At 57.9% G+C, this 57,671-nt stretch carries 45 protein-coding genes, 3 tRNA genes and 1 CRISPR repeat array (2 of these 49 only partly in view); of the genes, 9 read left to right on the top strand and 39 right to left on the bottom strand.

The window, feature by feature from the left end; translation table 11 throughout:
* A CRISPR array of direct repeats spans positions 1-3,648; the repeat unit is 37 nt; unit sequence GTTTCAATCCATCTCCCGTCATTCGACGGTCTGGAAG; it reaches 864 nt to the left of the window's first position.
* Positions 3,649-3,838: 190 nt separating this feature from the next.
* The 10 genes from cas4 to H9S92_RS10605 all read right to left on the bottom strand — a co-directional run bounded on the left by cas4 (position 3,839) and on the right by H9S92_RS10605 (position 14,470).
* Positions 3,839-4,414, bottom strand: a complete 576-nt coding sequence (gene cas4 / locus H9S92_RS10650; protein WP_187466693.1) for a CRISPR-associated protein Cas4 — start codon at positions 4,412-4,414, stop codon at positions 3,839-3,841.
* A 37-nt stretch (positions 4,415-4,451) separates the two neighbouring features.
* On the bottom strand, positions 4,452-4,742 hold the full coding sequence (gene cas2 / locus H9S92_RS10645; RefSeq protein ID WP_187466692.1) for a CRISPR-associated endonuclease Cas2: 291 nt from the start codon (positions 4,740-4,742) through the stop codon (positions 4,452-4,454).
* Positions 4,739-5,767: a CRISPR-associated endonuclease Cas1 gene (gene cas1 / locus H9S92_RS10640; RefSeq protein ID WP_187466691.1), complete on the bottom strand. Its 1,029-nt coding sequence runs from the start codon at positions 5,765-5,767 to the stop codon at positions 4,739-4,741. Before cas1 ends, cas2 begins: the two co-directional genes overlap by 4 nt.
* A 106-nt stretch (positions 5,768-5,873) precedes the next feature.
* Positions 5,874-6,542, bottom strand: coding sequence for a CRISPR-associated endonuclease Cas6 (locus H9S92_RS10635; protein ID WP_187466690.1), 669 nt, complete (start codon positions 6,540-6,542; stop codon positions 5,874-5,876).
* Positions 6,539-9,124 (bottom strand): CRISPR-associated helicase Cas3', encoded by a 2,586-nt coding sequence (gene cas3, locus H9S92_RS10630; protein ID WP_187466689.1) that lies wholly within the window; start codon positions 9,122-9,124, stop codon positions 6,539-6,541. Before cas3 ends, H9S92_RS10635 begins: the two co-directional genes overlap by 4 nt.
* A complete protein-coding gene (cas5b, locus tag H9S92_RS10625) occupies positions 9,108-9,836 on the bottom strand; it encodes a type I-B CRISPR-associated protein Cas5b (protein ID WP_187466688.1) in 729 nt (242 codons plus the stop codon). The genes cas3 and cas5b overlap by 17 nt, the downstream gene beginning before the upstream one ends.
* The gene (cas7b, locus tag H9S92_RS10620; protein WP_187466687.1) at positions 9,836-10,732 is read right to left on the bottom strand and encodes a type I-B CRISPR-associated protein Cas7/Csh2; all 897 of its coding nucleotides are present in this window, start codon (positions 10,730-10,732) and stop codon (positions 9,836-9,838) included. The genes cas5b and cas7b overlap by 1 nt, the downstream gene beginning before the upstream one ends.
* A 55-nt stretch (positions 10,733-10,787) precedes the next feature.
* Complete coding sequence (locus tag H9S92_RS10615) at positions 10,788-12,659, bottom strand: TM1802 family CRISPR-associated protein (protein WP_187466686.1); 1,872 nt, start codon at positions 12,657-12,659, stop codon at positions 10,788-10,790.
* 61 nt (positions 12,660-12,720) lie between these two features.
* A complete protein-coding gene (locus H9S92_RS10610) occupies positions 12,721-13,326 on the bottom strand; it encodes an NYN domain-containing protein (RefSeq protein WP_187466685.1) in 606 nt (201 codons plus the stop codon).
* A 238-nt stretch (positions 13,327-13,564) separates the two neighbouring features.
* Positions 13,565-14,470, bottom strand: coding sequence for a helix-turn-helix transcriptional regulator (locus tag H9S92_RS10605; protein WP_187466684.1), 906 nt, complete (start codon positions 14,468-14,470; stop codon positions 13,565-13,567).
* A 439-nt stretch (positions 14,471-14,909) separates the two neighbouring features.
* Here H9S92_RS10605 and alaS point away from each other — a divergent pair, with 439 nt between their 5' ends.
* Positions 14,910-17,828 (top strand): alanine--tRNA ligase, encoded by a 2,919-nt coding sequence (gene alaS / locus H9S92_RS22255; protein ID WP_406612146.1) that lies wholly within the window; start codon positions 14,910-14,912, stop codon positions 17,826-17,828.
* Between the two features lie 62 nt (positions 17,829-17,890).
* Here the strand turns inward: alaS and H9S92_RS10595 are convergent, their stop codons facing one another.
* The 4 genes from H9S92_RS10595 to H9S92_RS10580 all read right to left on the bottom strand — a co-directional run bounded on the left by H9S92_RS10595 (position 17,891) and on the right by H9S92_RS10580 (position 23,980).
* Positions 17,891-18,778 carry a dienelactone hydrolase family protein gene (locus H9S92_RS10595; RefSeq protein ID WP_187466683.1) on the bottom strand — a complete coding sequence of 296 codons (888 nt, stop codon included), beginning with the start codon at positions 18,776-18,778 and terminating at the stop codon, positions 17,891-17,893.
* Positions 18,779-19,012: 234 nt separating this feature from the next.
* Complete coding sequence (locus H9S92_RS10590) at positions 19,013-19,258, bottom strand: GlsB/YeaQ/YmgE family stress response membrane protein (protein WP_187466682.1); 246 nt, start codon at positions 19,256-19,258, stop codon at positions 19,013-19,015.
* Positions 19,259-19,406: 148 nt separating this feature from the next.
* Positions 19,407-20,999, bottom strand: a complete 1,593-nt coding sequence (locus H9S92_RS10585; RefSeq protein WP_187466681.1) for a T9SS type A sorting domain-containing protein — start codon at positions 20,997-20,999, stop codon at positions 19,407-19,409.
* Between the two features lie 56 nt (positions 21,000-21,055).
* Positions 21,056-23,980, bottom strand: a complete 2,925-nt coding sequence (locus H9S92_RS10580) for a TonB-dependent receptor (RefSeq protein WP_187466680.1) — start codon at positions 23,978-23,980, stop codon at positions 21,056-21,058.
* Positions 23,981-24,357: 377 nt separating this feature from the next.
* On the opposite strand from H9S92_RS10580, the gene H9S92_RS10575 reads away from it, so the two are divergent.
* Complete coding sequence (locus tag H9S92_RS10575) at positions 24,358-26,535, top strand: outer membrane protein assembly factor BamB family protein (protein WP_187466679.1); 2,178 nt, start codon at positions 24,358-24,360, stop codon at positions 26,533-26,535.
* Positions 26,536-26,625: 90 nt separating this feature from the next.
* Here H9S92_RS10575 and H9S92_RS10570 read toward each other — a convergent pair whose 3' ends face one another.
* The 10 genes from H9S92_RS10570 to H9S92_RS10525 form a co-directional block, all read right to left on the bottom strand.
* Positions 26,626-27,282: a response regulator transcription factor gene (locus H9S92_RS10570; RefSeq protein ID WP_187466678.1), complete on the bottom strand. Its 657-nt coding sequence runs from the start codon at positions 27,280-27,282 to the stop codon at positions 26,626-26,628.
* Between the two features lie 14 nt (positions 27,283-27,296).
* Complete coding sequence (locus tag H9S92_RS10565) at positions 27,297-28,094, bottom strand: sensor histidine kinase (protein WP_187466677.1); 798 nt, start codon at positions 28,092-28,094, stop codon at positions 27,297-27,299.
* Positions 28,073-28,723 (bottom strand): hypothetical protein, encoded by a 651-nt coding sequence (locus H9S92_RS10560; protein WP_187466676.1) that lies wholly within the window; start codon positions 28,721-28,723, stop codon positions 28,073-28,075. Before H9S92_RS10560 ends, H9S92_RS10565 begins: the two co-directional genes overlap by 22 nt.
* 301 nt (positions 28,724-29,024) lie before the next feature.
* Entirely contained in the window at positions 29,025-29,723 is a 699-nt protein-coding gene (locus tag H9S92_RS10555) for a hypothetical protein (protein ID WP_187466675.1), read from the bottom strand.
* Between the two features lie 245 nt (positions 29,724-29,968).
* Positions 29,969-30,757, bottom strand: coding sequence for a hypothetical protein (locus H9S92_RS10550; protein ID WP_187466674.1), 789 nt, complete (start codon positions 30,755-30,757; stop codon positions 29,969-29,971).
* A gap of 97 nt (positions 30,758-30,854) precedes the next feature.
* Entirely contained in the window at positions 30,855-31,400 is a 546-nt protein-coding gene (locus H9S92_RS10545) for a phage tail protein (RefSeq protein WP_187466673.1), read from the bottom strand.
* A 125-nt stretch (positions 31,401-31,525) separates the two neighbouring features.
* Positions 31,526-32,071, bottom strand: a complete 546-nt coding sequence (locus H9S92_RS10540; RefSeq protein WP_187466672.1) for a phage tail protein — start codon at positions 32,069-32,071, stop codon at positions 31,526-31,528.
* Between the two features lie 340 nt (positions 32,072-32,411).
* A complete protein-coding gene (locus H9S92_RS10535; protein WP_187466671.1) occupies positions 32,412-33,344 on the bottom strand; it encodes a geranylgeranylglycerol-phosphate geranylgeranyltransferase in 933 nt (310 codons plus the stop codon).
* Positions 33,345-33,373: 29 nt separating this feature from the next.
* Positions 33,374-34,534, bottom strand: coding sequence for an acyl-CoA dehydrogenase family protein (locus tag H9S92_RS10530; RefSeq protein ID WP_187466670.1), 1,161 nt, complete (start codon positions 34,532-34,534; stop codon positions 33,374-33,376).
* Between the two features lie 202 nt (positions 34,535-34,736).
* On the bottom strand, positions 34,737-35,567 hold the full coding sequence (locus H9S92_RS10525; RefSeq protein ID WP_246463792.1) for a type 1 glutamine amidotransferase: 831 nt from the start codon (positions 35,565-35,567) through the stop codon (positions 34,737-34,739).
* A gap of 474 nt (positions 35,568-36,041) precedes the next feature.
* Between H9S92_RS10525 and H9S92_RS10520 the strand changes: the two genes are divergently transcribed.
* A complete protein-coding gene (locus H9S92_RS10520; RefSeq protein ID WP_187466669.1) occupies positions 36,042-36,593 on the top strand; it encodes a Dps family protein in 552 nt (183 codons plus the stop codon).
* Between the two features lie 10 nt (positions 36,594-36,603).
* Here H9S92_RS10520 and H9S92_RS10515 read toward each other — a convergent pair whose 3' ends face one another.
* The 12 genes from H9S92_RS10515 to H9S92_RS10460 form a co-directional block, all read right to left on the bottom strand.
* The gene (locus tag H9S92_RS10515) at positions 36,604-37,734 is read right to left on the bottom strand and encodes an NAD(P)/FAD-dependent oxidoreductase (RefSeq protein ID WP_187466668.1); all 1,131 of its coding nucleotides are present in this window, start codon (positions 37,732-37,734) and stop codon (positions 36,604-36,606) included.
* 36 nt (positions 37,735-37,770) lie between these two features.
* Positions 37,771-38,937, bottom strand: a complete 1,167-nt coding sequence (locus H9S92_RS10510) for a PLP-dependent transferase (protein ID WP_187466667.1) — start codon at positions 38,935-38,937, stop codon at positions 37,771-37,773.
* Positions 38,938-39,078: 141 nt separating this feature from the next.
* The gene (locus tag H9S92_RS10505; RefSeq protein WP_187466666.1) at positions 39,079-39,456 is read right to left on the bottom strand and encodes a hypothetical protein; all 378 of its coding nucleotides are present in this window, start codon (positions 39,454-39,456) and stop codon (positions 39,079-39,081) included.
* A gap of 317 nt (positions 39,457-39,773) precedes the next feature.
* Positions 39,774-41,081 carry a glutamate-1-semialdehyde 2,1-aminomutase gene (gene hemL, locus H9S92_RS10500; RefSeq protein ID WP_187466665.1) on the bottom strand — a complete coding sequence of 436 codons (1,308 nt, stop codon included), beginning with the start codon at positions 41,079-41,081 and terminating at the stop codon, positions 39,774-39,776.
* A gap of 332 nt (positions 41,082-41,413) precedes the next feature.
* A tRNA-Pro gene (locus tag H9S92_RS10495) sits at positions 41,414-41,488 on the bottom strand.
* 31 nt (positions 41,489-41,519) lie between these two features.
* Positions 41,520-41,609: transfer RNA gene (locus H9S92_RS10490), tRNA-Ser, on the bottom strand.
* Positions 41,610-42,015: 406 nt separating this feature from the next.
* A complete protein-coding gene (prfB, locus tag H9S92_RS10485) occupies positions 42,016-43,104 on the bottom strand; it encodes a peptide chain release factor 2 (RefSeq protein WP_187466664.1) in 1,089 nt (362 codons plus the stop codon).
* 211 nt (positions 43,105-43,315) lie between these two features.
* On the bottom strand, positions 43,316-43,489 hold the full coding sequence (locus H9S92_RS10480; RefSeq protein WP_187466663.1) for a DUF4295 family protein: 174 nt from the start codon (positions 43,487-43,489) through the stop codon (positions 43,316-43,318).
* A 57-nt stretch (positions 43,490-43,546) separates the two neighbouring features.
* Complete coding sequence (rpmG, locus tag H9S92_RS10475; protein WP_187466662.1) at positions 43,547-43,735, bottom strand: 50S ribosomal protein L33; 189 nt, start codon at positions 43,733-43,735, stop codon at positions 43,547-43,549.
* 14 nt (positions 43,736-43,749) lie between these two features.
* Positions 43,750-43,998, bottom strand: coding sequence for a 50S ribosomal protein L28 (gene rpmB / locus H9S92_RS10470; protein WP_187466661.1), 249 nt, complete (start codon positions 43,996-43,998; stop codon positions 43,750-43,752).
* A 100-nt stretch (positions 43,999-44,098) separates the two neighbouring features.
* A tRNA-Arg gene (locus H9S92_RS10465) sits at positions 44,099-44,175 on the bottom strand.
* A gap of 148 nt (positions 44,176-44,323) precedes the next feature.
* Complete coding sequence (locus H9S92_RS10460; RefSeq protein ID WP_187466660.1) at positions 44,324-45,163, bottom strand: CPBP family intramembrane glutamic endopeptidase; 840 nt, start codon at positions 45,161-45,163, stop codon at positions 44,324-44,326.
* A 172-nt stretch (positions 45,164-45,335) separates the two neighbouring features.
* On the opposite strand from H9S92_RS10460, the gene H9S92_RS10455 reads away from it, so the two are divergent.
* On the top strand, positions 45,336-48,278 hold the full coding sequence (locus H9S92_RS10455) for a DEAD/DEAH box helicase (protein ID WP_187466659.1): 2,943 nt from the start codon (positions 45,336-45,338) through the stop codon (positions 48,276-48,278).
* An 81-nt stretch (positions 48,279-48,359) separates the two neighbouring features.
* Here the strand turns inward: H9S92_RS10455 and H9S92_RS10450 are convergent, their stop codons facing one another.
* Positions 48,360-49,676, bottom strand: coding sequence for a Pycsar system effector family protein (locus H9S92_RS10450; protein WP_187466658.1), 1,317 nt, complete (start codon positions 49,674-49,676; stop codon positions 48,360-48,362).
* Positions 49,677-49,712: 36 nt separating this feature from the next.
* The gene (locus H9S92_RS10445) at positions 49,713-50,096 is read right to left on the bottom strand and encodes a YkvA family protein (RefSeq protein WP_187466657.1); all 384 of its coding nucleotides are present in this window, start codon (positions 50,094-50,096) and stop codon (positions 49,713-49,715) included.
* A gap of 213 nt (positions 50,097-50,309) precedes the next feature.
* On the opposite strand from H9S92_RS10445, the gene H9S92_RS10440 reads away from it, so the two are divergent.
* The 5 genes from H9S92_RS10440 (at position 50,310) to H9S92_RS10420 (ending at position 56,750) form a co-directional block, all read left to right on the top strand.
* Positions 50,310-52,340: a peptidylprolyl isomerase gene (locus H9S92_RS10440; RefSeq protein WP_187466656.1), complete on the top strand. Its 2,031-nt coding sequence runs from the start codon at positions 50,310-50,312 to the stop codon at positions 52,338-52,340.
* 36 nt (positions 52,341-52,376) lie between these two features.
* Positions 52,377-53,582: a M20 metallopeptidase family protein gene (locus tag H9S92_RS10435; RefSeq protein ID WP_187466655.1), complete on the top strand. Its 1,206-nt coding sequence runs from the start codon at positions 52,377-52,379 to the stop codon at positions 53,580-53,582.
* 99 nt (positions 53,583-53,681) lie between these two features.
* Positions 53,682-54,455 carry a 16S rRNA (adenine(1518)-N(6)/adenine(1519)-N(6))-dimethyltransferase RsmA gene (gene rsmA, locus H9S92_RS10430; protein ID WP_187466654.1) on the top strand — a complete coding sequence of 258 codons (774 nt, stop codon included), beginning with the start codon at positions 53,682-53,684 and terminating at the stop codon, positions 54,453-54,455.
* 109 nt (positions 54,456-54,564) lie between these two features.
* The gene (locus H9S92_RS10425) at positions 54,565-55,914 is read left to right on the top strand and encodes an aminotransferase class I/II-fold pyridoxal phosphate-dependent enzyme (RefSeq protein WP_187466653.1); all 1,350 of its coding nucleotides are present in this window, start codon (positions 54,565-54,567) and stop codon (positions 55,912-55,914) included.
* A 242-nt stretch (positions 55,915-56,156) separates the two neighbouring features.
* The gene (locus H9S92_RS10420; RefSeq protein ID WP_187466652.1) at positions 56,157-56,750 is read left to right on the top strand and encodes a CopD family protein; all 594 of its coding nucleotides are present in this window, start codon (positions 56,157-56,159) and stop codon (positions 56,748-56,750) included.
* 476 nt (positions 56,751-57,226) lie between these two features.
* Here the strand turns inward: H9S92_RS10420 and creD are convergent, their stop codons facing one another.
* A protein-coding gene (creD, locus tag H9S92_RS10415) for a cell envelope integrity protein CreD (protein WP_187466651.1) crosses the window boundary here: on the bottom strand, positions 57,227-57,671 show its final stretch. It continues 941 nt past the right edge of the window; only the last 445 of its 1,386 coding nucleotides appear in the window; its start codon lies off the right edge, out of view; its stop codon occupies positions 57,227-57,229.

Raw genomic sequence — 57,671 nt, 5'->3', positions numbered from 1 at the left:
TCACGCGAATCTGGCGTTTCAATCCATCTCCCGTCATTCGACGGTCTGGAAGGGCGTGGCACTTGATGTAGCCGTGAACAGGATTTGGTTTCAATCCATCTCCCGTCATTCGACGGTCTGGAAGACGAGTTCGGCGTTCGTTGGTTGGTGTGGGGTCGTTTGGTTTCAATCCATCTCCCGTCATTCGACGGTCTGGAAGAAACATTGGTGCCCGATACCTTACCTCTGCGATGGTGTTTCAATCCATCTCCCGTCATTCGACGGTCTGGAAGTGTAGCCAAAGACGGCATCATACTGGCTGTTATCGTGTTTCAATCCATCTCCCGTCATTCGACGGTCTGGAAGATTCTGCTACCATTCCCGCCAACACCGTCCTGGAAATAGTTTCAATCCATCTCCCGTCATTCGACGGTCTGGAAGCTACGCCGCCATGCTCTACGGCAGTGCCGCCCGCTTGTTTCAATCCATCTCCCGTCATTCGACGGTCTGGAAGAGCTAGCTTCGTGGTGATCGCCTTCACGTTTACACGTTTCAATCCATCTCCCGTCATTCGACGGTCTGGAAGAGGTGCAATGAAAAGTTGTGGCGCGGAGGATGGACTGTTTCAATCCATCTCCCGTCATTCGACGGTCTGGAAGTGGTCTATGTCCAGGCCACGAAGACGCGCAGGGAGTAGTTTCAATCCATCTCCCGTCATTCGACGGTCTGGAAGCCGCGCCCCAACCAAAAAACCGTGCCAACCTGTCACGTTTCAATCCATCTCCCGTCATTCGACGGTCTGGAAGGAGTTCATCAATCAGGATGCAATTGAAAGCATCACCTCCGTTTCAATCCATCTCCCGTCATTCGACGGTCTGGAAGAGTTAATTCGGTTGACAACGCATTCTCAATAGGCGCGGTTTCAATCCATCTCCCGTCATTCGACGGTCTGGAAGTGGATTGCTGTCACGCATACAGAAACTCGACAAAGAACGTTTCAATCCATCTCCCGTCATTCGACGGTCTGGAAGCTGGCGCGACCGGCCCCGAGTTGGACGCGTTCACGGGTTTCAATCCATCTCCCGTCATTCGACGGTCTGGAAGTTAGCGTGTTTAGAAGGTCGTGGGCGTTGGCCTCGTGTTTCAATCCATCTCCCGTCATTCGACGGTCTGGAAGGTGCAATCTGCCTACGCGATCCATCAGGTCGCCTAGGTTTCAATCCATCTCCCGTCATTCGACGGTCTGGAAGAGCTCGGGATAAGTTTGGCAGCGTCCAGGGAAGGCTAGTTTCAATCCATCTCCCGTCATTCGACGGTCTGGAAGGCAGGAGCTGGTGATGCGGAAGCTGATCCAGGCACGTTTCAATCCATCTCCCGTCATTCGACGGTCTGGAAGACCCCGCCCGCAATTGCGTGGGCGGGGTTTTTCTATGTTTCAATCCATCTCCCGTCATTCGACGGTCTGGAAGCCGGTTCAGTCGGTTGTAGGCGGCGGAGACGTTACGGGTTTCAATCCATCTCCCGTCATTCGACGGTCTGGAAGATATTTCGGTATCCGCGGACCGCCGGAAAAAGCCCGAGTTTCAATCCATCTCCCGTCATTCGACGGTCTGGAAGCCATTTCCTCGGCATACCATTTGTCGCTGTCCTTGGTTTCAATCCATCTCCCGTCATTCGACGGTCTGGAAGAGCATCTTCCAGCGCCACCTGGTAGCCGCTACGGGATGTTTCAATCCATCTCCCGTCATTCGACGGTCTGGAAGGAGCCCTATGCTCCGCCCCGTTCGGTCAACTTGGTGGTTTCAATCCATCTCCCGTCATTCGACGGTCTGGAAGAATGGGCGCAGAAATACGCCATCCTCTTGGAAATCATGTTTCAATCCATCTCCCGTCATTCGACGGTCTGGAAGGACGAACTGGCGGATTTCTTCACCCGCCGACAGTACGTTTCAATCCATCTCCCGTCATTCGACGGTCTGGAAGCAAAGCCACTATTGCCGGAATCGAAACAGGACGAAGGTTTCAATCCATCTCCCGTCATTCGACGGTCTGGAAGTTCGTGCCGGAAATACTACCAGTTGCCCCAAGCCTGGTTTCAATCCATCTCCCGTCATTCGACGGTCTGGAAGCTATGCGGCCTGCGGGGATTGTGCCGTCGGTGGCAGTTTCAATCCATCTCCCGTCATTCGACGGTCTGGAAGTACAGCCCGTTGCCATACATCATCTTGGCGAGGCGGGTTTCAATCCATCTCCCGTCATTCGACGGTCTGGAAGCGCCCTGGAGAGAGTGCCAGGGCGGCTGGGAATCATTCGTTTCAATCCATCTCCCGTCATTCGACGGTCTGGAAGAAGGACCAACTTCCATTCTAATCATCCAAAAATCGAGTTTCAATCCATCTCCCGTCATTCGACGGTCTGGAAGCTGAAAACCCCGTGTAATAATTCCCAGAGATATTCTTTGGTTTCAATCCATCTCCCGTCATTCGACGGTCTGGAAGAAAGTAGTACGAGGACGTTTCAGAAACAGCAATTGGGTTTCAATCCATCTCCCGTCATTCGACGGTCTGGAAGGAAGAGCGCCGCCAGGAACTGGAAACCGAGATCAACGTTTCAATCCATCTCCCGTCATTCGACGGTCTGGAAGCGTCGAACATATTTATTTGAGTGCTGGTGTTCGCGTGTTTCAATCCATCTCCCGTCATTCGACGGTCTGGAAGCGCGCCCTACCCCACCCCAAACCATACGCAAAAAAGGTTTCAATCCATCTCCCGTCATTCGACGGTCTGGAAGAAGAGTTCAACTACCTGGTATCCCCGGAACTGTTCGAGTTTCAATCCATCTCCCGTCATTCGACGGTCTGGAAGAGCCCACCCTGCTGTCACAGGAGTGGGCCACATCAAGTTTCAATCCATCTCCCGTCATTCGACGGTCTGGAAGGATGATTTTCGCTTTTTTCATTGTTGTCGATTTGGAAGGTTTCAATCCATCTCCCGTCATTCGACGGTCTGGAAGAAGAAGAAAGCCGCTCAAACGCTGTTTGAGATGCAGGTTTCAATCCATCTCCCGTCATTCGACGGTCTGGAAGGCCAAACCTTCGACGTATTTTTACCGAAAGTTCCAAGTTTCAATCCATCTCCCGTCATTCGACGGTCTGGAAGATGCCCGTGAACTTCTGGATGGTCTCAATCTGCTGGGGTTTCAATCCATCTCCCGTCATTCGACGGTCTGGAAGAGGGCGAAGACTTCAAGGACGAGTCGGTCTTCGAGTTTCAATCCATCTCCCGTCATTCGACGGTCTGGAAGCTGAGCAGGGTGAATGAGGAAGCCGAAGTAGTACTGCAGTTTCAATCCATCTCCCGTCATTCGACGGTCTGGAAGCCAGAGCGCAAGCGCGAAGCAGCCCACCGCAAGAACCGTTTCAATCCATCTCCCGTCATTCGACGGTCTGGAAGTTATCAGCAGCATCCTCCAGGTCACCAACAGCAAGTTTCAATCCATCTCCCGTCATTCGACGGTCTGGAAGCCTTTCTGGCCTTCTCTGCGGCTTCCTCGCGCTCCGGTTTCAATCCATCTCCCGTCATTCGACGGTCTGGAAGCATCATCGAGTCCCCAGCCCTCAACGCTGTCCAGGCGTTTCAATCCATCTCCCGTCATTCGACGGTCTGGAAGCCGTAAACCTACACAATGCACTGAAAATAAACAAACTAAACCGCTTCGAGCGACTGTCTTTTTGCCAATGAAGCACGTCAAAGAACGGCCAAAACAAGCTTATTTTGCTACATCTCCGCATTGGCAATCGGCTGTAAATCAACTTTGTAGCGAGGCTTTTTTTGACCATGGAAATAAGTTTGCCTCCGGATCAGCGGACACAGACATTACGATAGGTACAATTTACGCATCTTTCCTTTACCGGCGTAGCTTTGGGAAAGAAATTTTCACCAACCACCCGTCCAATATCGGCAACGGTGGCCTGTACACTCGTAAGCGCATCCCGCGTGACGGGAACCTCGATAACTTTATTATTGCTCCGGGTATAAACAATGAACCCCCGCTGCACGGATTTCCCAAAGTTGGCCTCAACCAGCAACGCATAACAGTACAATTGCGTTCGGTAGGTACTGTAGACCACGTCTTTATACTCGGCAAATTTATAATCCAAAGGGGCCATCGTACCATCGGCCAACGTGAGTACCTCATCGATGCGGCCCCGCAGATAATCGTTGGTCAGGTACTGGTCATCCACTCGGCTGACAACGCCCAGCCGTTTTCGTAAATAATCTTTGTTGCGGGCCAGGCGCTCGTCGTGAAGATGACGGCCACGGAGAACCTTCCCGAATTTTTCCTCATACTGCGGAATCCGCAACACCCATTCAAAGTAGGTAAAGCGAGGGCAATACAAATGCTGTATGACGTGGGATGGGGTAAGGCTTAACATTGCTTTCAAAAGTTTTTATTGCACCTGCGGCCGCGCCCTACAAAAACAGTTCCCGCACCTGTGCAGTCACCAGTTTTCGGTCAAAGGCCTGCCCCAGCAAAATGGCTTGTTTCAGTTCCTTGCGCGTGAGGGTAAAAAGGTATACTTTATCGTGGTCGGGGTCGATAAGATCTTCGATCTCTAAGCGCAGCGCATCTCGCTCGTCCGCCGTCACCTCGCCCAAAAACACACTGTATTGCACACGGTATAAGCCAGCCTGTTTGCAATGCCGGGCAACGCGCCCGCGTGCCCGATCTTCCGCAACGTCGTAAAGCACCCAAAGGATCATAGTTCCACGATTTCCAGGTCTTGCAAGTCCTTACCCAAAAGCTCCTGCGCAAAGCGATGGGCATCGGCCAACATTCCATTGGCCCGGCTTCTTACGCGCTGGTGGTGCCGCACCTTATCCCCGTCGAGGTATTCACCCAGCGCGCTGATGAGTAGCTCCTTGCCTGGCTTTTCCAGCGTTACCCCTCCAGCCAAGTCACCGTAGTGGGTAGTATTTACTTGCTTGCCCGAAAACAAGCGAAATACCACCCGGTCCACCCAGGGCCGGTAAGGCTCGATGAAATCGAAAACCATGCTCTTCTGGTTGTAATCATCGCGGTGCATAAACCCAACGTAGGGGTCCAGGCCAGCCGTCATCAAAGCCTTCTCTACCCGTGCGTACAGTATTCCGTATCCGTAATTGATAAATGCGTTGAACGGGTCAGCGGCCGGGCGGAAACTTCGGCCCGCAAACTGGTAAGGCTCCGGAGTCAGCGCACTCAGGGTTTGCCAGTAAAGTCGGCCAGCGGTACCTTCCAGCCCACGCAAGGTATCGGCAATCTCGTCGGTACGCGTAGCGGTACGCACGCAGGTCTCTATTGAAGCCGCAAGTTCCAGCAGCCTGCTCCGGCGCTCATCCAGCAATTCGTGGGCGTGTTTGCGATGCTTTTTGAGGTCCTTAAGAAAATCGGCCTGCGCAGCGATCTTGGCAGTCAACCAGCTGCCCGTGTAGCCCAGGCCGAGCGGCCCGATGCTGGCGGCCAACTGCTGCTTGCGGATTTTGGTCGTACTGCCCAGCTTAGCATGCCAGAAACGCCCCAGTGGCTGACCGCTGTGATCAGCTAAAATCAGGTCAACGTTGTGCGCAAGGGCCAGGCGGACCGCATCACTACTCAGCGCCCCCGCCACCGTTAAAATAATGGCCGTAACCTTTTTTGCGGCCAGGTGATGGCTGGTCGTTCCGCCCCGCTCATTTGGCACCCGAATTTCAAACATGGCGTCCTTAACGTGCAGGTAAGTCCCGAAACTGTTGAGGTAAATTTGCATGGCCGCAAGGTCCGGCCCCGGATTGTAAAATAGCTTCAGAGCCGTTTTTTGCTGCGCAATATTTTGTGCTGGGCGCGGCCGCAGGTGCCGGGGAAAGGACAAGGAGCTATGCCGGGACCACCGTCCCAAAGCCTTTGCTGATGGATTTACCAATACCGATCGCCGGAGGCAATGCCACGTTGGCCGTAAAAGTGCCTACGTACATTTGCATGGGTTGGTTTTTTACGTTTACCAAGCGTTTCTCCAGCCGGGGTAAGACCATGATGGGGCGCTCCGGCGTCACCGTGCACCCAATACCCCGCAGGGCGGTAACGAGGTGGCTGCGGAGCAATTTGGTCAGGAATGCCGCTCCTTCCGCATCTGGCAATGTCCTAAAAAGCGCGTAATTATCCTGATTAAACATGAACAGCGGCGTCGCCAACCGGTACTCCCGCAGTTCGTCGATCACCCCCGCCTCAATCCGGTCCGCCCGCAGTTCCTTGTCATCAACGCGCACGCGCTGACCATCCAGGTTCAACTCTTCCACATCGGCAAAGGCCAACAGCACCAGCCTGGCCCCTTCAGCCACGCCAACAACCGTTGGTACTCCACCCAATACTTTGTACTGAATATTGGAATATGCGTAACGAAAGCCGTCCTCCTCGGTGTGGTTGTGAAAAAGGATGGACCGATCGCCAAAGGCGGCGGCGAAGTACCCGCGCAGTTTGCCAGCGTCGGCGGCGCGTAGGTGTAGCCCCGAGAAGGTAAGGGTGGTTAGGTCAACTAAAGTCGTCAAAAGCTTTGGTGGTTGGGGGCTGCGTCTGGTAAGAAGTAGCCGGTGATTAAATTGTAGCAACGAGCGTAGTTACGTTCGCCAGCTTCCGTGCCCATGCGAATGAATGGCCGTGCTCTAGCATCTTCGTGCAAATCCTCCGGGAGGTAGCGCGTAGGTATTTGTACCACGTACTGCAAAAGTGCCGGACGCAAAAGCCGCAGTTGCCGTTTTCGCTCCCAGCGGTCTTCTGCGGTAGCTTGCAAAATATTCTGCATGGCTTGGTACACGTCACTACTGTTCACAGTCTTTTCCATGCCATCCAGCTTCACGCTTACCTTCGGCAAATTTTGTGGATCATCGATGAATACACCGAAGGTTTCGTAAGTCTTGGGGATGAGCTGGAATGCTGCGTTGGCTTTCTCGAAGTTCAGCCGGTATAAGTCCTCCAGGATTTGGCGGGAAGCATCACTGCCATCGGCCACGGCCCGCCGCATCTCGTGCATATAAGTTTGGTTCATTTCGTAGAAACGCGCCTCGGGGAGAATACCTGGCTGCCCGTCGGGGAGTTTGGCTTCGGTGCTGAGTTGCTTCTTTAAGGTGCGCTCGGTCTTTTCCAGCAAAACCACGTCATAAATGTCTTTGGCTCCTTTGCTTTTGAACAACCGAACACTCCCTCGCCAACCCGCCCGCATATTCCGGTTGCAACGGCCTGCCGATTGGTTGATACTGTCCAGCGGGGCAAAGGCGCGGTACACCACGTCGAGGTCGATATCAACACCAGCTTCTACCACTTGGGTACTGACCAAGACGATGCGCTTACCAGCTGGGGGATGCTTGACCCGCTCGATAATCTCCCGGCGCAGTACGGGCAAAATGGCGGACGACAGATAAAGGTACTCTACATTGGGCTGACGGTACGCTTCGCCGGCTAGGCTGTGGTAAACCGCCTGGCTTTCTCTTACTAAGTTGAGAATGATGAGAAAACTGGAATCGGCTTCTTCCTGGATTGCCCTGGCGAATATGTCCGTCTGCTCCGCTATTTCCTCGGGCCCGTCTTTCCAGAGGCGTACGTCCAGATCAATTCGATTCATGCGCTCGAAGGCCAGTCGGGTGTACACTTTCGTCGGGTCCGTTAATTCCACCGGTTCGTAGCCGTCAGCGGGATTCATGAGAAAAGGTTGGGTAGCGGTGACAAACACAAAGCGGGTACCGAGCTGCTCGTGTAGCGCGACGAAGAGTTTACTGACTAGGTTGAAGTACTTCGGCGGAATACTTTGCACTTCGTCTAGTACCACTACTGCATTCGCGAGGTTATGGAATTTACGCAGTTGCCGGTTGCGGTTGCTCACCACCGTATGCAGCAGTTGCACAAAAGTGGTGACGGTCAGGGTGTATTCCCACCCTTCTACCAGGTATTCTTTTTCGCTGTAGTTCAGGGCTTGCTCATGCGTGTCTTTAGCCTCAGGCCAATCCGCTAAATAATGGTGTTTGGCGAGTGCTCCCACCATATCAGGGTCAAGCGCCAGGATTTTCTCCAGGATAGCGGCGTTTTGATCGATCACCGAGGTAAAGGGCAGGCAATAAATGATGCGGGGAATGCAGTGCGGATTATCGGTTTGCCAGCGGTCTGCCAAGCGGTTCTGTAGTTGAATGGCGGCGTTGTACGCCGTCAGCGTTTTGCCCATCCCCGTCGGCAGGGTAATGGAATAAAAGCCCGCATTGGCGTGTTCCAGCAGGTTGGCGGCAACGCGCTGGTAGGCTTCTTCCCGCCATTGGTTGATCCCATCCTGGCTGGGGGTGCCAAAGCTGGACAGCTTGAATTGCTCAATCAACTGTTCATTGCACCTGCGGCCGCGCCCCACTAAAGTTCTTTCCGGCAACATCAAGTCTCCTTTATCGCCGGAAAGCAGCAGGGAAAATAAAAAGACCGTCTGTAGATAAGGCAAGAGTGTTTCGTTACGGCTGAGTTCAAGAAAAACCCGCGTGAAAAATGTTCTACGGGAACGTTGTCGTACCACAGCCAGGTCCTCGGCGTACCCCAACCCGGTATCCGCTAAAATGGCCCGGTAGTCTCCGTGGTTCATCCGCTTCCACTGTTCAGAGAGCAGTTCGTCGTGGGCTTCTGCTTCCCGTTCGGCTGCCTGGTCAAAGTTGCGCAGGTTGCCGTGGTGGCGGGCAATGACCTCAAAAACGATGGCGCGAAGCAGTGGATCAGCATCCGCTGGTAGCGCCGTTTGCACTACAAATGCCCCTAACTGCGCGTGCCCCCGCAGCGGACCGCCCTCCCGGCCAATCTGCGCTACGAAAGGCTCGGCGTGGGCCGCAAAGGATTGTGCATAATCCGCATCCAGCCCAGCAAAGGAGGCATTTTCCTTCTGCGCAACCTGCGTGATCATCCACTGAAAAAAATCAGTCCCTTTGCCAAAATCATGGAAGAAGACGAGCAGTCGCCGCAGAACTTCCGCATCAAGGCCCGGGAAGAGCTGCGGACCAAGCACCTTGGCCCGCAAGGCCCGTTCGCTGACCTCGTCTACGGAGGAGAGATGGCGGTATAACGACTGATGGGGGTGGCTCACCAGACGGTGCTTAGAAAAGGACGACATTAGCGGAGTTTTGGGCGTGGGTTACCTTGGCCAAGTCACGGACCCGAGCCGGTATGGGCGTGCCATTGCGATCGAGAATAATGCCGTCGCGGACGGTCACGTCGCGGTTTGGCTGCATCTCCACGGCGTACTGTCCTGCCTCAAGGAGGCGGTTGCTGTAGCCAACAATTGGCGGCAGAAGGGTCTCCAGGCGGCTCTTCGGAATGACTGAATCCACCCGTTCTTCCGTACTAGGGCGGATTGCTCCCTCCCCAACGTATTTTACCGACGCAATCAAGTTGGCCAAGCCTAAAGTTGGCGTGTAAGTGGACTGACCATTGCGGATGCGTTCTTTAAGCTGGTCGTACAAGGATGCGTCCTGGTGCGTAAAGTAGATGCGGAAGCGTGGCCGATCCAGGAATTCCATCAGCGTAGGTTTTCGGTTTTCCGTCGAACGCAAACTGCCAAAACTGGGCCGCAGGTTGATGTACATCCGTTGGGTGACCACCGGGTTGAGCAATTGAATGGCCACCCTACAATTGCCTTCGCTGAAGTGGTTCAAGTAAGCATTATCCGTTTTATCCAGACCTAGAATAGCTGCAAAAAGGCCGTAAAGGCTCGTCTTCGGGGGCAACGGATAAGTCAGGGCGGAGGTAGTCGCGAAGATTTTCTTGTAGTGGGCAAAGGGCCCACTTAAATCGAAGATCAGGGCGCGAACGTTAGGGCCTAACATCACTTAATAAAAATTTCTTCGCTCAATTGCAAGCGGTCGTCCTTCATCACCGTGATGCGCGCAATTTTACCGGCGTGGCTGCGCAGCCGGGCGTTCAGCCCGGAAACGTCTAATACATAATCCGCTACGTCCGTAACCTCCTTAAAATCAATGTTCTCCCGATCTACGAAAGACAACTCCTCCAGCAGGTCGCCGATGAAGAACAGCGGTTCGTTATAATCCACTTTGACCAGAAGCCGAGGCATATGCCCTTTTTTGGAGCGGCTCAACAGCCCCTTGGTACCGTTCCACATGGCGTCCGTCAGTGCCGTTACATCGTCTTCCGTAAGCCCCGTTTGGCGGGCGGCAGCCTCATTGATCACCCCGTGAAAACCGATGAGACCGTACGTGATGTTGTACTCCTCGCGGAAGGTTTTCTGTTGCGCGCCTTCGCTGGTAGCAAAAGCACCGGTGCCTTTAAGAAAATTCATTTCTACGGGATGCAAACTCATTCCCATGCCGAACTGGACAGGACCGGTGAGGTTAAACACCTTGCTTTCTTCCTCCTTTTTCTTACTTGAACCACCGGGAGCAGATACCCCTCCGAAGAGCCGGACGTCGATAAATTTTTTGGTGTATTCCTCCCGGTTCGCATAAGATTTGGCACGCTGGGCGCCGGTTACTGGCTTATCATCCTCATCGCGGATAAAAATATCGCGGTCGGGGTTGGTGCCATCGTGGCCCTTTTCCATGAGGTAATCGCGCACGGTACGTTTCAGGCGTACATCCGTTACCAGGCAAGTGCGGGTGGCTTCGTGGAGGCGGGGTTGGTTTCCGTTGTTGGGGTCACCGTTGGGATTGCAGTTTTTGCAATCGTAAAGGAACAGCAATTCGCTGCGCTGGGAAATGGTAGACATATAAAACTATTTTAAGGTTAATTAAGGGCGCGGCCGCAGGTGCCGTGCTGGAGGATTAGGAAGCAGTGGATGATTCAGCGTCCTCTCCTTCGGCCTTGCGTTTTCGTGCGGCGTCAATGGCGAACTTGTCCTGCATGACCATGCCGGTCGTGAAGGCAAAGGAAAGGTCGTCGCGGCTCGGTTTCCCGCCCTGCATGAGCAACGAACTCGCTTCGGCGGCCAGGTCAGTGACGGTGAAGTGGGAAGGGGAATAACCGCTTTTGCGGCTCTGGTACTGGTGGATCTTGGTCAACAACTGGGGGACAAGCGCCCGCAATTCTTCCAAGCCCAGGTTGAGGTTGTTGAGTTTATTGAGAAAGGGCTTACTCTTCAGGCTATCGTACTGGGCGTAGGTGAGCATGCTGGTGAGTACGCCAATGAGGAAGGCCCCGCGTAGCGCAGGCTGGTCTTTAAAAAAGGCCTGGTGTTGGTCGATGAAGACCTCGGGCGCCAGCCCAATGGGTTCGGAATGCTGCTCCATAAGAAGGTAAGTTGGATGGTGAAATAAGCCCAATGCCCCGAGTAAACTTCGGGTAGCAATGGCTTGGTGAACGGTAGTATGAAAGGGGAGATGGTAATCGTCTCCATCGTTTTTAAAAGCGATCCGGATCTTATCCATCAGGGCAACCAAAACAGTTGCCTCATTTACCTTGCGCTCGTGAAATATCGCCTCTAGCAGGTGAAAGAAGAAAGGATCAAAGTTGATTTTCACTCCCTTACCCGTCGAAAAGAAATTCTTAACCACGTTGAGGTTGACGCGAAAGGGCTTGAACTCCTTGTCTTTTTTGTCCGTGTAGCCAAAGACCCGTCCGTAACGGAGGCTAGTGCCATTGATGGCGGCTTTTATCCCTCCCAAACGGGTGGGGGGAATGTCTTGCAAGTGCAGCAGCAGGGCCAGTTGTGCCTGGTTCCGTTGGAAGAACAGCAAGTCAAAAAGGACGCCCGCCCGATTGAGGCCCTGCTCGTCCGCCACTAGGTCGATCACGCCTTCGGCTTTGGCGATGGGTACAGTTTTGTCTTCAAACCGTTCGCCCGTCCGTGCCGTATCAATTATCCTGACCAGGTCAAGCAGCAGTTCTGGCCGTTCTTCTAAAGTACGCGGAATGAGTAAGTACTCCAGGGTGTAGAAGCGGTCGGTGAGCTTGGCAAAGGCATAACGGCGGGCGGCTTCCAGGGCCAAGGCGGCGGGTTTGCTAACGGGAAACATCCGGTAGGACGTTTTTCCATCGAATCCGCCCCGATTGAAGGAAATGTCGTTGACGGTAAATCCCAGGGTATCTACCCTACCCCACACCTCAACATCCTTGGCGTGGGTAAGCGCGCAGGTGCCCCGGCCCTTACTCTTTTCGTAGTACTTGAGGTAAGCTTCATCATCAAGCTTTTCGACCAGTTCGGGAAATTCGCCAAGGTACTTCTTATCAATCCGGACGGTGTAAAGAAAACGCTTATCCTTGGCCCCGTCTTGCTCCTTCAACAGACGCTCAATCACCGCCAAGCCCCGTTCCTTCGCTTCGGTGGAAGCGAAATAGACGCTCGGCCCGTCTGGTATGGAGCGGGCAATGCGGCTCATAATTTTTTCCACGTTCTCGGCCTGTTTTTCGCGCTGAGCCTGGGTCTCCAGCTTATGCATCGGATAAAAGGGGCCTGTCGCTACCAGGGGTGCCCCCCTCGGTCCGTTGGGGTCACGGTACAGATAGCGCCATGCGTTTTGGCTCGCATACTGTTCCAGAGAAAGCTCTTCCAGCACTTCGCCATCTTCAATATCAATCACTACTACGACGGCCTCACCATCGTAGCCAGCAAAAGGATCGGCGTAGCTCGCAAAAAAGGAACTGTATTTGTTGTCAGCGTGCAACGCCCGCCCCAAGTCATGCAAGGATTGTATCATGGCTTATTGTTGATGAGTGCAAGATGCGATAATAGGATTGTAAAATAGCGTAAAAGTGAAATTACCATTCGTCTGGTCGGCACAACACGTAACCGTCTTGCTTAGTGATAACTGGAGGTAACTGGCTTTGCCGAATACTAGCTTCGCTGAGCGGGATGTGCTTGTGCATTCGCCTTTTAATCTCCGAACTGTGACGATTGGGCGGAAAAACGGGAATTACGTCCCTACCGTATCGATCTCTAGCCAGTTCCATTGGTGAAATCAGGTCGCTATCACCCGAAATAACCAAATAATGATCAGCGATTCCTTCTACCGCGTCCACTAGCAAGCAAGATGCAAGGTTTACATCAGACTCTTTCTCTTCGTGCCTAATGGAGGTGACCCTGCAAGACTGGCACTTTATTTTTTTAGTCTGGAACTTCCCATAGATGATGTTTACACCAGTAGATGCCAACGCCTCCAGATAAATAGATTGTCGCTTGGTTTTTGCCGCATCTGCCCCGGTTATCCTAGATGTAAAATATTTTACCTCTCCTACCTCCTGCCCCGGACGGCAAAGTACCTCGCACAACGCCATCAAGTCTAACCACTTGTACTTACTATTCAACGTACGGAGCCCAAAGTATAGATTGAATCCGTCCACGTAAAAATTAAGCTTACTTTTCATGAAAAAATTTGGTTTATGCCTCAGAAGTTCGTAACTTCGTAGTCTAGTGACAAGATTACCCCCCCAGGGAGAGTATCCCTGGCCCGACCCGGCTCCTCGCAAGAGGGCCGGGTTTATTTTTTATCCGCGTTGGAGTGGAAAAGCTGCCAAAGGGCAATGTTTCAAACCTTCTTACTTGGATTTGATTGCTCTTTGCCAGACGAATTTAAGGGAAAGAAGTGATACCATCCAAATAAAATTAGAACCCTTCCCCCCATTTCTCATTCAAGTAGACCCGAAACGCCGCCCCGTCGCCCCCTTCTAACACCCGCACCTCAGCGCACAGCCCCAGGCACCACCGGCCAACCCCTGGGAAACCTTTCACCCTCAAATCCGCTAACCACTGTCCGCCAGTAAGTGGCACTATGGAAGGCCGTGCTTGGGGGTACTCTTCGAGCAGAAGCTGTTTGGCCCGCTCGCTCAGTTCCAAGCGGACGTTAAACCATGTGCCCCCCGTCCAACCGAATAGGTCCGGGATGGCCTGCACGTGATCGCGCGAAATATCAGTCTCCAATACTTCCACGTAACCAATCCTTCCCAAGTGAAATTGCCGGTAATCTTCCTTTTCTAGGTCATAGGCATAGAGGTAGGTATAGTCCTGTTGAAAGGCAACTGGGTCGAGATGACGCTGAGGGGAAAGTCCTCCGTCCGCACCCCGGTAGTTGATCAGTCGAACTTGCTTGCGTAGCTCCAAAGCCTGGGTCAGGCGGCTGCGATGCTCTGCCGGAGTGTAGCGGGTTAGGTTCTCCACCACCGGGCCAATGGCATACTGCCGGTTTAACCAAAGCAAAAGCTGGTTCCGACGCTGGTCGGTATCGGGCATCTGCCAGAGCATTTCCTGCAGGTACTTAGCGTCGTCTACCTCCAGGCCATCCGCTGGTTTACGTCCCCGATCCATCGGTAGGAAATACTGGTGGTGCTTGTTCTTATCCGGTTCATAGCCCACGGACTCCAGCAACTGTAGGTAGCTGTACACTGTCTTGTCCGATACTTCTAGGCGTTTGGCCAGCTCGCTGACCTTATAATAAGGCGGCGCACTCAGCAGCTTTATCAGGTTAAAAATGCGGTACAGGGTCTGTAAATCCTTCGGGGCGTTATCTTTCATGAGGGTTAAGTTAAACTCTTCCATTGTAATTTACCTTCAAAAAACACTAAACTACTGCCGATAAGATACCTCTAGGAGTAGGGTGTGTAATCTGACGGGAAATCTGTTCGTCGTTTTTTGGCTCCCTTGTAAAAACGTAACTACTGGTTTTAAACGTAGTTATGAGTTTTTCCAACGGCACAGTTACCGTGAGGGCATTCTGTATCAGATTACACACCCTACCTCTAGGAGGCATTGTCTCCTGAGTCACTCTCGCCGCCTATGCGTGGTGGGCGCGTAAGCAGGTGCGACGGATGTAAGAAGTAAGAAGTCAGAAGTAAGATGTTGTGACATCCTACATCTGACATCACACATCTGACATCGCACATCATCCCTGCGTCCGCGCCAAAACAGTATCTTTGCGCCCTTGAAAAAAGACACCCGTCTTAAAACAAACATGATGACTTCCGCCCAGATCCGCCAGGCCTACCTCGATTTCTTCCGTTCCAAAGACCACAAGATCGTCCCCTCCGCCCCCATCGTGAACAAGGACGACCCCAGCCTGATGTTTACCAACGCGGGCATGAACCAGTTTAAGGACTTCTTCCTGGGCGACAAAACCCCCGACAAGCGCCGCATTGCCGACACCCAAAAGTGCATGCGCGTGAGTGGAAAACACAACGACCTGGAAGACGTGGGCCGCGACGGCACCCACCACACCATGTTCGAAATGCTGGGCAACTGGAGCATCGGCGACTATTTCAAGGACGAGGCCATCGCCTGGAGCTGGGAGTTCCTCACCACGACCATGGGCCTGGACCCCACCTGCCTCTACGCCACCGTCTTCGAAGGTGCCCCCGACGAAGGCATCCCCCGCGACGACGAGGCTAAAGCTTTCTGGCTCCGCGTGCTGCCCGAAGAGCGCATCCTCTACGGCAACAAAAAAGACAACTTCTGGGAAATGGGCGACACCGGTCCCTGTGGCCCCTGTACCGAGATCCACTTCGATACCCGATCCGCCAGCGAACGCGCCAAGGTATCCGGCCGCGACCTGGTGAACGTAGACGGCAGCGGCGTGGTGGAAATCTGGAACAACGTTTTTATCCAGTTCAACCGCAAAGCCGATGGCGCGCTGGAACCCCTTCCCGAAATGCACGTCGATACCGGCATGGGCTTCGAGCGCCTCTGCATGGTGATGCAGGGCAAAGCGGCCACTTACGATACCGACGTGTTTACACCCCTGCTCCGCGAAATAGAACGCCTGACGGGCAAGACCTACGGCGGCTCCTACGCCCCCGAGGCCAAGGCCGATATGGCCATGCGCGTTATTGCCGACCACCTTCGGGCCGTTTCCTTTACCATTGCCGACGGGCAGCTGCCCGGCAGTGGTGGCGCGGGCTACGTGGTGCGGCGCATCCTCCGCCGGGCCGTCCGCTACGCCTACTCTTTCCTCGACCAGAAAGCACCGTTCATCCACCGCCTGATGCCCGTCCTAGTCCGGGAAATGGGCGCCGCTTTCCCCGAGCTGCAACAACAGGAGCAGCAGATCACCCGCATCATCGAGAGCGAAGAGAAGTCGTTCCTTATGACTCTAGGGAGTGGGATTAATAAGTTTCCTCAACTTGTCCACGATAGTATCTTATCCCACTTAGCTCGTGTTTTAGTTGAACAGGGCTTCAGTCCCGTTCGCGAGGCAAAGATTTCACCTGACTCTGAAGTCAGACTAGACTTATTTGAAACCAAGACTAGGACTGCCTTCGAATTTAAGTTGAAGAAAACACCTTCCATGGATAATCAGTTAGAAGTTATCAGGAAGTTGGAGGGTGTCAACTCAGCAATTGGTGCAACTCTTGATGATTTCAAGAAAGACCATTTCCGAAGCATCTTCAAAGTCTTTGGTTTTGGCGATTTGGACCTGACTAAAGACGATTTTTTCATCTCCGGCAAAGACGCCTTCGAGCTCTACGACACCTACGGATTCCCCATCGACCTGACGCGGCTGCTGGCCGAAGAACAGGGCCTGACCGTAGACGAGGCCGGCTTCAACGCCGCCCTGGCCGAGCAGAAGACCCGCAGCCGCGCCGATGCCGCCAAGGTGGTGGGCGACTGGACGGTGCTCTCCGACGAAGACTCCGTCTTCATCGGCTACGACCACCTTTCCGCCCACGGTGCCAAAATCACGAAGTACCGCACGGTTACTGTCAAAGACAAGCCCCAGTACCACGTCGTCCTCGACCGCACGCCTTTCTACGGCGAAAGCGGTGGGCAGGCAGGCGATAGCGGCACCCTGCGCGTCGGCGGCCAACCCATCCCCGTGCTGGATACCGTGAAGGAAAACGACCTGACCGTCCACATCGTCGAGCAGCTGCCCCAGCAGCCCGAGGCAGAAGTGTACGCTGAAGTAGACGCCGATAAGCGCCAGGCCACCAGCCAGAACCACACGGCCGCCCACCTCCTGCACGCCGCCCTCCGGGAGGTTTTGGGCGACCACGCCGTACAGAAGGGGCAGGACCTCGGCCCCGAAAAACTCCGCTTCGACTTTGCCCACTTCGACCGGCCTACGGAGGAGGAACTGAAAAGCATCGAACTTTTGGTCAACGCCAAAATCCGCCAGAACATCCCGTTGGTGGAGCGCCGGGACGTCCCCATCGCCGAAGCCCGCAACTCGGGGGCGATGATGCTCTTCGGGGAAAAGTACGGTGATGCGGTGCGCATCATCACCTTCGAGCCTGGCTTCAGCACGGAGCTTTGCGGTGGCACCCACGTGCCCTACACCGGCGAGCTGGGCCTGTTCAAGATCACTTCCGAGAGTTCGCTGGCTGCGGGTATCCGCCGCATTGAGGCCGTTACCGCCGCCGGGGCGCAGGCGTACGTTGATGAGCGCCTCGCCACGCTGGCGGAGATCCGCGACCTACTCAAGGGCTCCAGCGATCCCCTCCGGGCCGTGGCCAGCCTGCAAGACGAAAACCGGGCGCTGAAGAAAGAAATCGAAAAGCTCCAGGCCGCCCAGGCGGGCAACGTCAAAGGCGACCTGGAGCAGGCCTTCGCGGTAGTCAACGGCGTCAACTTCCTGGCGGCCAAAGTGCCGTTGACGGACGCGGCGGCCATCAAAAACCTCGCCTTCCAGCTGACTGGAGAAACTGAAAACAGCCTGGTCCTCCTCGGCTCCGAAGCCGACGGCAAGGCCCTGCTTACCCTCGCGATTGCCAAAGACCTGGCCGATCAGGGCAAGTACAACGCCAGTACGATGATCCGCGAGCTGGCCAAGCACATCCAGGGCGGCGGCGGCGGCCAGCCCTTCTTCGCTACGGCGGGTGGCAAAAACCCGGCGGGATTGGATGCGGCTTTGGCTGCGGCGCGGACGCTGGTGGAAGGCTAGGAACGAAAACGAGGGGATCAAATCCCCTCGCTACACTGGGCGCCCCTCCGGGTCTGTTCCGCCTAGCGCAGGTGCTCGTTGAAAAAAGCGATGGTGCGTTCCCAGGCCAGTTTGGCTTCGGCCTCGGCGTAGCGGGGGGTGGAATCGTTGTGAAAACCGTGGTTGACTTCCGGATAGAAGTGGGCGGTGTACGTTTTCCCCGCTTCCTTCAGCGCGGCTTCGTAGGCGGGCCAACCGGCGTTGACGCGCTCGTCCAGTCCCGCAAAGTGCAACAGTAAGGGCGCTTGAATACTCGCCACGTCTTTGGCCTCGGGCTGGGAGCCGTAGAAAGGCACGGCCGCACCCAGGTCGGGCAAGCGCACGGCCAGCATGTTCGATATCCACCCACCAAAACAGAAGCCCACGACGCCGACCTGGCCCGTACATTCGGGGTGGTGGCGGAGGAACTCGTAGGCGGCGGCGAAGTCGTTGAGCATGTCTTCGCGGTCGCGCTGCCGTTGTAGCTCGCGGCCTTCGTCGTCGGTACCGGGGTAGCCACCGAGCGGCGTCAGGGCATCGGGGGCCAGGGCGATGAAATTGGCCAGTCCGGCGCGGCGGGCCACGTCTTCGATGTAGGGGTTGAGGCCACGGTTTTCGTGGACGACGATGATGCCGGGCAGTTTTTCGGTGGCATTGACCGGCCGGGTGAGGAGCCCGCGGATGGTGATGCCCGAGGTCGGCGAAGTGTATTCTACCGTGTCCGCGTCGAGGCGAGGATCGTCCGGGGCTACCTGCAGGGTGGCCGCGTAATTGGGCATCAGGTGCTCCAGCAAGCCGGCTACGGTCAGTCCGCCAACGGCGTATACCGAAAGTTGGCGCACGAAAGCACGGCGATCAATCTGGTTGTGGGCGTACTGGTCGTAGAGGTCAAAAACCTCCTGCCGGATGGCTTGGTGCGGGATGGGCGGCATGGCTTTTTTTTGCCAAGATAGCAAAAAATGTCGTCCGCCGGGGTCGGGCCTCGCTCGTCCACTTTTCCCGGGCACCTGCGACCGCGCAAAATAAAAAGGGCGCGGACGCAGGATGCAAAGGACGTCGTTAAAAAGCGAGGAGCGGCAGCGGGACTTAACCCACTTACCGCCCCTGACTTCATCATTCAACGGTGCCGGAAACGCCAGCACCTTCATTCATTCCATAACAATTGCTCAGGCGAAGCGCCGGTAGGCCCAGAGGCAGATGACGGCACCGAGCACGGCTACGAGGATGGACCACAAGTTAAAACCCGTTGCGGCCCCCAGCCCCACGGCCCGGGTAATGAAGCCCCCCACGACGGCACCGACGATGCCGATGAGGATGGTGACCAACCAGCCACCGGGGTCTTTGCCGGAGTGGATCCATTTGGCAATAGCGCCGGCCACCAGGCCAAGCAAAATCCAAGCGAGAATACTCATAGTTACACGTTTTTAGTCTGGTTATGCCAAATCAGCGCATAAGAATAGCGAATGTTCGGCGCATCCCCAAATGAAGGTAGGCCAAAAAACGAAGGCCACCCTGCGCCGGGGGGCGGGTGGCCTTCGTGCGGGGGATAAGCGGTCAGTTTTACTGCTTGAAAATCTTCACGTACATGCGGCCCTGCGGCGTACGGATGTAGGCGAAGTACATGCCGGCGGAAAGGGTATTGAGCCCATTCCAGGTGATGCGTTGCAGGCCCGCACCCTGGTGGGCAGAAACGACGTTGGCAACCAGCGCGCCGTTGGTGTTGTAGACGGAAAGGTCAACCTTGCCAGCCACGCTCAGGTCGTAGGCAAAGGTCACCTCCTCCCGCGCGGGGTTCGGTGCGGCGGTCAGTTTCAGCGTAGTGTTGTAGGCTTCCGGGACGCTGTTGACGAGCTCGGAGCAGAAACTGGTGGCTCCTACCGATCCACCGTCGGTAGCCGCCGTAGCGGAGACGGAAGCGGGGTCGTAGCAAGGGTTGAAGCGCTCAAAATCGAAAAGGTAGCCCCGGTCGTAGTCCGTCCCCACCGCAAAAAGGCTGTCTTCCACCATAATATTGGTAATGCCGATGGAGTCTTTGTAGAGGATGGCTTCGCGGGAGTAGTCAATGAGGGGCTGCCGATCGGGTACGGCCCCCAGTTCCAGTACCTCTTCAAAGTCGGCGTCGGCCACGTCATTGGTCAGGGCCTGGAGGAAGACCGGGCTGTAGTAGTCGGGTTTAGTCACCGAATCGAAAGTGGCGTAGTGGTTCAGTACGTCGTCGGTGTAGTGGATGTTGTTGTTGAGCATCGTCACCGAGCCCCCCTCAACGAGGGTATCCAGGGTGAAGAGGAAGTTTTTCTGGTTGCGGAAGTTGATCTGCTCGTTGGCCAGGAAGGGGCTGGAGCCGATGATGGAAGGATTCTGGATGAAGTTGTCCTTGATCACCGTTTCCTTGGTGTTGCGCATCTGGATAAATCCGTGGCGGCCAACGTGGTTGAATACGGTGTTGCGGGAAAACTCAAAGTAGTTGAGCCCCCGCTGCCGGAAGCCGATGTAGATCCGGTCGAGGATGTTGTGGATGACGTTATTTTTGATCACGACGGTGTCCCCGAAGTTGGTCCGCAGGTCAACGATGCGGCCATTGCCCTGCTGCCGTTCGTAATCGCCGAAGTTGCGGATGAGGGAGTTGGTTACAAATACCTTGACGCTATCGCCCTCGCTGCGGATGGTGCCCTGCCGGCATTTTTCAATGATGCAGTTGTTCCAGCTGTAGGTTTTCTTGAAGCCTTCCGGCCGGAAAGGGGCCGTTTCGTAAGAAGCGGCGTTGGGGCCTTCGTCACCCATAATCAGGTAAATCCCGTCCCAGTAAAAACTGCCGGAGCCCCGGTAGAAATCCACCCGGTTGCTGCCGCCGGTGGGGTCGCGGCGGTCAACGAGCGGGCGGCCGAGCGCTTCGATGTCGCCAGTAGCCCGCAGCGTTACGTCGTAGGTCCAACGGTTCACCTTGGTAAAGAAGTAAATGCCCCCCGCTTCGAGCAGGTAGGTATCGTGGGCGCGCTCGCCCGTCGCCGTGGTATCAGCGTCGATGTAGCTGTCAAGATCGGTGAAGGAAAATCCGCCGGCGGTCGTCAGGTTGGCCGGGACGACAACGGACTGGGCCGTGAGGGCCACAGAGCAGCAGAGCAGGGTCAGTAAAAAAGCGTAAAATCTGGTCATTGTATACGAGTTTGTGTAAAGAAATATGAAGGTTGCGAAGGGTGTGCAGAACTGGTCTAGCGCTCTTCCCGGGGCAGGAACTTAACTTCCACCCCGGCCGTGGCGGTAGTGCCAAAGGAGGCGCGGGAAGTTTCAAATCGTTCCTGGCGGAAGAAGGTGATGTCTTGCTGGTTGGTAAGGTTATTAAGGTTGAGGAAGACGTTGAAGCGGCGGCTGAAGCGGTATTTCAAAGCCGCATCCATACGCCAGAACGACTGGTCAAAGCGGTCTTTATCCGCTATCGAGCTGTAGCCGGTCAGCTTTGTCCCCTGGTAAGCAGCCGATACCCGGGCGGAAAAACCACCCGCATCGTAGCCCAGGGAGGCGTTGAAGATGTCGCTGGCCTGCCCGATGAGGGCCACCTCCCGCTGGTACCCGAAGGCACTGGTCGTACAGCGCGGCCGGCCCCTTACAATCACGCACTCCGTTTCCTCCCGGAAGGAGTTGATCGTGGTGTTGGAGTACAGCCGTGCGTAGTTGAGGTTGACCACCAGGCCATTGAAGGGCTTAGGCAGGAAACTCAGGCTCGACTGGACGTCAAACTCCACGCCGTACACCCGCGAGGCCGGGGAACTCTCAAACGTGGTCAGCTCCGCCCCGATAAAACCCGTTGCAGGCAGGCCATTGGCCACCGCAATGCTGTCGTTGTTCACCCCCAGGATGAGGGGGTAAAAGGCATCCTGAATGTCTTTGTAAAAGCCGCCGATGGAAAAGAGGCCGTACTTACCGGAGAAAGCCGTAAGGTAGAGGTCGTAGTTGGTGGAGACCGATGGATTGAGGGCAGGGTTGCCACGGTCGACCGTCAGGTTGCCGTTGCGGTTGACGAGCGTCGCCGGTACCAGGTAGTTAAAGTCGGGCCGGGCCAGCGTCGTGCTGTACGATGCCCGCACGTCAAACCATTCCACGGGCTTGTACTTCAGGTGGAGGTGGGGCAAGAACACCCCGTATTTGTTGGTGGCCGTGCGGGGGTCGCGCACCCCGCTTTCCCCCCAGTCTCCGCTCAGGTCGGCGTAGATGCCGTTGTACACATTGTCATTGGCTTCGTAACGAAAGCCGGGGATAATGGTCAGTTGGCTGCCCACGTTGACCTTGAGCATGGCGTAGCCAGCGGCCACTTTTTCTGTCAGGCCGTAGTTGTTGGTGACACTCAGGAAATCCTGGGGGTAAGTCGCGGAAAACAATTCATTGAAGCGCCGCAGCAGGCCCTCGTCGAAGGCGTAGGTCAGGTTAACGTCCCGCTGGTAATTGTCCGTAATGTCCAATTGCCCCTGGGTGGTGAAATTGCTTACGCCCAGGTAGGTTTGGCCCGAGGGGTCGATGCCGGGTGCGCCGACGGCGTTGCCGTTCAGTTCATTCCAGGTGCTGTTTTGCCGCAGGTAGAAGAGCTTATCGTAGTACTCCGCAAAGGAGCGTTCTTTGTTGTTCACGCGGTACTTGCCGCCAAACTTGAAAGTGGCCCGGGCCTTATCCCCCAGGTTGAAGGGCAGGCTCAGGTCCACAAACGCAGTAGTAATGTCTTCACTGTTGCTCGTAACGGCCGAGTTGGCCCCCGTCAGGTAGGTACGGTCCGGCGAAATGTCGAGGAAGTTGTAGATCAGCGAGGGGTCCGTCCGGTCGTCCAGGGCACCGGGAAGAAAGTTGATGCCCGCCCCGACGAAGTCAAATCCGATGTTGAGGGGCGTCTCCCCCAGGACTTCGCTGTAACTCACGCCCCATTCGATGTTGAGAACGTTGAGTTTATGGCGGGTGGATACGGAAGCAGAATAAAGGTCAATCGCACTTTCCGTGATCGCAGGATTGAACTGTACACCCGTGTTGTTGATGTCGTAGCGTTCGGAATGATTGAATTGGTCGCGGGAGGTGCGTGAGTAAATGCCCAGCACCGTCACGTCAGTGCTTTTCCCAAAGGCGTAATCAAAGCCCAGGCTACCGTTGTACCGGCGGCGGATTTCCCGGCGGCTGGAAAAGGTCAGGGCATTGGCCTCCTGATCGAAGATGTTAAGCATGGTATCGAGAATCACTTCGCGCTTGTCTCCCCAGGCTTGGCCAACAGTCTGCCCGCTCCGGTTGAAGCGCTCCACGTTGGCCGTGGCGATGACGCCGAGTTTGTTGTTGAAGATGCGCCGGCTCAGCGACCCGGTAACTTTGTAGTCCTTGTATTCGCCCACCAGATCGTTGTAGCCCCCGAGGGCTTTGAGGGAGCCCCGCGGCCGGTCGTCGGCTTTGAGGATGTTAAGGTTGACCGTCCCACCCAGCGCATCGCCGTCCATGTCCGGAGTGGGGCTTTTGAACAGTTCGATGCCCGAAAGCAGCTCGGGGGAGATAAGGGATAAGTCCACCGAGCGGTCGGTGCCGGAGGTGGAAGGCAGGCGAACGCCGTTGATGTTGATGGCCGTAAACTTGGGGTCCAGGCCCCGCACCACAATCTTCGAGCCTTCCCCTCCATCGCGGTTTATGGCCACGCCCGGCAGGCGCGAGATGGCCTCGGCGGCGTTCACGTCGGGCAGTTCCTTGATCTTATCGGCCGAGACGAAGTTGGCAATCGCGTCCGAATTAAGCTGCTGGTTGATGGCCTTGGCCTGCCCGATGGCCTGGGCCGTCACCAGAATTTCCTGGCCCATAATGACCTGCCCCCCCAAAATGAGGTTCAGCTCCACGGCCTGGTTGGCCACCACCGTCAATTCCCGCTCCTCCGGCGCAAAACCAACGAAGGAGATCACCACCGTCTGATTGCCCACCGGCACACCACTCAGCACGAAGGTGCCGTCGAGCTCCGTCACCGTTCCCACCGAGGGCGCGTCCTTCAGGAAGATACTGGCGCCCGGTAGGCCAACCCCCTGGTCGGCATCGGTCACTACACCAGTAATGGAGCCAGTTTGCCCCAGCAAAGTCATCGCAAAAACGAAAAGGAAGCCAGTGAGGCCAAGTGTGCGTGTATTCATCGGGTACATGATCGAATTAGGTTACTATTTTACAGCCCCGGGGGGCGAGAAAAGTCTAATTGTGCAGACAAAATCGTACAAACAATTGATTCACAATCATTTAAACCCTTCCCTCCCGCCAATTAAAAGCGGCAATCCAGGGCGCTTGCTGATGAACCGATGGGAAAGGGGCGCGGCCGCAGGTGCCGCAGAGAGGATAAGGAGCAGGGAAAGTAAGGCGGCCAGCGCAGTTCCGGGGCGGTGGTGAAATTGTTCCTTCCCGCCGTCCATTAATTCCTTCCCTGCCCTTCAAGGAAGTATAGGTTTTTCTTCCGCACGCAGTGTACCTTTAGTCCGCCCCCTTTTGCCTCATCCGCAACCTGGCTAAGTCGAACCACATGCGCCACCTCCTCTTTCTGGCCCTCCCTCTGCTAGTGGCCTGCAACCACTCCCCTTCCGATCCCGCTGTTGCGGATGTCCACCTGACCTGGTCCCACTACGGCGGCGATCCCGGACTCAACCACTACAGTTCTTCTACCCACATTGACACGGGTAACGTCGCCCAACTGCTGCCCGCCTGGACCTACCGCACGGGTGATGCCGACAGCGCCAACTTCAGCCAGATCCAGTGCAACCCTATCGTAATCGATAGTACCCTCTACGGGGTCAGCCCCCAGATGCGGCTCTTTGCCCTCGACGCCGCCACGGGCCGCGAAAAGTGGGTTTTCTCCCCCCAGGACAGTGCCCTCGACGCCAGGGGAGGCGTCTATAAGCACGTCATGATCAACAGCCGTGGCCTGGCCCACTGGACCGACGGCACCGAGCACCGCCTGTTTTTCGCCGCTGGCTCCCTGACCTACGCCATCGATGCCAGCACCGGCAGAGTCATCCCCAGCTTCGGCGATCAGGGGAAAATCGACCTGCACCTCGGCCTGGGCCGTAACGTTGACAACAACTTCATCGTCTCCACCTCCCCCGGCATCGTTTATCAGGACCTGCTCATCATGGGAACCCGCGTCGACGAAACCTTGCCCGCCGCCCCCGGCCACATCCGCGCCTACGACGTCCGCACCGGCCAGCAAAAGTGGATCTTCCGTACCATCCCCGGCCCCCAGGACGAAGGCTACAATACCTGGGGCAACCCTTCGGCCTGGGAGTACACCGGCGGTGCCAATGCCTGGAGCGGTTTCAGTCTGGACCACGCCCGGGGCACCGTCTTCTGCGGCACCGGCTCGGCCTCCTACGATTTTTACGGCGGCAACCGCCCGGGAGAGAACCTCTACGCCAACTGCGTCCTGGCCCTCGACGCTGCGACCGGGGAGCGCAAGTGGCACTTTCAAACGGTGCACCATGACTTGTGGGACAAAGACCTCCCCACCCCGCCCGTCCTCGTTACCGTTCGGCACGGAGGCAAAAGCATCGACGCCGTTGCCCAGCCCACCAAAAATGGCTACCTCTTCGTGTTGGACCGCGATACTGGCGAGCCCCTATTCCCCGTCGACGAAGTACCCGTCAACATCACCGATGCGCTGCCGGGTGAGCACCCCCACCCTACCCAGCCCATTCCACGGCTTCCCGCGCCCTTCGCCCGGCAGACCCTTACGGCCGACGACATCAACCCCTACCTCCCCGCCGGGGAACAGGAAAACATCCGCAAAATCTTCGCCGCCGCCCGCTTTGGCCACCCCTACCTGCCCCCCAGTGCAACGCCCTTGCTGCTCCTGCCCGGCTACGATGGTGGAGCGGAATGGGGTGGGCCCGCCTACGACCCCGCCACCAACTTACTTTACCTCAACGCCAACCAGATGGCCTGGCAGTTGGAAATGGAGCCCGTTAGCTGGTCTGCCCCCGGCCCCGAAAGCTGGCTGCAGGCCGGCGAGCGCCTTTACGGCAAGCACTGCCAAAGCTGTCATGGTACCGACCGCGCCGGCCAGGGCAATAACCCCACCCTGGTCAACATCGGCAGTCGTTACGACCGTGCCAGCCTGGGCACCCTCCTGGCCAGCGGCCGCCGCATGATGCCCGCTTTTGCCCACCTGGCCGAAGAGGAGGTCTCGGCCATCGCCAGTTTCATCTTCGAGCAAAAGGAAGAAGGTCAGCGCGATTTCAGCATCCAGCCCCTTTCCCCGGAGGAAGACCCCCACTTCGTCCCGTACAAACTCAAGGGCTACCGCAAATTCCTGGCCACTGATGGTAAACCCGCCTTCAGCCCACCCTGGGGAACGCTTACGGCCATCGACCTCAATTCGGGCGCCCACCGGTGGTCCATTCCACTCGGTGAGTACCCCGACTACCAGGCAAGCGGCATTCCGCCCACGGGGACGGAGAACTACGGCGGACCGGTAGTTACGGCCGGCGGCGTGGTGTTCATTGCTGCTACGGCCGACCGCAAGTTCCGCGCCTTCAATAAACGCAATGGGCAGTTGCTGTGGGAAACGGAACTTCCCGCCGCTGGTTTTGCCACCCCGGCCGTCTACGAACTCCGGGGGCGGCAGTACGTCGTCATCGCTTGCGGCGGAGGGAAACTGCGCTCCCCGGCGGGAGACAGCTACGTGGCCTTTGCTTTGCCCGAATAAATGGGCCAGGGGTCCACTGGGAGAATTCCGTCGGGCCATGCCTCGCTAGGTCCTTTCCCCTGCACCTGCGGCCGCGCCCGTGTGCTATTGTCAGACCATCCCGTTGCGTACGGCGTACAAGACCAGTCCCGCCAGGTTTTTTGCGCCGGTTTTTTCCTGCAGGCTCCGCCGGTGGCCCTCGACGGTACGGATGCTGATGTAGAGCGTATCGGCAATTTCCTTACTCGTCTTTTCCTTGCAGATGAGATCCAGCACCTGCAATTCCCGCTCGCTGAGTTTAGCGTTCAGCAGGCGGTCGGCCGCCAGGTTGCTGGCGGTAGAACGGCTGCTCCGCAGGAGGGCCTTGGAGACGTAATCGCGGAAGAAGACGCCTTCGTTGGCCACTTTCTCTACGGCCTGGCACACCACCTGGGGTTCCTCGTCTTTCAATAAAAACCCGGAGGCCCCCAGCTGCATGAGGTGGTTGATCAGGCGATCGGAATCGTGCATGGTCAACATCAGCGTCCGGATATCGGGATGGTCGTTACTGAGTTTTGTTAAGGTTTCCAGGCCATCCATTACGGGCATTTCAACGTCAAGAATGACCACATCTACCGGCTCAAAGGCCAAGCGCTCAAAAAATTGCTTTCCATTGCCGGCCTCAAAGACGACGCGGAAATTGGGCTGCTGGTCGAGAATCATCCTTAGTCCTCCCCGGAAGAGGCGTTGGTCATCGACAATGGCAATTCGGATATGGGATTGGTTCATGTAATTGTGTTTTTCTAAGTTAAAACTGGCAGCGGTAAACTGATGCGGACCTCCAGTCCGTCCCCAGGAGCGGTAGTAAATTGCAGTTCTCCGTCGATCAAGGTGATCCGACTCTCAATATTTTTCAACCCCAGACCTGCGTAGCTTCCGGTAGGAATGCTGAAGCCTTTGCCATTGTCGCGGTAGTGGAAAAGGAAGTGATCCGTCCGCCATTCGGTCGTCACTTCAATCTCGGTGGCCTCGGCGTGTTTCAGGCTGTTGTTAATCAGTTCCTGGAGGACGCGGTAAAGGGGGATTTCCTGGCGCTTTTCCAGCCTTCTTTCCAGGTTGCCGCGGAAGTTTACCGCAATCGCTCCGCTGTTGTGGACCCGCTGGCAAAGGTCTTCGGCCGCAGCAAAGAAGCCGAATTTCTCTAGCTCCGCCGGCAGGAGGTCGTGCGTAATCCGACGCGTGTTGCGGATCATTTCGTCCATAATCCCCAAAGCCTCCTCTTTGACCGCCTCATTCCGGCTGGGATCGTTTTCAGGACTCAATTGGCGCAGGTAAAGGCGGGCGGCGGAGAGGAGGCTGCCGATGTCATCGTGCAGGTCCCGGGCAATACGCCGGCGTTCGGTTTCCTGAATTTCCACTGCCGCACTCAGCAATTGCAGTTGGTGGCGCTGTTCTTCCGCCCGGGCTTCCAACTGCTGGGCCAGCAGCCGCCGCTGGTAAATTACAAAAAAAAGCACCAAGGCAACTGCCAGCAGCAACATTCCCACTATTCCGCTGAGCAACAACGAAAGAGAAAAATCTATGGCCTTGGTCTCACCCATAAAGCTACCGCGTAGAAACAATGAAGAATTCCCGTGAGAATAGAGTCCAGCGGAACGTAGCCTTGTAAAGCAATACCCCCCATCTGCGGTGCTCCGCCCAAGGTAAGCAAAAGTACGGTTCCTACCCCAAAAAGCAGGATTCCACACCCCATCCAGAATAAGGGCTCGCGCTCCAGATAGGGGAATTTAAGTTCCTGCAGCAAAGCATAGAAATAAGCCGTAATAAAGCCCATCAGGACGAAAGCAGAACCCAACCTTCCCCCCACCAATGCCCATTGCCAGCCCCCCACCAAGGAGATGCCCACTGCCAAAATCCCAATGGTTAGTCCGGCCAGCGCAGCAAGGAGATACCCTCCGTTGGGTCGGCGCGGCGGCGGGGTAAAACACATGGCCAACACCCACGTATGGGCCACCAGCAAAGTCACCTCCAACAGCATCCAGCCCCACTGCAAGTCAAGGCTAAGCGCCAGCAACTGCACCACGTAGACTACGCCCGTCAGGTACAAGAGCCGCCACAACAAATGCTGCTCCCGCACCACGCCCCTCCGCCGTACCAAACCCACCAACAACGGCAACAGCAGGGTAAGGCAGCCGGGAAGTTCGACCAGTTGTTGAGGGAAAGCGAGCATAGTGGGCCGTCATTAACTAAAGCTGTCAGGGCCCAGCGGTACCAGCCAGCTTGAAAGGTGTGTAAGGTGATTTCTGGACCGATGAGCGTGTGGGCAGCAAAAACTTACCCAGTTGCAACGCCAAATAAACCTTCTCCACGGCTCTCTTGGGCTTCCCCTTTTGTGCTTTCAGGTATTTCTACCTGCCAAATACCGGATAGCTACCCGCCCCAACCGGAGGGGGATTCTCGGAGAATCGGCTTCCTGCCAGGTGCGGTAGCTCACTTGCCTTCCCTCGTTTCTTCCATCACCTACCACCAACTCAGTGCGCCAGCTTTCCCCCATTTTCCAGGCTCCTGAACCAGTACCTCCGAAATGCCGCACAAAACGCCAGCGTATAAAGCAAATTCGCCAGAATGTTCAGGATCGAGTGAATGGAGTACAAGCCAATCAGTAAGCCCGGCGCATTCAACAGCGGCTCACTGGCCATAAAAATCAGGAAGTTCCCCGAAAAGTACAGAATAAGCGCCGCGCTTACCCAAAACAAGGATTCTTCCGTCAGGCGTCGCAAGGCCCTGTCCCGCAGCAAGCGAAATAAATAAGAAATAGCGACCAGCAATAAGATAATACTTTGCAACGCCCGGGCGTGGGGATTGAAATTATACAATCCATCAATATATGCGGCATTGACCGCCGCGAAAACACCGAACAGCACCATCAATACTACCGGTGCCCACGGATTAATCATCGCGCTCAAATGCCCCCGGAAAACCAGCAGCAGCAGGATGGTCTGGAGGGCCGTGTACACGTGTAAGGCCGGCAAATTGGTACTCGTCCCGAAAAGCTCCCGGTGTACCTGAGGATTCGCCAAATACTCCGTTAGTACGGACACCAATACCAATGCCGATAGCGGCCACAACTCACGCCAGTGGGCCCGCACTGTCAGCAATGCGTAGATGAACGTAAAGCCAGAGCTGAACGCCGAAGCACTCGTAAATGCATGCAATACCTGTTCCTCCATCACTCCACCTTGTCAGCACGCCCCTCAATCGCAAATTAAATCCCCAACGCTCAGTCCCCATTCGGCCGCCCTCCGCTTGCTGGGGTACTTAGAGCGTGTCTAAAATTTTTAAGAACTGATAATCAATGACTTATGGTTCTGGCTAGACAAAAAATTGCGCGCATAGTGGACTACGTAAGCCATTTTTTGTGACGCCAGGTTCCATAAGTGCTTGGTTATCAGGAAGTAAAAATTTAGACACGCTCTTAGGCGCTGTGCGGCGGATCCGGCATGCTGAAGTCGTAAAAATCACTTCCGTCATCGCCGCCATCCGCAAAAATGCTGACGCCTTTTTTCGTTACCCCCGAACTGCTTACCTCCAGTACGGGCCGGAAGCTGACCGGGTGGGTAGCCACCGTGATGCCCCGCCCCAGGTGTAAGGAAAGCCGCGGCTTGGTGCCTTGCAGGTGGACTTTAATCCGCTTTCCAATTGCCTTGCTTTCTGCCACACTGAAAATGTAGGCCCGCACCCGCCGCCCCAGCTGGTAAGCCGTTGCCTCGAAGATGGAACTCAAATCGAAATGCGGCGTCTCCAGATAGTAGTGGACAAACAGAAAGGCACCGGCACCGGGAATCGCGTCCGTCCCACTTTCCGTAGATTCAATGGGGTTGGTAGGGAAACGCGGGTTGGGGTCCCAGGTAAAAAGATGGCTGTTCACGTAGCGGTCTTTGCCCCCTACCGGAAAGACCGAAAGGAAAGGCTGGAAAAACGGCGTAGTGGGCGCAAACTGCCCTTCGTACCCCGGCCGCAGCCCCAGGTGAACCAGGAGCTTGAAGTCCTGACCATTCGCCGTCATCTCCTCAATGGTGGCATCAATCATTTGCATCTGCTCCTTCTCTAAATTGAAGGTGACAATCCGCTCTGTGGTATTCGCCTGTTCATCACTGTCAAAGGCGTACAATAAGTCCGGAATTTCCTCCGTGCGGCACAGTTGCCAGGTGGCGGCCAGCTCGGCCAAAGTGGATGTTTTGGCCTTAAGTTTTGATTTGGCCATAGTGTAATGATTAGGGATTACGGACGAAATGGAGAAAAAGGAACAGCAGACTTCCGGCGCAACCCTGGGGCTGCGCCGGAAGTCATACCACTATCAATTAGTTCCGAGAGGGAAAGATCCCTTGGATGGCAATACAAAAGTTGGTGACCAGGTAGGGCTGCATTAGGCTGTGGGGCTGATTTCCACCCGTCGGGTCGGTTGACCCAGACAGCGGAATCGGCCCACCGCCGTACACCGCGTCCGGGTTGGCGTGGTAAAAGTTTCCGTTGGCCAGGTAGTGGCCGCTGGCCTCATCCTGGTTGGCATCCTCGGCGCTGGCGGGGATGGAGACCCGGCCGGAGGTAAGGCCATGGGTGTGTCCTGGCAGTTGCGTAAGGAGGAGCGTTTGTGTCTCCGCACCAGCCCGTGCCCCTTGCTGGTAGTTGCTCAGCCCCGGCCCTTGCCCAAAGGTAAACGCTACCCGACCCCGCAGGTCTGGCAAAGCAAAGGTGGTGCGTCCGTCGCCACCGTAGATGGTGCCAAGCAGGGCAAAAAGCGCGTTGTTCTGGGCAATGGACATCAATTGTCCATTACAAAATGCCCAGCCCCGGGGGGCAAAGTTGAAACCGAACTGGCGGATTTCGCCGAGAATTGGAGTAGCCATAAAAATTTATTTTTCAGCAGACAGTCAGAACGATAGGTGCAATAACTCCCTGCTTTGATGTGAAAAAGGTTGGCTTGCGGTGGGTGAATTTTCTCCCCCACCGCAAGCGCCCTTCAGACAAACCCTTAATTGCGTGATGGAAAGATTCCTTGCAAGGCAATACAGAAATTCGTCACCAGGTAAGGTTGCATGAGGCTGTGGGGTTGAGTGCCGCCCGCCAGATCAGTGGTGCCCGTCAGCGGAATTGGCCCGCCACCGTACACCGCATCCGGGTTGGCGTGGTAGAAGTTTCCGTTGGCCAGGTAGTGGCCGCTGGCCTCATCCTGGTTGGCGTCCTCGGCGCTGGCGGGGACGGAAACACGCCCAGCATTCAGGCCATGAACGTGGCCGGGCATCTGGGTGATGAGGAGCGTCTGCGATTCGGTACCACCAACCTGCCCTTGGGCGTAATTGCTCAGACCGGGCCCCTGGCCATAGGTAAAGGTAACCCGTCCGCGCAGATCTGGAAGGGCAAAAGTGGTTTGCCCGTTCCCGCCGTAAGTAGTGCCCAACAGCGAAAAAAGCGCGGTGTTTTGTGCGATGGACAAGAGTTGCCCATTACAAAATGCCCAGCCACGCGGTGCAAAATTGAAACCGAACTGGCGGATCTCGCCAAGAATTGGAGTAGCCATACAAATAGGTTTGATGGATGAAAGAAGGGCAATGGTCCATTGCCACCTGGGTGAAGTTCTCGCCCGGGAACCACTAGTCCCCGTTGCAGCGCCTAAACACGCTCTTTTTCGTTGATCTACCAAGAAAGTAGGGATAAAATAGGTATTTCTACCTAATAAAGTGGGGGATCGCAGGGGACGGAAGCAATCAGGGCGCGGCCGCAGGTGCCAGGAAAAGCACAACGAGCAAGGTAAGTCTACTCCTTATACCTTTACGCCCTTATTCACTTAGTCCCTTAGTCCCTTACCCCCTTAATCCCTTAGTCCCTCCCCTGCACCTGCGGCCGCGCCCAAACCAGCCTTAGAAAAAGACCAGCAAGCCCAGCCCCGCCAACAGGAAGAATTTCAGCTCCGTACTCAGCCGGCGGTACTCGCGGGGGGTGCGGGCGCGCTGCAAACGGAAAAGGATGTACACCAAGCCCAGTAGCAAGACGCTGATGCACCCCACCATGGGCGGTGCCATAAAAGCGGGCCAGCCCAGAAAAAGCGGACTCAGGATGGCAAAAATCACCATGCCCCCGAGCACAATCGCCAGCTTCACGCTCGTGGGCACGCCCCACATGACGGGTATGGTCCGCCGGCCCACTGCCTCGTCTCCCCGCAAGTCTTCCAGGTCCTTGACCAACTCCCGCAACAAGGTTGCAACGAAGGCAAAAACCATAAACAACAGGCAAATCCGCAGCGTATCCATCCCGCGTTCCGGATTGACCAGAAGCAGCGCTCGCAAATTACTGCGTTCGGCGAGGACCAGAATCCCCGGAACACCAGCACAGTAAAAAGCCACCAGCAAATTCCCCAGCACGGGTATTCTTTTGATCCCCGTACTGTACACCGAAAGGATGCCCACGGCCAGCGGAAAAATCACCAACAGGGCTTTTTCATTGAGCCGGAAGGCCAGCAGCAAACTGACCAGAAAGCCGCCCAGCAAAGTAGTGGCGTACAACCACAGTACCGTATCTCGCCCCAGCACTTCGATGGGGTTGGTGCCGGGCCGGTTGATCTCGTCGGTTTTTACGTCCTGCAGGTCGTTGACCAGGTACCCTGAAGCCGTAATGAGCAGGGTGACCGTGCAGAGTTCAAAAAATTTCCAGGGACTAAGCAGGCCTTCGATGCCTTCACTGGCCAGCGCCGGCCAGATGATGCGGTAGTACACCAGGTACTGGGTGAGCGCCACGACCACCAGATTGGGGACGCGGAAAAGGCGCAAAACCGGCACGGTTGGAAAGCTCGACATAGGGCGGCAAGATACGCCGACCGAAGCAATCAGTCCTTGAGAAGGCTTCGGCTAATGACCAATTTTTGGATCTCCGATGTGCCTTCGCCGATGGTCAGCAGTTTGACGTCGCGGTAATATTTCTCGGCGGGGAAATCCTTGGTAAAGCCGTATCCACCGAAAATCTGAACGGCCTCGTTGGCTACCCGCACGGCCGTTTCACTCGCGTAGAGCTTGGCCATGGCGGAAATCTTGGTAACGGGCAGGTGGGCGTCTTTGAGCCTTCCAGCTTCGCGGGTGAGGAGTTCGGAGGCCTCGATCTCGGTGGCCATGTCAGCCAGCTTGAAGGAAATGGCCTGAAAGCGGCTGATGGCCTGTCCGAATTGCTCCCGTTCCTTGCTGTAGGCCAGGGCGGCGTTAAAGGCCCCCCGCGCGATGCCCAGGCTGAGGGCGGCGATGCTGATGCGGCCGCCGTCGAGGATTTTCATGCTCTGGATGAAGCCCTCTCCTACCTGGCCGAGGATCCGGTCAGCGGGCAGGTGGCAGTCCTGGAAAATCATTTCCGCCGTCTCACTGGCCCGCATGCCGAGCTTGCGCTCTTTCTTGCCCGCCTGGAAACCTGCGTCGCCGCGCTCCACAATGAAGGCCGTCATGCCGTGGCTATCGAGTAACTCTCCGGTGCGGGCAATTACGACGGCTACTTCGCCGCTGATGCCGTGGGTGATGAAGTTTTTGGCCCCGTTGAGGATGTAGCTCCCGTCGGGTTGCCGTACCGCTACGGTCCGCATCCGGCCGGCGTCAGAACCCGTGTTGGGCTCGGTCAGTCCCCAGGCCCCCAGGTGTTCGCCCGTGGCAAGCTTGGGCAGGTATTTCCGTTTCTGGCTTTCGGAGCCAAAACTCAGGATGTGGTTGGTACACAAAGAATTGTGCGCCGCTACACTCAAACCGATCGAGCCGCAAACGCGGGCAATCTCGTCAATAATGGTAATGTACTCGGCGTAGCCCAGGCCGGTGCCACCGTAGGATTCGGGAACCAGTACCCCCATAAATCCGTACTCCCCCATCTCGCGGAACAGTTCGCGGGGAAAGGTTTCACTTTCGTCCCACTCCATTACGTTGGGAAGGATGCGGCTTTCGGCAAAGTCGCGCGCACTCTGGCGGATCATCGCCAGGTGCTCGTCGGTAGCGGAGAAGGTTGCGGTATCGACCATTTCAGTTTTGGTTAAGGCTGGTAAATAAGTAGGCTATCGGTAGTAAAATCCAGAAAGCAAGCGCTTTGTTTTCACTAGCCGGCCTAAAGATAGCCTTTTGTCGTAGAGTTCACCCGTTTCGGGCTTTTTTACGACGCCTAAGCACCAAAAAAGTGTCGATTACCCCGCTCCAAAATGGATCGTTGCGGCATTTATGCCCTGCTTACCCGGCGGCGTTCACGGGCGTGCCGGGGGCCAGGGCCGCGATGGCCCGCTCCAGAAAACCGGGCAGAATAGCGTCGTGGGTCTTGCTGATACGCTCCGGGTGACTCAGGTCTTCGATGATCTGCAGCCACTTCTCGCGCCCGTGGTCGGCAATCACTTCCTGCTTAATGTCGGGGCGGCTGAAGTGGGCCAGCATACCTTCGGGGTCGGCCTCGGGATGGAACTGCACGCCCACAATTTCGGGGCTCCAGCGCACGGCCATAATGGCCCGCTCCAACGCTACGTGGTGGCGGATTTTTTCCAGGGCCAGGATTTTGGCCCCGGTCGCTTCAAAGCGCTCCATCACCGGCTGAATGGCTTGGTAGCGGCGGAAGTCGGCCGCCCAGAAGGGATCTTCCAGCGGACCGAACAGGACGTCCTCTTTCCCATCCAGCTCCGGGTGAATCGGGAAGGTGCCAAAGCTGATGCCCTTGCGGGCCGTCACCGTAGCCAAACCGAAGTGGTGGACAGCCATTTGAAAGCTGTGACAGATCAGGAATACGAATTTCCGGTTGGGGCTGCTGGCATTGTGGGCGTAAATGCCGTCGAGCCAGCCGTTCCAGACTTCTTCCCAGCCTTCCTGCCCTTCGCCCGCCAGGGGGTCGCCGGGGCCACCGGAACTGATGTAAATGTCGAAGCTGAGGTCGGGGACTTTTCCGTCCACCCGAACGTCAAACACTTCGTAGTCAATGCGGTCGGCAAACTGCTCGACAATGGCACGGATGCAGCGCATTCCCTGGTTGGGAATACCGTTGTAAAGGTCCAGAATGGCAAGGCGTAAACGGCTCATGGTCAGGGGGGGCAAGTTCGTGAGATTCAATATGGTTATAAGGCGGGTAGGGGGGAAACCGGGGCCCGCAGGGACTTGAATTACCAGCTACTCAGTCATCAAAAGGTGCTGAATAGTGGGGATGCTATTGAGTCACTCTTGAGAAAAAGCGAAAGCCAAAGTAAGGGAGTCGTCGCTTCGTTGGTACCGCAGCATCGACTGCAAAGAGGAAGGTCAATCCGCTTGCTAAGACGGGTAAGCGGCCACAAGGTAACCCGCCGCCCGAAAATTAAACGGTGCTGATGGATGGAACGAATCCGACGCCCAAAGCGCTGCAGCGGAGTATCCTTTGTCTCGCCTTAACGTCGGCCATCCGCCTTTTTCCTGCGGGCGGGAGCAGCAAGATTTTGCTTTTATCCTGCCCCTGATCCCGAGGCCTGACCGAACAAGCACCGGTCCAACTTCCGTTAACATATCCTAACCAATCACCAAACAATGGAAAAATTACGCAGCAAGAAAGCTTACGAAGGTAACCCAGTTGGCCTTACGGATAAGGCCTGCAAAGCCGTAGCCAAGGAACTCGACCGCCACCTGGCCGCCCTCTGGATCATGTATGCCCAGTATCACAAACACCACTGGCTCGTGGAAGGGCCCCAGTTCCGCGACCTCCACCTGTTCCTGCAATCCCACTACGAGGAGGTCAACCTCCAGCTCGATGCCGTTGCCGAACGCATCACCCTACTTGGCTACACCCCCACCACCCGCCTGGAAAACTACGTGAAGCTTTCCTACATCGAGCAAGAGTCCGAAGACGTCTTCCACATCCGGGAATCTTTGGAAAACGACATGAAAAACGAGCGCAAAATCGCCGTGGAAATCCGCAAATCCATCAAGGTAGCGATGGAACACGAAGATTTTGGCACCAAATCAATGCTCGAAGGCTTTCTCTTTAAAATAGAAGACCGCGCCCATCACCTGGAGCATTTCCTCGGGGAAGACAGCCTGTCCGTCGGTTATCTCCATACGGAGAATAGCGCGGCGCACTAGGGTTCCGACCTCAACGCAACAGTAAGTCCGCCGCCCGGCGGGCCAGGTCTGCGCTCAGCGCAACGCCCATGCCCGCCAGCCGACCGGCGACCAAAACGCCCTCTTCCGCAAAGCGGAGGATGGGCGTTTTGCTTTCCCCCTGGGCCAGGATGCCACTCCAACGCACGGGAAAGTCGGCCTCTTCCCAACGGCGCTCTGGATACCACTGCCGCAACTTTTCCAGCAAAAAGGCGACCGGCACGGGATTGTAGCCAAACTCCTCCGTCTCCGAGGCCGGACCCGCCACGTGCCTGGCCCCACCGATGAGGAGGCGATCCGGGCCAACGTTGCGGAAATAGACGTAGCCTTCGTGGTAGTGGTAGCAGCCTTGGAGGTGGAAATTTTTCAGTGGCCGACTCAGCAAGACCTGGTTGCGGACGGGCCGGATGTGCTCGGGGAAATCTTCCGGCAGGAGCTTGCGGGCGAAGGCGTTGACGGCGATCAGGGCTTGGCTGGCGCGGAGGGTTCCTAGCCCCGCTAGTTCAATGTCCACTGCACCTGCGGCCGCGCCCAACTGCGTCACTTCCGCCCCGAAGAGCAGGCGCACCCCTTCCCGCTGCGCATCTTCGAGCAGGCGCGTGACGAGCAGCCCGGGGTGCAGCTGGGCCTCGCAGGGGTTAAACAAGGTCAGGCGATGGGTAGACCGGCCCGGAACCTCCCGCCAGGTCGCTGGCTCACCCGTTACCCCGGCCAGCAGGGCATTGAGCGCGGGCAATCGCTCGCGCAACATCGCCTCCGTCTCCGGTGCATCCACCACTTCATAGCCGCCTGTTTTTTCCCAGCCGATGGACCGGTGGGCAAAGTTTTTTTCCAGTGCCAGGACCCCCGCGTAGCGCTGCCGGACGGTATCCAGCATCGACTCCGCCCCGTAGGCGTCCAGATCGGCCAACAACTCCGTCGGTGCCCCGAAGCAGGCAAAACCCGCGTTGCGCGTGCTGGCGCCGTGGGGGATGGGGCTGCGTTCCACCACGAGCACATCGCGCTGCGGCTCCCGGCGTTTGATTTCCAGCGCCGCCTGCAAGCCCGTAAGGCCCGCACCGATGACGACGACGTCCGCCGGGCGCAAAAAAGTAGTGGTTTCCCAGTAGGAAGGCGTGGACATGGGGTGGGTATTGACGTATTAGGGCACGGCGGTGGGCTACAAGCCCCGCAGCAAATCGGCCTGAATATCCGCCAGCGCTTCAAGGCCCACGCTCATGCGGACCAATCCATCACTGATGCCCACCGCCGCACGTTCCTCGGGGCTGAGTTTGGCGTGGGTGGTGGTGGCCGGGTGGGTCAGGATGGTGCGGGTATCGCCCAGGTTGCTGCTGCGGGTGCAGAGCAGAGCGCTATCGATGAGGCGTTGAGCGGCGGTCAGGCCGCCCGCCAGTTCGAAGCTGACGAGGCCTCCACCGGCTTTCATCTGCCGTTGGGCGAGGGCGTACTGGGGGTGACTGGGCAGGAAGGGATAGTGTACCGCCGCCACACCCGCCTGCCCCTGCAACCATGCAGCCAACGCCAGCGCCGAACGGCAGTGGGCCTCCATCCGGACGTGCAGTGTCTCCAGGCTTTTGGAGATGATCCAGGCGTTGAAGGGAGCCATTGCCGGCCCCGTGTGGCGGCAGAAAAAGGTGACCCGCTCCAGCACCTCGGCGCTGCCCAGCAGGAGACCGCCGAGCACCCTGCCCTGTCCATCCATCCACTTGGTAGCGGAGTGGGTGATGAGGTCGGCACCGTAGTCGGCCGGACGTTGCAGGCAGGGCGTGGCGAAGCAGTTGTCAACGACGAACAGCAGGCCATTCGTCTGGCAAAATTCGCCAGCCGCCGCCAGGTCTACCAGTTTCAGGCCGGGGTTGGAGGGCGTTTCCGTCAAAAACATGCGGCTGTTGGGTTGCAGGGCCGCCGCCCAGCTGTCGGGATCATCGGGCTCCACGTAGCTGAAGGTGATGCCCCACTTGGGGAAAACCGAGGTCAGCAGCTGGTGGGTACTGCCGAACAGGGCGCGGGTGGCGATGATGTGGTCGCCCTGCTGCAAAAGCGCCGCCACGCTGGCAAATACCGCCGCCATGCCAGAGGCCGTTGCAAATCCCGCCGCTGTCCCCTCCAACGCACAAGCCTTTTCGATCAGCTCATCAACGTTGGGGTTGTTGTAGCGGGAATAGATGATCTGCCCGGTCTCCCCCCGGAAGGTAGCCGCCATTTCCTCGGCACCCCCGAAGGTGAAACTGCTCGTCAGGAACAGCGGCGCCGAATGCTCGCCGTAGGCCGTTTTGTCCATTTGCCCGCGGATGGCCCGGGTCTCGGGCTGCCAGTCGTTTTCCATGCCGCAAAAGTACGCCCGGCGAGGACAATAAACCCCGCCGGCCACGCCTGGGAAAGGACACCTGCCGCTGCCTTGTCGTCCATCCGGAGTGAGGAATCATGGTCCGGGTGCTGCAGCCCCTGCTTTGGCCAGCACGTCAGCCTACTGCGCCGCTTTCGGAACCGCCCGCACCGCCGTGGTGCGGTACTCGCCCAGGGTGGTCCCCAGCAGGCTTTCCGCCGCCGGGCCGCCATCCAGTTCCATGTTAACGTCAATGCCCTGGTCAGGGAAGTAAAAGGCCAGGCTCAGGCCCTTCTCCGTTTTCACGGCTTTTTTCAGGGGGTAGGTAGCGCCCGGCGTCACGAACTGCCCGCTCAGGTTGTCGTCGGTGCCCGTTAAGATCAGTTGCCCTTCCACCGTTCCCAGCGGGGTGTTGAGTACCGTCACGTTCCAGCTGCCCGCGTAAGCAGGCGGAGCCATTTTTGGGGCGCTAACGCAGGATGCAATGGAAAGGACCAAGAGGCAAAGGAGGATACGCATGTTCGAGCTTTTTACGGTTTGCCCCGCCATGATACGCGCAATTTCTGGTATCGCCAATCCCGGCCAAGCCAAAGTTTTTCAGGGACAAAATCCCCACCCAACCTCAACCTCCGACATCACACATCCGACATCACACATCCGACATCACACATCCGACATCACACATCCGACATCACACATCCGACATCACACATCCGACATCACACATCTGACATCCGACATCACACATCCGACATCACACATCTGACATCACACATCCGACATCACACATCCGACATCACACATCCGACATCACACATCCGACATCACACATCCAACTACCAAAACGCCACATCCATCGCCGCGCAGATTTTCCCAACGGCCTCTTGCAGGTCAGCCACCGTATGGGCGGCCGAGACAAAACCGACTTCGTAGCCACTCGGCCCCAGGTAAATCCCGGTTTGGAGCAATTCGTGGTGGATGGTCTTGAAGTACTGCATGTTGGCCGCGTCGATCTGGTCGGAGCGCGTAATTCTTTCCGTCCCGAAGGCCAGCCAGAAGATGGAGCCGATGTGGGGGACGTGCAGGGGGTAGCCGCGCTGCCGGGCGTAGGCCTCAATGGCGGTGGCCATTGCGTGGGTTTTCTCCGCCTGCAATTCGTAAAAGCCGGGGGTCAGGCAGAGCTCCAGCGCCGCCAGTCCGGCCGCCATGGCAACGGGGTTGGCGCTCAGGGTACCGGCTTGGTAGACGGGGCCTTCGGGCGCGATGTGGTCCATGATGGCTTTGCTGGCACCGTAAGCCCCCACCGGAAAGCCACCGCCAATGACTTTTCCGAAGGTGATGATATCAGGCTGCACGTCGTAGTAGCCAGCCGCGCCCGTGAACCCGACGCGGAAGCCGGAGATCACTTCATCGAAAATCAGCAGCACGTTGTGTTTCCAGGCCTTGATGCGGAGGCACTCCAGCCAGCTGCGGTCCTGGATCAGCAGGCCGTTGTTGGCGGGGATGGGTTCCACGATGATGCAGGCAATTTCGTGGGCGTGCTGGGCCAGGGTGGCTTCGAGGAGGTCGCGGTCGTTGAGGGGAATGATGAGGGTGTCTTTGGCCACGTTCTCCGGTACGCCCGCCGAAGAACTGGTACCGAACGTTGCCAGGCCGGAACCCGCCTTGACCAGCAGGCTATCCACGTGCCCGTGGTAGCAACCGTCAAATTTCAGGATCTTGTTCTTGCCCGTCACCCCCCGTGCCAGGCGGAGGGCCGACATGACCGCCTCCGTCCCGGAACTGACAAAACGCAGCCGCTCCAGGTAGGGGTGGTTGTCCAGAATGAGCTTACCCAGTTGGTTGCCGAGGCGGTTGGGGGTGCCGAAGCTGGTTCCCCTGGCTACCGTTTCCATCACCTTTTCCTGAATGTAGGGGTGGGCGTGGCCGTGGATGAGCGGCCCCCAGCTGCAACAGAAGTCGATGAATTCGTTGCCGTCTTCGTCCCACATCCGGCTCCCTTTCCCCTCCCGGATGAACAGCGGCGGACCGCTGACGCTACGAAAAGCGCGCACCGGAGAGTTGACGCCGCCGGGGAAGTAGCCCTTGGCTTCCTCAAACAGGTCGGCGGAAGTTTGGCGGGGAATGCGTTGCTCGTACTGCATCTGGCAGGGTGGGTTTTGCTTTAGGGCCGCAAGGTAAAGCAAAGTTGGAGCTTGCCGGGGGCGGCACCAGGTGTGGAGGGGATTTTTACACTGGGGTGGTGGCGCGCTGAGGTCAAGACGTTTTACGGCGCAGGAAACGTGCCCTCTTCCCCCTGGCTCATCGACGTAGCCGAGGTGCCAAATGGTGGAGCCGCTGTGCGGCGAAGTGTAACACAGGGCCGAAACGCCCCCTTTTCACCTCAAAAAAGTATAATCGTCCCCTTATCTGTCCCCGGAGTAAAGCAGAAAGCCCCTAACTAATTGATAGTCAGGGGCTTTACTAAGTAAGTATGTCGGGGCACCAGGATTCGAACCTGGGGCCTCCTGCTCCCAAAGCAGGCACGCTAACCGGACTGCGCTATGCCCCGAGAAACGAAGTAACTTCGCTTCAACAAACTGTGGCGGAGACGGCGGGATTCGAACCCGCGGTACCGGTGAAGGTACGTCGGTTTAGCAAACCGGTGGTTTCAGCCACTCACCCACATCTCCAGTAATGAGAAAACATGCTGCCCAAGACGTCTTCTTGGGGCTGGAGTGTTTAGCAAACCGGTGGTTTACGCTACGCGTGAGAAAGTTCAGCCACTCACCCACATCTCCAGTAATGAGAAAACATGCTGCCCAAGACGTCTTCTTGGGGCTGGAGTGTTTAGCAAACCGGTGGTTTACGCTACGCGTGAGAAAGTTCAGCCACTCACCCACATCTCCAGTTGTCCGCTCGTTGGCCAACGACTTTTCGTGGCCGGAAGTTGCACCGTACTGGCACCTCTCCCCCAAAGCGGACGCAAATTTAAGGCCACTTGCGAAATATCCTAGGCTAGGGGAGATTAATTTCCAAAAAACTTTTGGTGGCTGGTTTCAAGGGTCCGGGCAGGCTGGTGCCCCCTATCAAAACGCCTTACTTCGCTTCTCCGCTCCAGCGGAGGTAGGCTTTGAGGAAGCCTTCGAGGTCGCCGTCCAGCACGGCGTCGGTTTGGGACGTTTGCCAGCCCGTGCGGTGGTCTTTGACGCGGCGGTCGTCGAGGACGTAGGAGCGGATCTGGCTGCCCCACTCATTGGCGGTCTTGTTGGCTTCGATTTCGTCCTTTTCCGCCTGCTGTTTCTGGAGTTCGAGCTCGTAGATGCGGCTGCGGAGCATGTTCATGGCCCGTTCACGGTTCTGGTGCTGGCTGCGTTCCTCCTGGCATTCGACGATGATGCCCGTGGGGGCGTGGGTGACGCGGACGGCCGATTCGGTCTTGTTGACGTGCTGTCCACCGGCACCGGAGGCCCGGAAAGTATCCCAGCTGAGGTCGGCGGGGTTGATCTCTACCTCGATGGTATCATCGACGCGGGGGTGGACGAAGACGGAGGCAAAACTCGTCTGGCGTTTGCCCTGGGCGTTAAAGGGGCTGATGCGCACCAGGCGGTGGACGCCGTTTTCGCCTTTGAGCATGCCGTAGGCGAAGTCGCCAATGATCTCGATGGTGGCCGATTTGATGCCCGCCACGTCGCCTTCGTTGCGGTTAGCGACGGAAACCTGAAAGCCTGCGTGTTTTTCGGCGTACATGGTGAACATGCGCAGCAGCATCTCCGCCCAGTCGTTGGCCTCCGTCCCCCCGGCCCCGGCGTTGATCTGGAGGATGCAGCCCAGTTCGTCTTCCGGTCGGTTGAGGGTGGCGCGGAATTCGGCGTCGTCGAGGATATCGACGGTTTCGGCGTAGCGGGCGTCGAGCTCTTCTTCGGTGCCTTCGCCTTCGCGGAGGAACTCCTGGAGGATTTCCAGCTCATCGACGCGCTCGGCGACTTTCTGGTACTGGCCGATCCAGCTCTTGTGGCTCTGGACCTGCTTCATGATGACTTCGGCGGCCTTGCTGTCGTCCCAGAAATTGGGGTTGAGGCTCTGCTGGGTGAGGTCTTCGAGCTGGAAGCTGCGCTGCTCCACGTTCAGGTAGCCTTTGAGGAGGGCCAGACGGTCTTTGAGGGCCTTTAATTGTTCGTTGGTCATGGTAGGCGAAAGGAGGCGAGGTGGCTCCCCCTACAAAGGAGGGAAGAACGCGAAGATAGGTAAGAGGGGGCAGGCAGCGGAAAAGCGGGTTAAGGCGCAATAATCCGTTGCCTGAGACTTGTCCGAATTCCAACGCAAAAGGCCCGCAACGGTTGCGTTGCGGGCCTTTCGGGGGGGGATAACCGAAGTTACTGGAAGGAGGAAAGACGGTTTACTTGTCTTTCATGAACTCTTCCAGCTTGTCTTTGTGGATCATCACCTCCTTGTAGGAGTACTTTCCCGTAACGGGGTCTTTGACGGACTGGACAACCTTGATGAAGTCACGGCCGGAGCCGGCGTTGGCGGCACGCTGACCTACCCGTGAGTTTTTCGATACTTTAGCCATGGTAAAAGTGGTTTGGTACCCTTTAACGACAAACGCCGCGCGGGATAGTTGAGCGAATTACTTGATTTCCCGGTGAACGGTCATCTTCCGAAGGATCGGATTGTATTTTTTCAGTTCCAGACGGTCGGGGCTGTTCTTCCGGTTCTTCTGGGTAACGTAGCGGCTGGTGCCGGGCTGGCCGCTGGTCTTGTGCTCGGTGCACTCCAGAACGATCAGGTTGCGGTTGCCTTTGCTTTTCTTAGCCATGGTTGGGGGGTAGTTTAGAGCTTAACGCCGGTTTCGATGCCCTTGGATTCCAACTTCTTCACGTAAGCGAAAACGCCCAGTTTGTTGATGGTCCGCATGGCGGAGGTAGAAATACGGAGGGTTACGAATTCGCCCGTTTCAGGAACGAAAAACTTCTTCTTTTGGATATTGGGCACAAAGCGACGCTTCGTTTTCCGGTTGGAGTGCGAAACATTGTTGCCGCTGATTGGCTTCTTGCCCGTGAAATTACAAACTTTAGACATCGCTGCTTGCGTTTATGCGGCCAATGGCCCAGAATAAAAAAGCAGACCTTGGCCTGCTTAAAAAGCGTACAACAAAAGTGAAAAACTTAAACGTGTACCTTGGTGACCGTGTCAGGATTCGAACCTGAAACCTTTTGATTCGTAGTCAAATGCTCTATCCAGTTGAGCTACACAGCCATCTCTTCTCTCGAAGCGGGTGCAAAGGTAATTCCCCCGCCTGAATTACACAAACACACCAGGAAAAATTTTAGTTGCTTTTTTGTTTTCGCCTTTCCTCGCTGTTCAGCGCGACGGGCCTGGCATCCTGCGGCCGCGCCCCTGTGGCCTAAACTGCACGCTGATCTTCCCCGGCCTGGAGGTACCAGCTCGTGAGGCCGCCGAAGACATCGATGGCCGTGTGCAAGAGCATGAGGGGCCAGAGCGTTTGTGTGCGCAGGAAAAAGAAGCCAAAAAGGATGGCCATCACCACGATCTTCAGCACGGCCCGCCCGCCCTGGTAGAAGTGGCCAAGGCCGAAGGCCAGCGCAGGCAAGACCAAAGAGGCCACCACCGCCGCCGGAGAGGTGCCCAGCACCTCCCGCAAATACGTCACCATAAAACCCCGGTAGACGATCTCCTCCCCCACCCCGGCCGCCACGGCCAGGAAGGTGAAATTGAGAAACTGCGTGGCCGTAGCCGGCATGAAGCCCAGGCGGGCGAACTCCTGCCGGGTAGCCTCCCGCTGTTCCGCGCTGCCCGCCTCGCGCAGGATGTCGAACAGGTACACAAGCACGAAACCGGCCAGCACCAGCACTGCCGCCAGATCGTAGGGAGCCGCACCCCAGCCCAGCCCGATGTCGGTAAGCGGTCTCCCCGAGAGCCACCACACACCGATGACCAGTCCGGCCAGCCCCCAGAGCAGGAGGCCATTACCATAATATAGGTGGGTTTTCATGCGCTGCGTCCAGTGCAGCGTACGCCCGCCCGCCCGGCGGCGGTAGCTGGCCAGAAAGAGGACGCCGGGCAAGACGATGCCGAGCAAGAAAAACAACAGGTGAAGCGCGAACGAAATGGCCGTGGTTTTAATGGAGTTACGTACGGAAAAGCAAGCGCCGCGGGCGGCGCGACCTGAACAATTAACGTCGGCGGGCAAAAGTTCGTGGCCTTGCCGGAGCAATTGTAGCAACAAAGCGCAGCATACGCCCCATCCGCCCCAAAAAACCCGTGAAAGGCCCCGCCGTCCGCCAGCAAAAAAGTAACGCAAAAGCACCAAAAAGAAAACCCGGGATTGACCTCCGCCATTGCAGGGCTGCGCTACCTTTGCCGGCTTTCGCAACGCCCCAAGAAAAAACCCCGCCGTGTCTTTGACCCCGGAAATCCTCTTCGACTTTTTCGAGTACCGCACCGGCATCTACCTGCCCAAGGCTTACGTGGTGGGCCGCAACGAGGTGGGCCGCCTGGCGCACGTGCACCACACCGCCAACGCGCGCGAGCTCGGCGTGTACGACATTACCCTGACGCCGCCCCTGGAACGGGCCCTCGCGCTGGTGGAAGGCCTGCGCCACCAGAACGTTGCCGAAGCCCACCGCAAGGGCGCCAAAATCATGCCTACCCTGGCGGGTTTGCTCTCTGACAAAAGCAAGGAACGCAGCAACGTCATCCGCTACATCCACCACCGCTCCGCCGAGGTGCTCAGCCTGTGCCAGCAGCACGGCTGGGCCGTTTCCGTGGGGCTTGACCCCCGCAAAGAGCCCGAACCTTTCGTGACGCCCTTCGCCCCGGTGCCCTACCAGCCGCGGCTCACCTTCCACCTTAGTGATGCGGGCCTCGACTTTCGGCTGGAGCTGGAGGCGCACGACGGGCAACGCAGCCCCGTCCGCCACCACGACATTAAAATCCTGACCAACCACCCTACGCCGGGCTGGCTGGTGCTGGATAAGCAACTCACGCAGTTAGGGCAGCTCAATGGCAGCCACCTGAAGCCCTTTTTGAGCAAAGACCTGGTGCACCTGGAAGGCGCGGAAGTGGGAAAATTCTGGCGCGACTACATCGTACGGGTGGCCGAGCACAACCCCATCGTGGCCCACGGTTTCCAGTATGCCGTCTTTGCGGAGCCGGAGGTGCTGCGCCTGGCGGCCCGCCCCCACCCTTTCGAGGGCCGTTTTTACCTCTACCCCGAGTTTGGCTACGGTGGCAAGTTTTTTGCCGTGGGGGCCGCAGAAGCTACGGCGGTGGTGCACAACCTCAAGCCGCCCTACCGCCTGGCGCGCATCGTCCGCAACCCCGCCGCCGAAGAGGCCCTGTTGCAGCCTCTGCTGGCGCTGGGCGTCAGTGCCCTGCCCGTCGGCAACGCCTTCCGGACGCCGGAAGACGATGCCTTTGCCGCGCCCCGCTGGCTGCTGGAAAACGAAGTGGAACTCCGGGCCCTCGGCATTGAAGTGGTACCGCCGGAAGAAAACGGACAGCGCATCAGTGCGTACCAGGGGACGATCAGCCTGGAAATGGAAGCCGAAAACGACTGGCTGGACCTGCACGGCACCGTGGTGATTGGTCCCCACGAGATCCCTTTCCATAAGTTTGTCCGCTACATCCAGCGCGAGGAGCGGCGCTTTCCGCTGCCCGACGGCGACCTCTTTCTCATCCCCGACGAATGGTTTGCGCGCTACCGGCCCAGCCTCCAGTTTGCGCGGGTGGAGGGAAAAAAGGTGCGGCTGGCCCGCAGCCAGGCTCCGCTGCTGGCGCCCCTCGGCCTAGGTGGCGCGGATACGGAGCAGGCCCAGCGCCTGGCGGAGGCTTTCGCACCGAGCGCCCGCCTCCATGCCACGCTCCGGCCTTACCAACTCGAGGGGGCCCGCTGGCTGGTGCGGCACTACCACGAGCAACTGGGAGCCTGCCTGGCCGACGATATGGGCCTGGGCAAAACCCTCCAGACCATCGCCGCACTCCTCTACGCCAAAGAAAGAGTGGGCGCGGACGCAGGTGCCACGGAAGCCCCCAAGAGCAAGGGAGGTCCCGCCAGCCAACTCGACCTCTTCGCCGCCCCCGCCGCCGATGAGCAGTTCCTCCAACCCCTACGCGCCCTCGTCGTCCTGCCCGCCTCCCTGGTCTTTAACTGGCGCAACGAGCTGGCCCGCTTCGCCCCCAGCCTCACGGTGGAAACCCACACCGGCCAGCACCGCACCCGCGACGCCCGCGTACTGCGGCGCTTCGATGTGCTCCTGACGACTTACCAGACGGCGCTGCGGGACGTCAGTGTGCTGCGGGAAATCGACTTTACGTACATCATCCTGGACGAAAGCCAGCAGATCAAGAACCGCCAGAGCAAAGTCTTCAAGGCCCTCAACGAACTCCACGCCCCCCACCGGATCAGCCTCTCCGGCACCCCCATTGAGAATTCGCTTTCCGACTTATGGTCGCAGATGCAATTCATCAACCCCGGCCTGCTGCGGCACTACGCATTTTTCAAGCAGGAGTTCATCACCCCCATCGAAGTGCACAACGACGAGGCCCGCAAAAGCCAGCTGCGGCAGCTCGTCGGGCCCCACCTCCTGCGCCGCACCAAGGAAGAAGTGGCTCCGGATTTGCCGGAGCTCGACGTCCAGCTCTACTACTGCGAAATGAGCGGTGCGCAGCGCAAAGCCTACGAGAGCGAAAAATCCGCCGCCCGCAACGCCCTGCTCGGCAACTTCGCCCCCAACGACGGACAGTACCAGCTGCGGGTGGTCCAGACGCTCACCCGCCTGCGCCAACTGGCCAACCACCCCGTGCTGCTGGAGGAGGACTACGATAAGTCTTCCGGAAAATTCGACGAAGTCCTCGGGCAGTGGAACACCGTACGCCGGGCGGGTCACAAGGTGCTCATCTTTTCCAGCATGGTGCGGCACCTGGAGCTGTTCCGCGAAGAACTGCGGGCCAACAATGAGCCCTTCGCCTGGATCACCGGCCAGGTAGATGCCAAAACGCGGGCGCGGGAAGTCAGGCGATTCCAGGAGGACCCTACCGTGCAGACCTTTTTCATCTCCATCAAAGCCGGAGGTACGGGACTAAACCTGACGGCGGCCGACTACGTCTTCATCCTCGACCCCTGGTGGAACCCCAGCATCGAAGACCAGGCCATCGCCCGTGCCCACCGCATTGGCCGCCAGGGCAACGTCTTCGCCCGCAAGTTCCTGACCAAAGACAGCATCGAGGAAAAGATCAACCGCCTGCAACAACGCAAAAAGCAACTGGCCGACGACATCATCGGCACCGAAGGCGGCCTGGATTTTGACCGGGGGGAACTGGAATTTTTGCTGACCTGAAGCGCTGCCCCCGCCAGCGACAAAACATGGCCTCTCCTTTGCTACCGAACGACTTCCCTGGCACCTGCGGCCGCGCCCTGGCTACTCCAGCAACTCCGGGGCGAGAAGTTCCAGGGGAAGGTCGGCCTGGGCATTAGCGGCATTATCGATGACTACGGCAATGACGAAAGCGCCCACGGCGACGATGATGCCGAAGAGGAAGATGTTGTAGCAGATGCGCAGGAAAGTGTACTTTTTGGCCAGCACGACGCCCAGGTAGTATAAATCGCGGGTCATGGAGGAGTAAAGGAAGTCTTCGTCGCGGATCATTTCCATCATGCCGTAGTGAAAGTCGTCAATGGGCATGCTGTAGAAGTTCCCGAAGAAGAGCAGGTTGCTGCGGCGGGCTTTGATGTCTTCGAGGCTGCTTTTGCCTTCGGTTACCTTGGGGCGGGTGGCCTGGATGGCGTAAAACAGGGAAGCGAGGCAAACGCCCACCAGGACCACGGTAGGTACCGTCAGGTGGGGATTGGCGTCGAGTTTAGGGAAGAGGTTGGCCGCCACGATGCTGAGGATGATGGCATTGACCGAGAGCATGATGTTGGCCTTGTTATCGGCGATGCTGCTGAGGTTGACGTGGGTGCGGTAGGTGGCGCGGTACATGGTTTCCACGCCGCGGCCGGGTTTGAAGTCGGGGTCTTCGTCGCGGCGGGCTTTGGCTACGGCCTTTTTGAGTTTCTTGAGTTGTTTGCGGTTCTTTTTGGAGAACTCCAGTTCCTGTAGGTTCGTGGGGGTCTGGTCTGGGAACAGGGCTTTTTTGCGTTTGTAGAGTTGCTGGAGGTGCTTGCTTTTGCGGTCGCCGAAAAGTTCGCGGGCGGCCTCGGTGTGGTACTCGTGGTGGACCATAAAGTCCAGCTCGAAATCGATCCACTCCTGGTCCGACATTACGTGGTTGCGCGTGAGGTTGAATTCCTGGCGGACGCGCCCGCAGCGGTCCCAGTAACTGACGTCGCCGAGATGGCTCAGGTCGGCATCGGCCACAATTTCTTCGAGGAAATTGCGGGGTTGCTGGGGCATGCGCGTGGCCATGATGCAGCCACTGACGTTGTTGAGCAGTTCCTGGTCGCTTACTCCCTGGCTGGCGAGCCAATCCAGGGCCACCTGTACGCTGCGTTCCTCGTGCTTTTCCCACCCCCCGGCGTATCCGGTATCGTGAAACCAGGCCGCGAGGATGATGGCCAGCCGGTCTTGGGCGCTAACGTCGTAGTACTCCGCCAATTCGGTAGCCGTTGCTACTACCGCGCAGGTGTGCTGAAAATTGTGGTACACGAAGTTGGGGTCGACGTTTTCCTTGATGAACTGCTCGACGTAAGCTTCTACGGAGTGCAGCAGGGTAGTCGTTTCGGCAATTTGACTCATAGCCCCCACAAGGTACTGCCCGCCAGCCCAGGATTGCTAGAGTTTCTTGTCAACTTCGCTGAGAATCGTCTCATCGGCCGCAGGAAACCAGGTGGTCAGGCGTTCGCGGGCGTTGGCCCGGACGTCAGCGTTGACGAAGCCTGCAATCGTAACCAGGGCAAAGCTCAGCACCCCCAGGTCATCGGTATAGCCAATCAAAAAACCCAGGTCGGGTATCATATCAATGGGCATGATGAAGTACCCCAGCACACCCAACACGAGCCGTTTGGCCCAGGCGGGCGTTTCTTTGCGGCGGTAGGCGTAGTAGAGTAACAGTGCCGTATACACCGTCTTGAGCCCGGCGGCCGTAGCGAAATGCTTCAGCTTGGCCCAGAAGCGGGATTCACTGAACACACGACGGTAGCGATCTATTTTTTTCATGCCTGGCGGAGCTTAAAGCAGGTTAGGGTAGGAAGCAGGTACGGGTAGAAAACGCACGAAGGCCGGTTTTGGCTCAATGGCTGGCCAATTTGGTCTTGCAGTGGCCGGGGGTTGGGGGGTAGACCCGGGCCGGGTGCCGCACCCCCGCTGAAAGGGAGAATGGGCGAGCCACTTATCCTTACCTTAGCCCCCACGATCCCTAAAAGATTTCGCATGTACCTGCTTTCGGGCAATTCCCCTTCTGTTTTTTTGGTTCGGTTGCTTGCACTCCTGGGCCTTTGGCTGGCCACCTACGCCTGTGTTCCTCCGGGAGAAGAAGTCTACGCTGGCGTGGTGGTGGACCTCAACGATGCCACCAGCCGACGCATCTACGACCACCAGAATGCGCGGCAAAGCGATAGCCTTTTGTATTACCTGAGCGCCGGCAACCCGAGCTACCGCTACCTGGCAGCCCGGGCATTTGGCTCATTCCCGGAGGTCGCGCCGCTGGCCATCGATAGCCTGCAGACCCTTCTGGGCGACCGCAACGAGCTGGTCCGCAGCGCCGCCGCCTACGCCCTGGGCCAGGGGGGCGGACCGGAGATAGCCACCCAACTCGCCGCCGCTTTCGACACCAGTGGGATGCTGCGGGATTACAACGCTGCCCTGTTGGCCGCCGTTGGCAAGACGGGGGATTCCAGCGTACTGCTGCAGGTAGCGAACATCAAGACTTACACCGCCCGCGATACGGCGCTCAACGCGGGCCAGGCCTGGAGCCTGTTCTACTTCGCCCGGCGGGGTTTGCAAACGCCGGCGGGCGACTCCCTTCTGGTAAAGTGGCTGCTCAATCCGCAGACGCCCCCGCGCGTGCGCCAGCCCGCCGCCTTTTACCTGCACCGCTTCGCCATCCCCAACGCCGCCCGCTGGGAAAATGAGCTGCGCGAAGCCCTGCGTACGGAAACGGACCCCAACGTGCTCATGGCCATTGTCCGCACCCTCGGCCGCAGCAAAGTACCTGCCGCCCGGGTCGCGCTGCTGCGGACCTTACGTTCGGCTGCCGACTGGCGGGTGCGCAACGAGATCATCCTTTCCCTGGCGGGGTTTGACTACGCCTCCATCCGTGAACCCGTCGTGGAAACCCTTCGCGATGCCCACCCGCTCGTCCGACGCACCGCAGCGGAATTTTTGCTGGCCAACGGTACCGAAGCCGACGCCACTTTCTACCACCAGCTGGCGCGGGATTCCAGCCAGGCCGACATCAGTCATGTCCTTTCCGCTGCCGCCAACCGCCACCTGGCCCTCTACCTGACCGACTACCGGGGCCGGATCAACTACGATCTCCAACGGGCCTATGCCAATACCAACGATGTGGTGCAGCGGGCCGACATCCTGCGCGCCCTCGGCGAATTCCCCTGGAACTACCGCACCATTTACGAGCTTTACCAGCAAACCAACCAGGCGCCCGTGCGCACCGCCGCTGCCCTGGCGTTGCGGGGAATCAGTTCCCGCAAAGATTTCGACGAATTTTTCCGCGGCAGTGCCCGGCGGGTGCGCCTCGATCTCTCCGTTTACTTCCGGGAAATGATCCAGAGCCGCGCCGTTGGGCCCGCCTTCTACGCCGCCGAGGCCCTGGAAGAACAAGGAGCCATTTACCGGCCACTCTACCTCGAGCTCGACTGGTTGCGGGCCAGCCTGGACGCTTTTGAACTTCCACGGGACATCGAAACTTACCGGGCCGTCGATGCCGCCCGCGCGGCTCTCGCCGGTGAGCCCGCACCGGAACCCTACACTGCCGGGGCACCGGCCAAGGCCATCGACTGGGGGCTGCTGGGGGCCGATGCGGGCCGGGAGGTCGTCTTCCGTACCAGTGCCGGCCGCATCGTGATCAAGCTGTGGCCCGACGTTGCGCCAGCCACGGTTTCCAGTTTCCTCGAGCTGGTGAAGGCCGGCTACTACGACGGCAAAATTTTCCACCGGGTGGTGCCCAATTTCGTAGCCCAGGGCGGTGGCCCCATCGGCGACGGCTTCGGCTCGGAAGCCTTCAGCCTCCGCACGGAGGTGCCCGGCGTGCGTTGGGACCGGCCCGGCCTCATCGGCATGGCCAGCGCCGGAAAGGACACCGAGGGCGTCCAGTTTTTCTTCACCCACCGCCCCACGCCCCACCTCAACGACAATTACACCAGCTTCGGGGAAGTCATCGAAGGCCAGGCGGTGGTGGATGCCCTCACCCAGGGGGCGAAGATCGAAAGCATCCAGCTGCGCTAAGACGCCGCTATTCTTTTTCACCAAAGCTTTTTTGCCGTGCCCCACCCCGACCTCCAACAACGCATTGCCGATGCAGCCACCGCGCACCAAGCGGCGGTGGTCGCCGACCGTCGGCACCTCCACGCCCACCCGGAGCTGAGCTTCCAGGAGGTCAGCACCCAGCGCTATCTGGCCAGCCGCCTGACGGACCTGGGCATTGCCCACCGCAGCGCCGGCGGGACGGGCCTGATTGCCGAAATCCAGGGCGAACAGGGCAGTGGCCCCACCATTGCCCTGCGTGCCGACACCGACGCCCTGCCCATTCAGGAAGCCAACGAAGTCGAATACCGCTCCCAGAACCCGGGGGTGATGCACGCCTGTGGCCACGATGTACACACCGCCAGCTTACTGGGAACCGCCCGGATTGTGCAAGGCCTGCGCCAGCACTTTGCTGGTACCGTACGGTTCCTCTTCCAACCCGGCGAAGAACTGCTGCCCGGCGGAGCGACGCTGATGATCCGCGACGGGGCGCTGGAAAATCCCCGTCCGGCCGCCATTTTTGGCCAGCACGTCCACCCGCCCTTGCCGGCGGGGACGGTGGGCTTCCGGCCAGGCATTTACATGGCCAGCACCGATGAGCTCTACCTCACCGTACGTGGTCGCGGAGGCCACGGAGCAATGCCTCACCAGGCGGTAGACCCGGTGGTGATCAGTGCCTACATCATCACCGCCGTACAACAACTCATCAGCCGGCAAACCGACCCCACGCTCCCCGCCGTGCTCACCTTTGGCCGCATCGAAAGCGAGGGGGGAGCGACCAACATCATCCCCAATGCCGTCCACCTCCAGGGCACGCTGCGGACCCTCGACGAAGCCTGGCGCGCCGAGCTCAAGCTCCGCCTGCGCCAACTCGTCAGCAGCCTGGCTATCGCCATGGGGGGGCAGGCCGAACTCCGTATTGCCGACGGTTACCCCTTCCTGCGCAACGACCCTGGCCTGACGAACTGGGCCTGGGACGAAGCCCGGCGCTACCTGGGCGAAGACCGCGCCGTGGAGTTGCCCATCCGGATGACGGGAGAAGACTTCGCCTTCTACACCCACCACCTGCCCGCCTGCTTTTACCGCCTTGGCGTGGGCAATGCCGGCCGCGGCATCAATAGTCCGGTGCATACCGATACTTTCGACGTGGACGAAAGCTGCCTGGAAACTGGCACCGGGCTGATGGCCTGGCTGGCACTGCGGAGTTTGGTTCATAGTCGATAGTTCACTAGTTCATAGTCGATAGTTCAAGTGCCCTACTGAACTTTGAACTACTAGACTATGAACTACTAGACTACTAGACTACTAAACTACCTTTGCAGCATGCGCGCTAAAAAATCATACGGTCAGCATTTCCTGACGAACGAACACTACGCCCGGCAAATCGCCCATTCCCTACAGCTTACGGAGGCTTACGACTACGTGCTTGAGGTGGGGCCAGGCCAGGGGATGCTTACCAAGCACCTCCTGGAGCGCAGCGAAGACTTCACGCTCACCGTTTCGGAGGCCGACCAAGACATGGTGGCTTACCTCGAAGAGCACTACCCGGAAATTTCGGATCGGATCGTGCCGGGAGACTTTTTGCAACTCGACCTGCGCCGGTGTTTCGACGGGCAGCCATTTGGCCTCATCGGCAATTACCCCTACAACATCAGCAGCCAGATCCTCTTTAAGATGCTGGACAACTACGCGCTCATTCCCGAAATGTCGGGCATGTTCCAGAAGGAGGTGGCCGACCGCGTACTGGCCCCCCACGGCTCCAAAACCTACGGCATCGTGGGGGTACTGGTCCAGATCCGTTACACCTGCTCGCTGGTGCTCAACGTGGGCCGGGGCAACTTCAATCCGCCGCCGCGGGTGGAAAGTGCGGTCATCCGCCTCGTCCGCCGCGAGGAACCGTTGGTGCCCGACGAACGCTGGGGCCTGGCCAAGCACATCGTCAAATCCGCCTTCGGGATGCGGCGCAAGATGCTGCGCAACAGCCTGAAGAGTTGCTTCCCGGCCGAGGTCCTGGCCGAGGACTTTTTCGAGCGGCGGCCCGAGCAGGTCAGCATCAACGATTTCGTAGACCTGGCGATGCGGGCCGAACTAAGTTAGGGCGCGGTCGCAGGTGCTGTGAAGGTCTTTCCAGAGCGGGGGAAGTCTTGCCGGCGGAGAATTGCGGCCGGGCGTTGGAAAGCCCCCGCCACTGCCCCATCTTTGGGCCATGTCTGAACAACTTGCCTCCCTTTCCGCCCGGGGCCAACGGGCGGCCACCCAGCCGATTCGGGCCGATTTCGATCTGTTCCGCACCGCGCTCGAAAACCTCTACCATCCCCAGGACAACCCCGCAGGAGTCTTCACCCTCTGCATCGCCGAGAACCTGCTGAACTGGGAGGAGATGCGTGCGAAGTTGCAATCCATCGCCAGTACCCGGCAGACGCCGGATTGGGTGGCCAGCTATACCTCCATCCTCGGCGCCCCCGACTTCCGGGCGGCGGCGACCCGCTTCCTGGGGCGGATGATTGCGGACACAGAACTGAACCCGGAGTGCCTGGCCGTCAGTGCCGGCGCTACGGCCACCATCGAGATGACGGCCCTCTTGCTGGGGGATCCGGATGACGTGGTCGTCATCCCCGGCCCGGCCTACATGGCCTACACCCCCGATGTGGCCAACAAGGCCGGGCTGCAGCGCTACAACCTCCACCACCTTGCTCCTTCATCCGTTCCCGGCACCCGCGGCCGCGCCCAAGATCCCCCCGCCCCGATTCAACCCGTTTACGAACTGACTACGGACGATCTGGACCGCGCCTACGCCACCCTCGGCGACCGCTTCCGGATGCTGGTCTTGACGCAACCCAACAACCCTACTGGCCAGGTTTTCAGTGCAGAACAGCTGCGCGACTTCACAGACTGGTGCACGGCCCGGCGGATCCATCTGGTCGTCAACGAGATCTACGCCCTTTCCCGTTTCAACCAGGATCACCCGGCGCTGGCCGCCGATTTTGGTGGCGCAGCAGTACCCTTCACCTCCTTCCTCTCGACGCTGGAAAGCCGCAAGAGCCCCTACCTGCATTGGTGGTATTCCTTCTCGAAAGACTTTGGCATTTCCGGGCTGCGGATGGGCCTGCTGTACACCCACAATGCGGTCCTCCTGAAGTCGTGGGCCAATTTTGGTGCGCCCAGCGTGAGCTCTAACTACCCACAGTGGTTGCTCAGCGAGCTGCTGGACGACACCGAATGGGTGACGGCGTTTGTGACGCGCAACGCCACCCGACTCACCGAAAGCTACGCGGCGGTGGTGACTACGCTGCGCGCCCACGGCATTCCCTACGCGCCGGCCGTGGGCAGTCTTTTCGTTTGGCTCGACCTCTCCAGCCGCCTGGAAGAAGACAGTGACGCCGCTGAACTCGCGCTTTGGCAAGAAGTGTACGACCAGACGGGCATCCTACTTACTTCACCGGTGGGCATGGGCAATCCGAGCCGGGGCTGGTACCGGATGGTGTATTCCTGCGTACCGCTGGCCGACCTTAAGGTGGCCATGCAGCGGCTGGGACAGTGGTTGGGCGAGGTATGAGTAAGCCCCTCGCTCTGGATGCGGTGCAGAGGGTGGAATAGCCCCGGATTCCGGATGCGGTGTGGGTGAGTACCCCCGGATTCCGGATGCGGTGGGGGTGAGTAACCCCGGATTCCGGATGCGGTGCATCCTCCATCCGGGGTTATTAAGGTTGGACCCCTACGGGGTCTGGCGGGGCCACGGCTGGGTCAAATTTCCGTAGTGCCCCTTGTGGCCGTGAGGGAGTAGCTTACTTTTACCAAATGAACGTTATCCTGATTGCCAAGGCCCTGCACGTGGTGGGCTTCGTTTCCTGGTTTGCGGGCCTGTTTTACCTGGGCCGTGTGTTGGTGAACCACGCCGAGAGTGACAACCTGGTGCCCCTGGAAGGAGATACCCCGGACGCCGTGCGCAACCGCCTGAAGCGGGAGATTTTGCACGAGGAATACTCCGCTACGGAAGACCGGGTCTACCGCATCATCGTCAATCCGGCCATGATGATTACCTGGGTGGCGGGCCTGGTGATGCTGGTTTGGAACCCTGGTTACCTGCAATCCGGCACCCCGGGTTGGCTGCACCTCAAGCTGCTGTTGGTCGTTTTACTGGTGGTCTACCAGGGGTACACCAAACGCAGGCTGGTGGTGCCAATGCAACAGAACAAGCGCCCTTTCAGTGCCTGGCAACTGAGGCTCTGGAATGAGGTGCCGACCTTCTTTCTGGTGAGCGTCCCCTTCATTGCCGTGTTCGGCCTGGCGGGGGAGTTGAACTATCTCTACCTGGCGCTCGGCGTTGCCGCGTTCAGCCTCCTGATTTACCGGGCGGCGCGGGCCTACCGGGTGGCGCGTAAGGGCACCTAAGCCTAGGCGGTCTATTTAATGGGGTTATCCGGTACTCCTCAAGGGGACTGTGCTTTTCCGCTCTGCGGGTTTTTCACCACTAAGGCATTAAGGCACTGAGTTGCACTAAGGGTAGGCCGTCTAATTAGCCAGGCCGGAGCCGTACTCACTTTGGCCAACCGGGGAGGCTCAAGCGCTTAATAGGTCGAGACCCTCTGGGTCGTAGGAGAATACGCCAATGTACTTAGCTGGATCGACCCACAGAGGGTCTCAACCCAGGGGGGCACCGTGATTAGCTGGATCGACCCAGAGGGTCTCAACCTAGGCGGTCCAGGCCCCTAAAGCGCGCACGGGTTAAACCCATTAGATTAGACAGCCTAGCACTAAGGGTTTGTCCAAGTTGAGCCTCTCCCGGCTGAAGATCTCGTGGGCGAAAACCCGCTACGGCTTTGGACTAGCTAATTGGACAGCCTACGCTTAAACAGCCCAGCCCTGCCCTATTCCTCCCGATTGAGTTGGTACCAATCGATGTTGCGGGTCAGCCACATGATAGTGGCCAGGATGAGCAGCAGGCCCAGGGAGCCCACAAGGAGGGCGTAATCCTGGAGTTGCAGCAAGCTGTAGAAGAACACGTAGAGAATCACCAGGATGCCCGCGACCAGGAGGGTGAGCTTTAGGTTGCGCAGGATGAACCAACTGTATCCCGTGATCAGCGTGACCACGGCCGCGCAACTCAGCCAGTAAGCCGAAGCAAAAAGCAGGTGCTCGCTGATGGAAAGCAGCAGCACGTAGAAGAGAATAATGGCCGCACCGATGAGCAGGTACTGGACGGGGTGGACCTTCCGTTTGTTGAGCACTTCGATGAAAAAGAAGGTCAGGAAGGTGATGAAGATAAACAGTACGGCAAAGCTCGTGCTCCGGTAGGTTTTCTGGTATTCGTCC

Origin of the sequence: Neolewinella lacunae (assembly GCF_014349155.1) — a bacterium.
In the GTDB taxonomy this organism is placed as follows: Bacteria; Bacteroidota; Bacteroidia; order Chitinophagales; family Saprospiraceae; genus Neolewinella; species Neolewinella lacunae.
The sequence above is the reverse complement of the archived record's forward strand: the minus strand, read 5'-3'. Positions and strand labels throughout refer to the sequence as shown.

Coding starts and splice junctions, on each gene's coding strand:
- cas4 (WP_187466693.1), bottom strand. CDS start 4,414: ATGTTAAGCCTTACCCCATCCCACGTCATACAGCATTTGTATTGCCCT.
- cas2 (WP_187466692.1), bottom strand. CDS start 4,742: ATGATCCTTTGGGTGCTTTACGACGTTGCGGAAGATCGGGCACGCGGG.
- cas1 (WP_187466691.1), bottom strand. CDS start 5,767: ATGCAAATTTACCTCAACAGTTTCGGGACTTACCTGCACGTTAAGGAC.
- cas3 (WP_187466689.1), bottom strand. CDS start 9,124: ATGTCGTCCTTTTCTAAGCACCGTCTGGTGAGCCACCCCCATCAGTCG.
- cas5b (WP_187466688.1), bottom strand. CDS start 9,836: ATGTTAGGCCCTAACGTTCGCGCCCTGATCTTCGATTTAAGTGGGCCC.
- cas7b (WP_187466687.1), bottom strand. CDS start 10,732: ATGTCTACCATTTCCCAGCGCAGCGAATTGCTGTTCCTTTACGATTGC.
- H9S92_RS10615 (WP_187466686.1), bottom strand. CDS start 12,659: ATGATACAATCCTTGCATGACTTGGGGCGGGCGTTGCACGCTGACAAC.
- H9S92_RS10610 (WP_187466685.1), bottom strand. CDS start 13,326: ATGAAAAGTAAGCTTAATTTTTACGTGGACGGATTCAATCTATACTTT.
- H9S92_RS10605 (WP_187466684.1), bottom strand. CDS start 14,470: ATGAAAGATAACGCCCCGAAGGATTTACAGACCCTGTACCGCATTTTT.
- alaS (WP_406612146.1), top strand. CDS start 14,910: ATGACTTCCGCCCAGATCCGCCAGGCCTACCTCGATTTCTTCCGTTCC.
- H9S92_RS10595 (WP_187466683.1), bottom strand. CDS start 18,778: ATGCCGCCCATCCCGCACCAAGCCATCCGGCAGGAGGTTTTTGACCTC.
- H9S92_RS10590 (WP_187466682.1), bottom strand. CDS start 19,258: ATGAGTATTCTCGCTTGGATTTTGCTTGGCCTGGTGGCCGGCGCTATT.
- H9S92_RS10585 (WP_187466681.1), bottom strand. CDS start 20,999: ATGACCAGATTTTACGCTTTTTTACTGACCCTGCTCTGCTGCTCTGTG.
- H9S92_RS10580 (WP_187466680.1), bottom strand. CDS start 23,980: ATGAATACACGCACACTTGGCCTCACTGGCTTCCTTTTCGTTTTTGCG.
- H9S92_RS10575 (WP_187466679.1), top strand. CDS start 24,358: ATGCGCCACCTCCTCTTTCTGGCCCTCCCTCTGCTAGTGGCCTGCAAC.
- H9S92_RS10570 (WP_187466678.1), bottom strand. CDS start 27,282: ATGAACCAATCCCATATCCGAATTGCCATTGTCGATGACCAACGCCTC.
- H9S92_RS10565 (WP_187466677.1), bottom strand. CDS start 28,094: ATGGGTGAGACCAAGGCCATAGATTTTTCTCTTTCGTTGTTGCTCAGC.
- H9S92_RS10560 (WP_187466676.1), bottom strand. CDS start 28,723: ATGCTCGCTTTCCCTCAACAACTGGTCGAACTTCCCGGCTGCCTTACC.
- H9S92_RS10555 (WP_187466675.1), bottom strand. CDS start 29,723: ATGGAGGAACAGGTATTGCATGCATTTACGAGTGCTTCGGCGTTCAGC.
- H9S92_RS10550 (WP_187466674.1), bottom strand. CDS start 30,757: ATGGCCAAATCAAAACTTAAGGCCAAAACATCCACTTTGGCCGAGCTG.
- H9S92_RS10545 (WP_187466673.1), bottom strand. CDS start 31,400: ATGGCTACTCCAATTCTCGGCGAAATCCGCCAGTTCGGTTTCAACTTT.
- H9S92_RS10540 (WP_187466672.1), bottom strand. CDS start 32,071: ATGGCTACTCCAATTCTTGGCGAGATCCGCCAGTTCGGTTTCAATTTT.
- H9S92_RS10535 (WP_187466671.1), bottom strand. CDS start 33,344: ATGTCGAGCTTTCCAACCGTGCCGGTTTTGCGCCTTTTCCGCGTCCCC.
- H9S92_RS10530 (WP_187466670.1), bottom strand. CDS start 34,534: ATGGTCGATACCGCAACCTTCTCCGCTACCGACGAGCACCTGGCGATG.
- H9S92_RS10525 (WP_246463792.1), bottom strand. CDS start 35,567: ATGAGCCGTTTACGCCTTGCCATTCTGGACCTTTACAACGGTATTCCC.
- H9S92_RS10520 (WP_187466669.1), top strand. CDS start 36,042: ATGGAAAAATTACGCAGCAAGAAAGCTTACGAAGGTAACCCAGTTGGC.
- H9S92_RS10515 (WP_187466668.1), bottom strand. CDS start 37,734: ATGTCCACGCCTTCCTACTGGGAAACCACTACTTTTTTGCGCCCGGCG.
- H9S92_RS10510 (WP_187466667.1), bottom strand. CDS start 38,937: ATGGAAAACGACTGGCAGCCCGAGACCCGGGCCATCCGCGGGCAAATG.
- H9S92_RS10505 (WP_187466666.1), bottom strand. CDS start 39,456: ATGCGTATCCTCCTTTGCCTCTTGGTCCTTTCCATTGCATCCTGCGTT.
- hemL (WP_187466665.1), bottom strand. CDS start 41,081: ATGCAGTACGAGCAACGCATTCCCCGCCAAACTTCCGCCGACCTGTTT.
- prfB (WP_187466664.1), bottom strand. CDS start 43,104: ATGACCAACGAACAATTAAAGGCCCTCAAAGACCGTCTGGCCCTCCTC.
- H9S92_RS10480 (WP_187466663.1), bottom strand. CDS start 43,489: ATGGCTAAAGTATCGAAAAACTCACGGGTAGGTCAGCGTGCCGCCAAC.
- rpmG (WP_187466662.1), bottom strand. CDS start 43,735: ATGGCTAAGAAAAGCAAAGGCAACCGCAACCTGATCGTTCTGGAGTGC.
- rpmB (WP_187466661.1), bottom strand. CDS start 43,998: ATGTCTAAAGTTTGTAATTTCACGGGCAAGAAGCCAATCAGCGGCAAC.
- H9S92_RS10450 (WP_187466658.1), bottom strand. CDS start 49,676: ATGAGTCAAATTGCCGAAACGACTACCCTGCTGCACTCCGTAGAAGCT.
- H9S92_RS10445 (WP_187466657.1), bottom strand. CDS start 50,096: ATGAAAAAAATAGATCGCTACCGTCGTGTGTTCAGTGAATCCCGCTTC.
- H9S92_RS10440 (WP_187466656.1), top strand. CDS start 50,310: ATGTACCTGCTTTCGGGCAATTCCCCTTCTGTTTTTTTGGTTCGGTTG.
- rsmA (WP_187466654.1), top strand. CDS start 53,682: ATGCGCGCTAAAAAATCATACGGTCAGCATTTCCTGACGAACGAACAC.
- H9S92_RS10425 (WP_187466653.1), top strand. CDS start 54,565: ATGTCTGAACAACTTGCCTCCCTTTCCGCCCGGGGCCAACGGGCGGCC.
- H9S92_RS10420 (WP_187466652.1), top strand. CDS start 56,157: ATGAACGTTATCCTGATTGCCAAGGCCCTGCACGTGGTGGGCTTCGTT.